Annotated in this window: 55 protein-coding genes and 1 tRNA gene (2 of these 56 only partly in view); 20 read left to right on the top strand and 36 right to left on the bottom strand. The window is 67.8% G+C overall.

The genetic code is table 11. The annotated features are described in order from the left end of the window. The 8 genes from ptsP to J2Y49_RS00820 form a co-directional block, all read right to left on the bottom strand. A protein-coding gene (gene ptsP / locus J2Y49_RS00855; protein ID WP_310111000.1) for a phosphoenolpyruvate--protein phosphotransferase crosses the window boundary here: on the bottom strand, positions 1 to 415 show its 5' portion. It extends 1,445 nt beyond the left edge of the window; only the first 415 of its 1,860 coding nucleotides appear in the window; it begins with the start codon at positions 413 to 415; the stop codon falls past the left edge of the window. Next, positions 405 to 707: an HPr family phosphocarrier protein gene (locus tag J2Y49_RS00850; RefSeq protein WP_310110998.1), complete on the bottom strand. Its 303-nt coding sequence runs from the start codon at positions 705 to 707 to the stop codon at positions 405 to 407. Before J2Y49_RS00850 ends, ptsP begins: the two co-directional genes overlap by 11 nt. Positions 708 to 718: 11 nt before the next feature. Next, the gene (locus J2Y49_RS00845; protein ID WP_042690507.1) at positions 719 to 1,117 is read right to left on the bottom strand and encodes a PTS sugar transporter subunit IIA; all 399 of its coding nucleotides are present in this window, start codon (positions 1,115 to 1,117) and stop codon (positions 719 to 721) included. Positions 1,118 to 1,239: 122 nt separating this feature from the next. Then, complete coding sequence (rapZ, locus tag J2Y49_RS00840; RefSeq protein ID WP_310110982.1) at positions 1,240 to 2,205, bottom strand: RNase adapter RapZ; 966 nt, start codon at positions 2,203 to 2,205, stop codon at positions 1,240 to 1,242. Next, complete coding sequence (locus J2Y49_RS00835) at positions 2,202 to 2,690, bottom strand: HPr kinase/phosphatase C-terminal domain-containing protein (RefSeq protein ID WP_310110980.1); 489 nt, start codon at positions 2,688 to 2,690, stop codon at positions 2,202 to 2,204. The genes rapZ and J2Y49_RS00835 overlap by 4 nt, the downstream gene beginning before the upstream one ends. A 229-nt stretch (positions 2,691 to 2,919) precedes the next feature. Next, positions 2,920 to 3,336, bottom strand: a complete 417-nt coding sequence (locus tag J2Y49_RS00830) for a hypothetical protein (RefSeq protein WP_310110978.1) — start codon at positions 3,334 to 3,336, stop codon at positions 2,920 to 2,922. Between the two features lie 192 nt (positions 3,337 to 3,528). Further along, on the bottom strand, positions 3,529 to 5,304 hold the full coding sequence (locus tag J2Y49_RS00825) for a stimulus-sensing domain-containing protein (protein ID WP_409017764.1): 1,776 nt from the start codon (positions 5,302 to 5,304) through the stop codon (positions 3,529 to 3,531). Beyond that, on the bottom strand, positions 5,276 to 5,971 hold the full coding sequence (locus J2Y49_RS00820) for a response regulator transcription factor (RefSeq protein WP_310110974.1): 696 nt from the start codon (positions 5,969 to 5,971) through the stop codon (positions 5,276 to 5,278). Before J2Y49_RS00820 ends, J2Y49_RS00825 begins: the two co-directional genes overlap by 29 nt. Positions 5,972 to 6,267: 296 nt before the next feature. Here J2Y49_RS00820 and J2Y49_RS00815 point away from each other — a divergent pair, with 296 nt between their 5' ends. The 3 genes from J2Y49_RS00815 to J2Y49_RS00805 all read left to right on the top strand — a co-directional run bounded on the left by J2Y49_RS00815 (position 6,268) and on the right by J2Y49_RS00805 (position 10,481). Next, positions 6,268 to 7,068 carry a pyridoxamine 5'-phosphate oxidase family protein gene (locus tag J2Y49_RS00815; protein ID WP_310110972.1) on the top strand — a complete coding sequence of 267 codons (801 nt, stop codon included), beginning with the start codon at positions 6,268 to 6,270 and terminating at the stop codon, positions 7,066 to 7,068. Positions 7,069 to 7,610: 542 nt separating this feature from the next. Next, the gene (locus tag J2Y49_RS00810) at positions 7,611 to 9,434 is read left to right on the top strand and encodes a phosphoenolpyruvate carboxykinase (GTP) (RefSeq protein WP_310110969.1); all 1,824 of its coding nucleotides are present in this window, start codon (positions 7,611 to 7,613) and stop codon (positions 9,432 to 9,434) included. Positions 9,435 to 9,701: 267 nt separating this feature from the next. After that, the gene (locus J2Y49_RS00805; protein WP_310110967.1) at positions 9,702 to 10,481 is read left to right on the top strand and encodes a DUF1003 domain-containing protein; all 780 of its coding nucleotides are present in this window, start codon (positions 9,702 to 9,704) and stop codon (positions 10,479 to 10,481) included. A gap of 27 nt (positions 10,482 to 10,508) precedes the next feature. Here J2Y49_RS00805 and J2Y49_RS00800 read toward each other — a convergent pair whose 3' ends face one another. Beyond that, entirely contained in the window at positions 10,509 to 12,194 is a 1,686-nt protein-coding gene (locus J2Y49_RS00800) for a hypothetical protein (protein WP_310110965.1), read from the bottom strand. A gap of 116 nt (positions 12,195 to 12,310) precedes the next feature. Between J2Y49_RS00800 and J2Y49_RS00795 the strand changes: the two genes are divergently transcribed. Beyond that, the gene (locus J2Y49_RS00795) at positions 12,311 to 12,559 is read left to right on the top strand and encodes a DUF1289 domain-containing protein (protein ID WP_310110963.1); all 249 of its coding nucleotides are present in this window, start codon (positions 12,311 to 12,313) and stop codon (positions 12,557 to 12,559) included. Here J2Y49_RS00795 and J2Y49_RS00790 read toward each other — a convergent pair. The 8 genes from J2Y49_RS00790 to J2Y49_RS00755 form a co-directional block, all read right to left on the bottom strand. Then, on the bottom strand, positions 12,543 to 12,779 hold the full coding sequence (locus J2Y49_RS00790) for a hypothetical protein (RefSeq protein WP_310110961.1): 237 nt from the start codon (positions 12,777 to 12,779) through the stop codon (positions 12,543 to 12,545). The genes J2Y49_RS00795 and J2Y49_RS00790 overlap by 17 nt on opposite strands. Positions 12,780 to 12,918: 139 nt before the next feature. Then, positions 12,919 to 13,362, bottom strand: a complete 444-nt coding sequence (locus J2Y49_RS00785) for a PA2169 family four-helix-bundle protein (protein ID WP_014249119.1) — start codon at positions 13,360 to 13,362, stop codon at positions 12,919 to 12,921. A 115-nt stretch (positions 13,363 to 13,477) separates the two neighbouring features. Next, positions 13,478 to 14,065 carry a YgjV family protein gene (locus J2Y49_RS00780; RefSeq protein WP_310110956.1) on the bottom strand — a complete coding sequence of 196 codons (588 nt, stop codon included), beginning with the start codon at positions 14,063 to 14,065 and terminating at the stop codon, positions 13,478 to 13,480. Between the two features lie 610 nt (positions 14,066 to 14,675). Next, positions 14,676 to 14,957: a hypothetical protein gene (locus J2Y49_RS00775; protein WP_310110953.1), complete on the bottom strand. Its 282-nt coding sequence runs from the start codon at positions 14,955 to 14,957 to the stop codon at positions 14,676 to 14,678. Between the two features lie 191 nt (positions 14,958 to 15,148). After that, positions 15,149 to 15,222, bottom strand: a tRNA-Gly gene (locus J2Y49_RS00770). A gap of 47 nt (positions 15,223 to 15,269) precedes the next feature. Beyond that, positions 15,270 to 16,172, bottom strand: a complete 903-nt coding sequence (locus tag J2Y49_RS00765; RefSeq protein WP_310110950.1) for a lysophospholipid acyltransferase family protein — start codon at positions 16,170 to 16,172, stop codon at positions 15,270 to 15,272. A 7-nt stretch (positions 16,173 to 16,179) separates the two neighbouring features. Continuing rightward, positions 16,180 to 17,082 carry a GNAT family N-acyltransferase gene (locus tag J2Y49_RS00760; RefSeq protein ID WP_310110947.1) on the bottom strand — a complete coding sequence of 301 codons (903 nt, stop codon included), beginning with the start codon at positions 17,080 to 17,082 and terminating at the stop codon, positions 16,180 to 16,182. A 401-nt stretch (positions 17,083 to 17,483) separates the two neighbouring features. After that, a complete protein-coding gene (locus J2Y49_RS00755; RefSeq protein WP_014249126.1) occupies positions 17,484 to 17,897 on the bottom strand; it encodes a MucR family transcriptional regulator in 414 nt (137 codons plus the stop codon). An 89-nt stretch (positions 17,898 to 17,986) separates the two neighbouring features. Here J2Y49_RS00755 and J2Y49_RS00750 point away from each other — a divergent pair, with 89 nt between their 5' ends. Then, complete coding sequence (locus J2Y49_RS00750) at positions 17,987 to 18,241, top strand: sulfurtransferase TusA family protein (RefSeq protein ID WP_310110930.1); 255 nt, start codon at positions 17,987 to 17,989, stop codon at positions 18,239 to 18,241. 3 nt (positions 18,242 to 18,244) lie between these two features. Here the strand turns inward: J2Y49_RS00750 and J2Y49_RS00745 are convergent, their stop codons facing one another. Both J2Y49_RS00745 and tsaB read right to left on the bottom strand, forming a co-directional pair. After that, positions 18,245 to 18,715 (bottom strand): GNAT family N-acetyltransferase, encoded by a 471-nt coding sequence (locus tag J2Y49_RS00745; protein WP_310110927.1) that lies wholly within the window; start codon positions 18,713 to 18,715, stop codon positions 18,245 to 18,247. Next, positions 18,712 to 19,488, bottom strand: coding sequence for a tRNA (adenosine(37)-N6)-threonylcarbamoyltransferase complex dimerization subunit type 1 TsaB (gene tsaB, locus J2Y49_RS00740; protein ID WP_310110925.1), 777 nt, complete (start codon positions 19,486 to 19,488; stop codon positions 18,712 to 18,714). Before tsaB ends, J2Y49_RS00745 begins: the two co-directional genes overlap by 4 nt. Positions 19,489 to 19,708: 220 nt before the next feature. On the opposite strand from tsaB, the gene ddpX reads away from it, so the two are divergent. The 3 genes from ddpX (at position 19,709) to J2Y49_RS00725 (ending at position 22,201) form a co-directional block, all read left to right on the top strand. After that, complete coding sequence (gene ddpX / locus J2Y49_RS00735) at positions 19,709 to 20,257, top strand: D-alanyl-D-alanine dipeptidase (RefSeq protein ID WP_310110922.1); 549 nt, start codon at positions 19,709 to 19,711, stop codon at positions 20,255 to 20,257. A gap of 209 nt (positions 20,258 to 20,466) precedes the next feature. Continuing rightward, positions 20,467 to 21,519, top strand: a complete 1,053-nt coding sequence (locus J2Y49_RS00730) for a polysaccharide deacetylase family protein (protein ID WP_310110919.1) — start codon at positions 20,467 to 20,469, stop codon at positions 21,517 to 21,519. Positions 21,520 to 21,655: 136 nt separating this feature from the next. Beyond that, positions 21,656 to 22,201: a hypothetical protein gene (locus J2Y49_RS00725; protein ID WP_310110916.1), complete on the top strand. Its 546-nt coding sequence runs from the start codon at positions 21,656 to 21,658 to the stop codon at positions 22,199 to 22,201. Positions 22,202 to 22,255: 54 nt separating this feature from the next. Here the strand turns inward: J2Y49_RS00725 and J2Y49_RS00720 are convergent, their stop codons facing one another. Next, a complete protein-coding gene (locus J2Y49_RS00720; RefSeq protein ID WP_014249133.1) occupies positions 22,256 to 22,459 on the bottom strand; it encodes a hypothetical protein in 204 nt (67 codons plus the stop codon). Between the two features lie 636 nt (positions 22,460 to 23,095). Here J2Y49_RS00720 and dnaK point away from each other — a divergent pair. The 3 genes from dnaK to J2Y49_RS00705 all read left to right on the top strand — a co-directional run bounded on the left by dnaK (position 23,096) and on the right by J2Y49_RS00705 (position 27,731). After that, complete coding sequence (gene dnaK / locus J2Y49_RS00715) at positions 23,096 to 25,012, top strand: molecular chaperone DnaK (protein ID WP_310110912.1); 1,917 nt, start codon at positions 23,096 to 23,098, stop codon at positions 25,010 to 25,012. A 161-nt stretch (positions 25,013 to 25,173) separates the two neighbouring features. Next, a complete protein-coding gene (dnaJ, locus tag J2Y49_RS00710; RefSeq protein WP_310110909.1) occupies positions 25,174 to 26,325 on the top strand; it encodes a molecular chaperone DnaJ in 1,152 nt (383 codons plus the stop codon). A 215-nt stretch (positions 26,326 to 26,540) separates the two neighbouring features. Next, positions 26,541 to 27,731 (top strand): GGDEF domain-containing protein, encoded by a 1,191-nt coding sequence (locus J2Y49_RS00705; protein ID WP_310110906.1) that lies wholly within the window; start codon positions 26,541 to 26,543, stop codon positions 27,729 to 27,731. Here the strand turns inward: J2Y49_RS00705 and thpR are convergent. From thpR to J2Y49_RS00685, 4 genes are all read right to left on the bottom strand, one after another. After that, entirely contained in the window at positions 27,728 to 28,270 is a 543-nt protein-coding gene (gene thpR, locus J2Y49_RS00700) for an RNA 2',3'-cyclic phosphodiesterase (protein WP_310110903.1), read from the bottom strand. The genes J2Y49_RS00705 and thpR overlap by 4 nt on opposite strands. Before the next feature lie 210 nt (positions 28,271 to 28,480). Further along, on the bottom strand, positions 28,481 to 29,524 hold the full coding sequence (locus J2Y49_RS00695) for an NADP(H)-dependent aldo-keto reductase (protein WP_310110900.1): 1,044 nt from the start codon (positions 29,522 to 29,524) through the stop codon (positions 28,481 to 28,483). A 28-nt stretch (positions 29,525 to 29,552) separates the two neighbouring features. Further along, positions 29,553 to 30,704 carry an FIST N-terminal domain-containing protein gene (locus J2Y49_RS00690; protein ID WP_310110898.1) on the bottom strand — a complete coding sequence of 384 codons (1,152 nt, stop codon included), beginning with the start codon at positions 30,702 to 30,704 and terminating at the stop codon, positions 29,553 to 29,555. A 6-nt stretch (positions 30,705 to 30,710) separates the two neighbouring features. Continuing rightward, the gene (locus J2Y49_RS00685; protein ID WP_310110896.1) at positions 30,711 to 31,331 is read right to left on the bottom strand and encodes an arylesterase; all 621 of its coding nucleotides are present in this window, start codon (positions 31,329 to 31,331) and stop codon (positions 30,711 to 30,713) included. 112 nt (positions 31,332 to 31,443) lie between these two features. On the opposite strand from J2Y49_RS00685, the gene J2Y49_RS00680 reads away from it, so the two are divergent. The 3 genes from J2Y49_RS00680 (at position 31,444) to J2Y49_RS00670 (ending at position 35,810) form a co-directional block, all read left to right on the top strand. Beyond that, positions 31,444 to 32,211 carry an ABC transporter ATP-binding protein gene (locus tag J2Y49_RS00680; protein WP_310110894.1) on the top strand — a complete coding sequence of 256 codons (768 nt, stop codon included), beginning with the start codon at positions 31,444 to 31,446 and terminating at the stop codon, positions 32,209 to 32,211. A 202-nt stretch (positions 32,212 to 32,413) separates the two neighbouring features. Further along, the gene (locus tag J2Y49_RS00675) at positions 32,414 to 34,939 is read left to right on the top strand and encodes an FtsX-like permease family protein (RefSeq protein WP_310110891.1); all 2,526 of its coding nucleotides are present in this window, start codon (positions 32,414 to 32,416) and stop codon (positions 34,937 to 34,939) included. 145 nt (positions 34,940 to 35,084) lie between these two features. Then, positions 35,085 to 35,810, top strand: a complete 726-nt coding sequence (locus J2Y49_RS00670; protein WP_310110889.1) for a Bax inhibitor-1/YccA family protein — start codon at positions 35,085 to 35,087, stop codon at positions 35,808 to 35,810. A gap of 76 nt (positions 35,811 to 35,886) precedes the next feature. Here the strand turns inward: J2Y49_RS00670 and J2Y49_RS00665 are convergent, their stop codons facing one another. The 7 genes from J2Y49_RS00665 to J2Y49_RS00635 all read right to left on the bottom strand — a co-directional run bounded on the left by J2Y49_RS00665 (position 35,887) and on the right by J2Y49_RS00635 (position 44,038). Continuing rightward, a complete protein-coding gene (locus J2Y49_RS00665) occupies positions 35,887 to 36,615 on the bottom strand; it encodes an SAM-dependent chlorinase/fluorinase (protein ID WP_310110886.1) in 729 nt (242 codons plus the stop codon). Positions 36,616 to 36,779: 164 nt separating this feature from the next. After that, complete coding sequence (gene phoB / locus J2Y49_RS00660; RefSeq protein ID WP_310110883.1) at positions 36,780 to 37,484, bottom strand: phosphate regulon transcriptional regulator PhoB; 705 nt, start codon at positions 37,482 to 37,484, stop codon at positions 36,780 to 36,782. Positions 37,485 to 37,604: 120 nt separating this feature from the next. Continuing rightward, positions 37,605 to 38,351, bottom strand: coding sequence for a phosphate ABC transporter ATP-binding protein PstB (gene pstB, locus J2Y49_RS00655; RefSeq protein ID WP_310113279.1), 747 nt, complete (start codon positions 38,349 to 38,351; stop codon positions 37,605 to 37,607). Between the two features lie 127 nt (positions 38,352 to 38,478). Next, positions 38,479 to 39,804, bottom strand: a complete 1,326-nt coding sequence (gene pstA / locus J2Y49_RS00650) for a phosphate ABC transporter permease PstA (RefSeq protein WP_310110882.1) — start codon at positions 39,802 to 39,804, stop codon at positions 38,479 to 38,481. Continuing rightward, positions 39,797 to 41,179, bottom strand: a complete 1,383-nt coding sequence (gene pstC / locus J2Y49_RS00645; RefSeq protein WP_310110880.1) for a phosphate ABC transporter permease subunit PstC — start codon at positions 41,177 to 41,179, stop codon at positions 39,797 to 39,799. The genes pstA and pstC overlap by 8 nt, the downstream gene beginning before the upstream one ends. A 28-nt stretch (positions 41,180 to 41,207) precedes the next feature. Then, entirely contained in the window at positions 41,208 to 42,263 is a 1,056-nt protein-coding gene (locus J2Y49_RS00640) for a PstS family phosphate ABC transporter substrate-binding protein (protein ID WP_310110877.1), read from the bottom strand. 128 nt (positions 42,264 to 42,391) lie between these two features. Further along, positions 42,392 to 44,038 carry an ATP-binding protein gene (locus J2Y49_RS00635; RefSeq protein WP_310110874.1) on the bottom strand — a complete coding sequence of 549 codons (1,647 nt, stop codon included), beginning with the start codon at positions 44,036 to 44,038 and terminating at the stop codon, positions 42,392 to 42,394. 159 nt (positions 44,039 to 44,197) lie between these two features. Here J2Y49_RS00635 and J2Y49_RS00630 point away from each other — a divergent pair, with 159 nt between their 5' ends. Both J2Y49_RS00630 and J2Y49_RS00625 read left to right on the top strand, forming a co-directional pair. Continuing rightward, a complete protein-coding gene (locus J2Y49_RS00630) occupies positions 44,198 to 44,803 on the top strand; it encodes an XRE family transcriptional regulator (RefSeq protein ID WP_310110871.1) in 606 nt (201 codons plus the stop codon). A gap of 42 nt (positions 44,804 to 44,845) precedes the next feature. After that, positions 44,846 to 45,385, top strand: a complete 540-nt coding sequence (locus tag J2Y49_RS00625; RefSeq protein ID WP_310110869.1) for a GNAT family N-acetyltransferase — start codon at positions 44,846 to 44,848, stop codon at positions 45,383 to 45,385. A 201-nt stretch (positions 45,386 to 45,586) separates the two neighbouring features. On the opposite strand, the gene J2Y49_RS00620 is transcribed toward J2Y49_RS00625, so the two are convergent. Further along, positions 45,587 to 47,851: an NADP-dependent malic enzyme gene (locus tag J2Y49_RS00620; protein ID WP_310110866.1), complete on the bottom strand. Its 2,265-nt coding sequence runs from the start codon at positions 47,849 to 47,851 to the stop codon at positions 45,587 to 45,589. Positions 47,852 to 48,182: 331 nt separating this feature from the next. Here J2Y49_RS00620 and rph point away from each other — a divergent pair, with 331 nt between their 5' ends. From rph to J2Y49_RS00600, 4 genes are read left to right on the top strand one after another with little or no spacing between them, the layout of a single operon-like run. Continuing rightward, on the top strand, positions 48,183 to 48,902 hold the full coding sequence (gene rph, locus J2Y49_RS00615) for a ribonuclease PH (RefSeq protein ID WP_085086951.1): 720 nt from the start codon (positions 48,183 to 48,185) through the stop codon (positions 48,900 to 48,902). A 27-nt stretch (positions 48,903 to 48,929) separates the two neighbouring features. Beyond that, on the top strand, positions 48,930 to 49,529 hold the full coding sequence (gene rdgB, locus J2Y49_RS00610) for an RdgB/HAM1 family non-canonical purine NTP pyrophosphatase (RefSeq protein ID WP_310110859.1): 600 nt from the start codon (positions 48,930 to 48,932) through the stop codon (positions 49,527 to 49,529). Further along, complete coding sequence (hemW, locus tag J2Y49_RS00605) at positions 49,517 to 50,701, top strand: radical SAM family heme chaperone HemW (protein ID WP_310110857.1); 1,185 nt, start codon at positions 49,517 to 49,519, stop codon at positions 50,699 to 50,701. The genes rdgB and hemW overlap by 13 nt, the downstream gene beginning before the upstream one ends. Positions 50,702 to 50,735: 34 nt before the next feature. Next, entirely contained in the window at positions 50,736 to 51,230 is a 495-nt protein-coding gene (locus J2Y49_RS00600; protein ID WP_310110855.1) for a dihydrofolate reductase, read from the top strand. A 31-nt stretch (positions 51,231 to 51,261) separates the two neighbouring features. Here J2Y49_RS00600 and J2Y49_RS00595 read toward each other — a convergent pair whose 3' ends face one another. The 4 genes from J2Y49_RS00595 to mnmG form a co-directional block, all read right to left on the bottom strand. Then, a complete protein-coding gene (locus J2Y49_RS00595; protein ID WP_310110854.1) occupies positions 51,262 to 52,173 on the bottom strand; it encodes a ParB/RepB/Spo0J family partition protein in 912 nt (303 codons plus the stop codon). Further along, positions 52,170 to 52,967 carry a ParA family protein gene (locus J2Y49_RS00590; protein WP_149223754.1) on the bottom strand — a complete coding sequence of 266 codons (798 nt, stop codon included), beginning with the start codon at positions 52,965 to 52,967 and terminating at the stop codon, positions 52,170 to 52,172. The genes J2Y49_RS00595 and J2Y49_RS00590 overlap by 4 nt, the downstream gene beginning before the upstream one ends. 65 nt (positions 52,968 to 53,032) lie before the next feature. Continuing rightward, the gene (gene rsmG, locus J2Y49_RS00585) at positions 53,033 to 53,647 is read right to left on the bottom strand and encodes a 16S rRNA (guanine(527)-N(7))-methyltransferase RsmG (protein ID WP_310110851.1); all 615 of its coding nucleotides are present in this window, start codon (positions 53,645 to 53,647) and stop codon (positions 53,033 to 53,035) included. Next, positions 53,644 to 54,623, bottom strand: partial view of a tRNA uridine-5-carboxymethylaminomethyl(34) synthesis enzyme MnmG gene (gene mnmG, locus J2Y49_RS00580; protein WP_310110849.1) — the 3' portion only. 901 nt of this gene lie beyond the right edge of the window; only the last 980 of its 1,881 coding nucleotides appear in the window; its start codon lies beyond the right edge, outside the window; it ends in the stop codon at positions 53,644 to 53,646. Before mnmG ends, rsmG begins: the two co-directional genes overlap by 4 nt.

The following is a 54,623-nucleotide window of genomic DNA, read 5'->3' as shown; positions in this document are numbered from 1 at the left end:
GCTTGATGCGATGCTCCACCCCGCGGGTCAGGCGCGAGTTGGTGACCATCGACAAGTGGGCGTCCAGCAGGAAGCCGATCTCTTCCGACGCCGAATCGGGCAGGACCAGCGCCTTGCTCTTCAGCTTCTTGATCTGGCGCCGCGCCTTGGCCGCCGCCTCGTTGAAGCGGGCGACCTCCGCCTCGACGGCGTCGGGCGCGACGGTGTATTCGGGGATGGCGACGGCACCGCTTTCCACCACATGGGCCGGGCCGATGGCGATGCCGGGAGACACGCCCAGGCCGCGCAGGGCGCGCGCCGAACCGCTCCACGATTCGGACGAGGGGACGCCGCCGAAACCGCCGCCGGAGCCGCCGCGATCGGGACCGGCCACCGGGCCGTTGGCCGCGCCGGTGGAGGGCAGGTCACTCTTCATCGAACTTGCGGTTGATCAGGTCCAGGAGGGCGTCCATCGCCGCGTCCGCGTCCGTGCCGGTCGCGCGCAGTTCCACCGTGGTTCCGGGGCCGGCGGCCAGCATCATCAGCCCCATGATCGACTCGCCGGACACGACGGACTCGCCGCGGCGCACCGCGATTTCGGCGTCGAAGGTGGCGACCAGCTTCACGAATTTGGCCGAGGCGCGGGCGTGCAGGCCGCGCTGGTTGGTGATGGTGGCGGTGCGGCGGATTTCGCCGTCGGCGGGCGCCGTTTCGTCGGGGGGGCTCATCGCGGGCGGTTTCAGTCCGACAGGAGGGTGGAGGCGACGTTGATGTATTTCTGCCCGGCGTCGCGGGCGGCGATCACCGACTTGTCGAGCGGTTCGGTCTTCCGCACGCTGGCGAGCTTGATCAGCATCGGCAGGTTGACGCCGGCGATCACCTCCACCTTCGCCTTGTCCATGATGGAGATGGCGAGGTTGGACGGCGTGCCGCCGAACATGTCGGTCAGCACCACGACACCCGACCCGTCGTCGACCTCCGCCACCGAGTTCAGGATGTCCTGGCGGCGCTGTTCCATGTCGTCGTCCGGGCCGATGCACACGGCGCGCACCTGCTGCTGTTCGCCCACCACGTGGAACAGCGCGGCGATGAACTCCTCGGCCAGCCGTCCGTGGGTGACAAGAACCATACCGATCATGGGACATCCTTCAAGGTTGGGTCCTCCCCGGAGACCTGCGCGAGAACCGCTGCCGCACGGCAACCGCCCGCATCGCATCTGGATCGTTGGTTGGACGTATGGTCGTCAAGGCGCAATTTGCATCATCCCATGTTGCCGGCCGGGGTGCCGGTCTGGCCGGCGGTGCGAAGCCCCAGCCGGTCGAGCTCGCGGTGGCTCAGGCTGACCCGCAGCCTCTGCTCCTTCAGCCAGGCGGCCAGCCGTTCGGCGATGAAGACCGACCGGTGCTTGCCGCCGGTGCAGCCGATGGCGATGGTCAGATAGCTCTTTCCTTCCTGGTTGTAGCGGGGCAGCAGCGGGCGCAGCAGCTCCGTCAGGTTCCGGAAGAAGGCGGGGAAGTCGGGGTCGCTTTCCACCCGTGCCGCGACGGCCGGATTCAGGCCGGTCAGCGGCCGAAGCTCCGGGTCGTAATGCGGGTTGGTCAGGAACCGCACGTCGAAGACCAGATCGGCTTCGCGCGGAAGACCCTGGCGGAAGGAGAAGGAGGTCACGAACACCTGCAGGGCTGCCTGGGCGTCACGCCGGAAATGCCCCGACAGGATGCGCCGCAAATCGTGAATGGACAGTTGCGTCGTGTCGATCGTGACGTCGGCTTCCTCCTTCAGCGGGAACAGCAGGGCACGCTCGCGCTGGATGCCGTCGGGGACCGTGCGGTCCTCCGCCAGCGGATGGCGGCGACGCGTCTCGGTGAAGCGGCGCTGCAGCACCTCGTCGCCGCAATCAAGGAAGACCAGACTGACGTCCAGGTCGTCGCGGCCGCGCAACTCCGCCAGTTCGTCCAGGAAGTTCTGCGCGGAAAAGTCGCGGGTCCGGCTGTCGATCACCAGCGCCAGCGGCCGGCGCTTCGGGTCGGCCTGTTGGATCAGGGCGGGAACCAGCGACAGGCGCAGATTGTCGACCGCCTCGTATCCCAGATCCTCCAGCGCCTTCAGGGCCACCGACATGCCGGCGCCCGACAGGCCGGTGACCAGCACGACGCGGCCGCGGGCCGTCGCAGGGTTGGCCGGCGCGCTGGTGGCGGGATCGGACGGCACGTCGGAAAGGCTCATGGCGCGACCGGGCTGGGCTGGGTCAGGCTGGGTTGGGCCGACAGGCCGGCGGGCACCCGCTCCAGCCGTCCGTCGCGCAGGCAGGCGGCGGCAAGACGGATCTTGGCGGGGGTGGAGGCGTCGAAGGCGTGCAGGCCCAGCCGGGGAAGGGCGATGCCCATCAGCATCTCGGTCTCCGCCTGCGGCAGTCGTTCCACCTCGTCGCGCGGCACCAGATCGACGACGAGCCCGACATCGGCCGACGCGGCGGACGGGACCGGCAGGATGCCGACGCCCCGCACCTCCAGCAGTCCGGCCAGCATCGGCGGGGCGGAAGCGGTCAGCCGTCCGGAGCCGGCGCGCAGCGCCACCCGGTCATCCGAGACCAGCCGGGCGCCACCGTCGATCAGTCGCAAGGCCAAATCCGATTTTCCGCGTCCGGACTCCCCGCGCAGCAGAACGCCGATGTCGGAGAGCAAGACGCAGGTGCCGTGAATCGTCACCATAGTCTGGCGAAGGTGAGACGTGGCGCGGGTTCTGTCAATGGAAACGGAACGGTGGCCCGACTGGTCAGGCGGGGAAACCTGACCGGGATCCCCCATCCGCTTCGGACCGTTCTTTCGGTGCGGATCACACCCTGCCGGAACGCGGGAGGAGACTGCGGATGACGAGCCGCGATGGCAGGCGCGCCCCGCTTCCCGGCTCCACCTGCCCGGCTTCCGCATGCGGAGCCGCTCAGTTGCCGGCGGCCCCACGGGGGGTGCGACGGATGGCCTCCAGTTCCAGGGCGAGGGCGTCGCGGCGGCGGATCATCTCGTCCAGATCCTCCAGCTCCGCCGCTTCCTGGCAGGCGTCGCGGAAGTCCTTTTCCCGCTGCAGCCGGACCAGCAGGACCTTGTAGTTGTCGGCGATGCTGGCGAGATGGCGCTGCGCGCCCTGCAGCGCCTCCGCCAACTGGTTGCGCTCCCGCGCACTGTCGCGCATCAGCCGGGCCAATTCCCCCTGCTGCCGTCCGGCATCGCGGATCAGACGGGCCAGCCGGTAGCGGCGGAGGTCGACGACCTCGGCCTCTCCCGGGACATATCCACGGGAACGGGAACCCGCCGGGGACAACCTGTTCGCGAGCGACTCGGGCGGAGCGGACTCAGGCATGGCAACCCCACATGTTTGTTCCGGGGGATGGCCACCCTTCGATCGCCATATGGAGCAGAGGAAACAACCGGACCGGTAAGGACCGGCCGCCGCATCAGCCGGCAAGCGAGAACGACCGCCGCCATGATCGGTCGATAAACCGGGCTTGTCCACCCGATAGTGCCGGGGATGTATGTATTTTGGTCGAAGGTCTCATAACAATGGCAGGATAACGGTGAAGTCGGCGCCGTCGACCGCTCCCTCCGATACCTGACGGTTTCGCGCGGATATCGAACCGTTGTGCGCACTGACTATCTGCTTTGCTATCGAAAGTCCGAGACCGGAATGGGTCCCGAACTTCTCGCCCACCGGACGTTCGGTGTAGAAGCGGTCGAAGATCGCCTCCTCCTTCCCTTCGGGGATGCCGGGCCCCTGGTCGGACACCACCACCGTCACGGTGCGTCCGGTGCGCCGGGCGGACAGCCGCACGAGGCCGCCGGGCGGCGAGAAGGACAGGGCGTTGTCGATCAGGTTCTGGAACACCTGGGTCAGCCGCCCCTCCAGCCCCGGCACCACCAGCCGCTCGCCCGCGGGAATGTCGATCACGACGCGGGGCGGCATGGGACGGCCATCCTCCGCTCCGCCCTCCCCAGGCGCTCCTCCAGCGCCGGCCGCCACCGTCTCGTCCACGGTTTCGGCAACCGCCTGGCGCAACTCGGCCAGCATGGTCAGCAGAAGGCCGATGTCGACCGGCTCCGGCTCCGCCCGCGACAGCTCGGCGTCGAGCCGCGAGGCGTTGGAGATGTCGCTGATCAGCCGGTCCAGCCGCTGCACGTCGTCGGCGATGATCGCCATCAGCCGGTCGCGGTGGCGCGGGTCGCTGACGCGGCCGGCGGTTTCCACCGCGCTGCGCAGCGAGGTCAGCGGGTTCTTGATCTCGTGGGCGACGTCGGCGGCGAAGCGTTCGATGGCGTCCATCCGCGTCCACAGCGCGTCGGTCATTTCGCGCAGCACGCCGGACAGTTCGCCGATCTCGTCGCCGCGGCGGGTCAGGTCGGGGATCTCGGCATGGCGGCCGTGGCTGGTGCGCAGCCGGTCGGCGGCCTGGGCCAGCCGGCGGATCGGCCGGGCGATGGTGCCGGCCAGATAGAAGGACAGGGCGACCGTCACCAGCAGCGCCACGCCGAACACCCGCAGGATGTCGAAACGGACGGAGCGGATGGCCCGGTCGATCTCGCCGCCGCTGCGCGCCAGCAGCACCGCGCCAAGCACCTCGCGGTAGCGCTGCACCGGCACCGCCACCGTCAGCAGCAGTTCCGGGTCGCCGCCCTCGCCGTCGACGCGCCAGACGGTGGCCGCCGCCTCGCCGCCGAGCGCCCGCTCGACGTCGGGGTTCGGCCGGCCGGGCGCCTCGCGGTAGGCCGGCAGCCCCTCGCGGCTGGGCACCACGTCGATCAGCCGGGTATAGAGGTCGTTGATCGCGCGGCTGACCGGATCGCCGGCGGGCGGAGTGGGCAGCTCGCGGATCTCGATGCGCCCCTGCGAGCCGACCAGCACCCGGCTGTCGGAGAGCATGTGCCCGTCGATGTCGTACAGGCGGGTGCGGGTCGCCGTCGCCTCCGCCAGGCGGCGGACCATCGGGCGGGCAAGCTCGGGGGCCAGTTCGAACCGCTCGCCCCCCTCGTCGGTGGTGGATGCGCCGGTGGGGGAGGGGGCGGTCAGGATGCGGTTCACCGCGCCCTCGCCCAGCGCGGAGGCGAAGATGCGCGCCTCGGTCGCCAGCGCCTCGGTCTCCGCCTGGATCAGCCGGTCCTGGTAGCGGCCGAGATAGAGCAGGCCCGCCGCCAGCACCAGCAGCGCCAGCACGTTCACCGCCAGGATGCGCAGGGTCAGCGGCGACACGCCGCGCCGCTGCACCGGCCTCTCCTTGGGCCGCACTCCGCCCGTCGCGGACACCGGTCTACTCCTTGTACCGGTAGCCGACGCCATAGAGCGTTTCGATCTGGGAGAAGTCGGGGTCGACCGCCTTGAACTTCTTGCGCAGCCGCTTGATGTGGCTGTCGATGGTGCGGTCGTCGACGTAGACATGCTCGCCATAGGCCGCGTCCATCAGCTGGTCGCGGTTCTTCACATGGCCGGGCCGCTGGGCCAGCGCCCGGACCAGCAGGAACTCGGTCACCGTCAGGTCGATCGGCTGGCCCTTCCAGCTGCAGGCATGGCGGGCGCCGTCCAACAGAAGCGGCCCGCGGGTGATCATCTGGCCGGGATCGGCCTCGGCGGTCTCGCCGCGCAGCGCCTCGCGCCGCAGCAGGGCCCGGATTCGCTCGATCAGCAGGCGCTGCGAGAAGGGCTTCTTGATATAGTCGTCCGCCCCCATGCGCAGGCCCATCAGTTCGTCCAGCTCGTCGTCCTTGCTGGTCAGGAAGATGACGGGGATGTGGCTGGTCTGACGCAGACGTTGCAGCAACTCCATGCCGTCCATGCGCGGCATCTTGATGTCGAGCACGACGAGGTCTGGCGGGCGCTGGGTCAGGCCGCGCAGCGCCTCCGCGCCGTCCGTGTAGGTGCGCACGTCGAAACCTTCGGCCTCCAAAGCGATGGAGACGGAAGCCAGGATGTTGCGATCGTCATCCACCAGGGCGACGGTGTGGGCCATGGTCGTAACAACTTCCCAATCGGTCAGAACGGAACGGTCGAGCGGGGCGGGACCTGAAATGTTAGCGGAAACATCAGGCATAGGCCGAGTGGTCATCCCAATACTTTATGCCAGAGTCCAGGTACCAGCGGCAGTTTTCTCTTTTCCCGCAGCATTTGTATGGTCCAATATGGCGGCAATGCGGCGCCGAACAACGGTGCCGCGCGGGAGAACGCACTCGTTTTGGAATGAGTTTTCTGAACGCCCTTTCGGCGTCCTCTCCGGCCGGCACCGCTCCGGATGCGAGGGAGGGCGCGATGCCTCCCGTCGACCGCACGGGCGGCACGGCTCCGGCCACCAGCGCCCGGCGCCTGATGCGCGCCTGCGACCGCGCCGCGCTGGCCACCGCCCAGCGGCCCGACGACACCGGCAGCGCCGATAATACCGCCGGCTGGCCCTATCCATCGCTGGTCCTGGTGGCGCTCGACCATGACGGCAGCCCGCTGCTTCTGCTTTCCACACTGGCCGACCACACACGCAACCTGCTGACCGACGGCCGGGTCGGACTGCTTTTCGACGGCACCGCCGGGTTGGCGCAGCCGCTGACCGGTGCGCGCCTGTCGGTGCTGGGCCGGGCGGAGCGGTCGGACGACCCCGCCCACCGGGCGCGTTATCTGCGCCGCCATCCCGATGCCAGCTTCTATGCCGGCTTCGCCGATTTCGCCATCTACCGCGTAACGGTGGAGCGCGCCCATCTGGTCGCCGGCTTCGGCCGCATCCACTGGCTGTCCGCCGCCGAGCTGGACCTGCCCGCCTCCGCTCCCGCACTGGCGGCGGGGGAGGCGGAACTGCTTGACCGCCTGAACGGCGAGGGGTACGGCCCCTGGCTGGTTCCCTCCACCGATGAGGACGGCACCGGGCAAGGGGAAAGCTGGAGCTTGACCGGGGTGGACCCGGAGGGATGCGACCTGCGACGCGGGGGGTACGTCGCCCGCGTCGATTTTGAGCAGAGAATCCACGACCCGGAATCGGCTAGACTGATGCTGGATGCACTGATCCGGCCGCAGGACGGGACCGGACCGCCAAGACATGCAACAACCGGCAAAGGGGGCGCCTGACGGACCCCGAAGCCCAAAAAGGGACGCCCGAACAACAGGGACGCCCGAACAAAGGGCCACCGAAAAGAGCCCGACCATAAAAGCCAAAGAAGCCGAAGGCGGAACAAGCCAAAAGGCGCAATCGCAAACCGAGAGAGACGAGCAGCCAACCGTCAGCCCGAACGACCAGCCGAGAGGTCGCTTCGACACCACCGCACACCGCACCAAGAACAAGAAGGCGGCGTGCGGGCACGCGCAACCAGGAGAACACTTCAGTGGACCATAACGGATCGACCCGTTTCCCGTCCGGGCCCCTGGCCCCCAGACCTGTCGCCTCAGGGCCGCCCTTTGCACCGTTTCGTCGCCGCGCCTGCGCGGTGCCGCTGATCCCGGCGGGCCTCCGGCCCTGCCGCCCGTTCGGACCGGCATCCTACTGATCGGGCCGCTGATCCGGCGGACTCTTTCCATCTGACACGACAACGGACAAAGACGGCCGGACCGGCCGCGGGACCCAGATGGGATGCCCGGCACGGCGGTACCGGCCCAGCCTTCGAGAGGACGATATGACTGGCAATATGCGGACGCGGAACAAGAAGCTCCTGGCCTGGGTCGAGGAGATCGCGCTGAAATGCAAACCGGAGCGCGTTCACTGGTGCGACGGGTCGCAGGAGGAATATGACCGTCTCTGCAACGAGATGGTGGAGGCCGGCACCTTCATCCGCCTGAACGAGGCCAAGCGCCAGAACTCCTTCCTCTGCCGCTCCGATCCGGGCGACGTTGCCCGTGTCGAGGACAGCACCTACATCTGTTCGAAGACGCGCGAGGAAGCCGGGCCGACCAACAACTGGATGGCACCGGAGGAGATGAAGGCCAAGCTGGACGGCCTGTTCGAGGGCTGCATGCGCGGCCGCACCATGTATGTGGTGCCGTTCAGCATGGGGCCGCTGGGTTCCGACATCTCGCACATCGGCGTGCAGATCTCCGACAGCCCCTATGTCGCCGTCAACATGCGCCTGATGACCCGCATGGGCCAGAAGGTGCTGGACATCCTGGGCGACGGCGACTTCGTCCCCTGCCTGCATTCCATCGGCGCCCCGCTGGAGCCGGGCCAGCAGGACGTTCCGTGGCCCTGCAACGCCGACAACAAGTACATCGTCCATTTCCCGGAAGAGCACCGCATCGTCTCCTACGGCTCCGGCTACGGCGGCAACGCGCTGTTGGGCAAGAAGTGCTTCGCGCTGCGCATCGCGTCCTCCATGGGCCGCGAGCAGGGCTGGCTGGCCGAGCACATGCTGATCCTGGGCGTGGAAAGCCCGACCGGCGAGAAGACCTATGTCGGCGCCGCCTTCCCGTCGGCCTGCGGCAAGACCAACTTCGCCATGCTGGTCCCGCCGAAGGAGTTCGAGGGCTGGAAGGTCCGCACCATCGGTGACGACATCGCCTGGATCAAGCCCCAGCCGGACGGCACGCTGCGCGCCATCAACCCGGAGGCCGGCTTCTTCGGCGTCGCCCCCGGCACCAGCGTGAAGTCGAACCCGAACGCGCTGAAGACGCTGGACCACAACGTCATCTTCACCAACGTCGCGCTGACCGACGACGGCGACGTGTGGTGGGAAGGCCTGACGGACGAGGCGCCGGCGCACCTGATCGATTGGCAGGGCAAGGATTGGACCCCAGGCTGCGGCCGCGTCGCCGCCCACCCGAACAGCCGCTTCACCGCGCCCGCCGCGCAGTGCCCGTCGATCGACCCGGCCTGGGAGGATCCGGCCGGCGTTCCGATCAGCGCCTTCATCTTCGGCGGCCGCCTGTCGAAGACCTTCCCGCTGGTGTTCGAGGCCTACAACTGGCGCGAAGGCGTCTATTGGGCCGCGACCATGGGCTCGGAGGCCACCGCCGCCGCCGTCGGCCAGGCCGCCATCCGCCGCGACCCGTTCGCCATGCTGCCCTTCTGCGGCTACAACATGGCCGATTACTGGAACCACTGGCTGTCGATGGAAGGCAAGGTGGAAAGCCTGCCGCGCATCTACCGCGTCAACTGGTTCCGCAAGGACGAGAACGGCAAGTTCGTCTGGCCGGGCTTCGGCGACAACATGCGCGTGCTGAAGTGGATCGTCGACCGCGTCCGCGGCCGCGCCACCGACGTGGCGGAATCGCCCTTCGGCTACTCCCCGCGCTACCAGGATCTGAACTGGTCCGGCCTGAACTTCCCGGCCGACAAGTTCGCCAAGATCATGGACATCGACCGCAAGGAGGCCGAGGCCGAGGCGAAGGACCAGGAAGAGCTGTTCAACCGCTTCGGCGACCGTCTTCCGACGGAAATCGAGCAGCAGCGGATCGCCCTGCTGAAGCGGCTGGAGAACAGCCCGGAGGTCTGGCGCATCGGCTGACGGGCCGAAACGCCGCACAGGTAAGGATGGGGGCTGCCGCAAGGCGGCCCCTTTTCCTTTGGGGCTGACAAGGATGAACCGCCTGTCATCTTGGCTTCGCCAAGGCAGCGGCCGGTGGTGTCTCGTGGCGCGGCAAGTCTCCAGCCATTGTGACGGATCCCATTCTTTGCCGGGTCTTACGATCTTTCAGCGATTTAACCGGCTTGCCGCAACGGTCGGGCATAAAGTCGGTCACCCCGGTCCGCGCATTCGAGGGAGGGCGACATCATGACCGACCATCAGCTTCCGCCGGAGGACGGCGACGAGCCTGCAGTGCCGAACCTCGGCGCCGGCCAGGAAGACGCCGGCCCGCTGGCCGCTAGGCGTCAGCCCTGCGCCATCAGCGGCAAGCGCCGGCCCAAACGCGACCTGATCGCACTGGACGCGCTACGCCCCAACCTTGCCGACCGCATCCGGCTGGACCACCCGCATCTGGAGCCGGACTCGCAGATCAGCCGCCAGGAGCTGGCGCGCTACCGCTCGCTCTATGTGGCCGAGCTGCTGCAGGCCGAGCATGGCGAGTTGAGCGAACTGGACCGCGAGGTCGCCGAAAGCCTCGCCCGCCACGAGACGCTGGCCGAGAACCCGGAGGAGGAGTACGACGACCGCCGCACGCTGGGCGAACGCCTGTCGGACGGGCTGGCCAGCTTCGGCGGCAGTTGGGCCTTCCTGATCTCCTTCGCCTTCTTCCTGGGCGTGTGGATGATCATCAACATCATCGAAGGCGATCCAAAGGCCTTCGACCCCTATCCCTTCATCCTGCTGAACCTCGTGCTGTCCTGCCTGGCCGCCATCCAGGCCCCGGTCATCATGATGAGCCAGAAGCGGCAGGAGGCGAAGGACAGGCTGCGCTCCGAGAACGACTACCGCGTCAACCTGAAGGCCGAGCTGGAAATCCGGCACCTGCACGAGAAGATGGATTACCTGATCCAGCGCCAATGGCAGCGCCTGACCGAAATCCAGCAGCTGCAGTTGGAGATCATGCAGGAAAAGCGCCTGCGCAAGTGATCGCTTGCCGACAGGACGGCAGCCGCGTCAGCGCTTGCGCTTGCCGTCCAGTTCCAGCATGCCGCGCAGTGCCGCGATGGTCTTGCTCAGCGGCGTCGGATCGACCGCCTTGGGGGCGGCCTGCTTGGCAACCGGTTCCGCGGGCTCAGCCTCTTCCACGGGAGGGGCGGGCGGCTCGCGGCGGGGCGGCGGGCGCGGCTTGCCGGCACGCGGTTTCGGCGGCGGGGCGGACGGCGGAAGCGGGGGCTCGGACTCCACCTCTTCCTCGATCAGGCCGCGCAGAGCCTTCATCGCCTCTTCGATCTCGCGTTCCTGGGCGGAGCGGCGGCCGGCCGGCGCAGGGTCACGGTCGGGGTCCAGCTCTGGATCGGGCACCGGATCGGCGTCGAAACCGGAGAGCGGATCGTCCCCGCCCCTGTCCTCATCCTGCCAACCGGTCGCCGCGCCGGGGTTCCTATCGGTGTTGCTTTCGGGGCCTTTGCCGATGCCCCTTACCTCCGCAGCAGGCGACTTCCGCGGCAGGGGCGGAGCATCGTCGTCCGGGTCATTGGCCGCATCCTCGATCATCGACCGCAACGCGGCGAGGGTGCGGTCGAAGCCCTCCTCATCCTCCGGCGGCGGGGGCGGTCGCTGGGCACGGCGTTCGGCCCGGTGTTGGTCGAAATCCAGCGGTTCATCGGCCGGCGACGGTGCGGCGGTCTTGGAAGACTTGACCGCCGGCTGGGCGACCGGACGAGCAGCCGGCTTTTCCGGGTCGCGGATCGCGAAGGACAGGATCTCCTCGTCCGACGGCTCCTCATCCCCATCGAAGCCGTCCGCCGTGTCGCGGTCGTCCTCCTCCGCCCGCCAGCGGCCGAACTCGGACTCGGGTTCTCCCCAATCCTCCTCGAAATCCTTGCGCACCAAGATCTTGTGGGAGAAGACCGCCGGCTCGTCCTCTTCCGCTGACCCGTCGATGTCCTCTTCTGTCCCCGGCTGTCCGAAGCGGCGGGCGGTCTCCGGCGGACAGTCTTCCGGTTCGTCGTCCTCGCTCCAATGGGCCTGGGCCAGCAGGCGATGCATCGCCGCCAGCGTCTCGTCCCCACCCTCATCGGGATCGGCGGCGGGGACACTGTTGCGGGCGGTCACCTTTCCGGCGGGCCCAGCCGGAGGTGCCGGATCGTCCCAATCTCCATCGACCGCTTCGCCGCCATCCTGTTCGCCGTCCCGGTCGGGGTCGTCGTCGTCCGGCCTGATCACACCCAGCCGTGCCGCCATGTCCGCCAGTGAAACCGGTTCCCACAGCGGAGCGGCGCCGTCATCCCCCGGACCATCGGCCACCAGATCGGACAGCGGCAGTTCCGACAGCGGCTTGCCGCGCACCGGGGCAGCGGGAGGCGGTGGAGGCGGCGGCGGAGACGGGGTTTGCGCTCCGGCAACCGGACCGCCGCCGCGCAGGGAGGCGAGCAGGCCGTTCAGCGCCGCCAGCGGCGCATCGAAGGACGGCTCCTCGTTCGCGGCCTCGAACGAAGCAGCCGGCGGGGTAGCCAGGATCGGCCGGCTTTCGATGTCGCGGGAGTCGCAGCGCGAGCAGCGGTAATGCGGCGCGATCGACAGCACCGGATAGTTCGGGCCGAAGCGCCGTTCCAGCATGGCACGGGGAAGCACGCCGCCATGCCCGCAGGCGCGGCAGCGCAGTTGCACGTCGGCGTCGATGTCGCGGAGGAACAGCATGCGGGCCATGCCGCACAGTATAGCGGCGGGCCTGCGGCTTTCCCATCCCATTCGGGAGATGTGGCCCGCGCAACGCACCGCTTGCCGCGATGCGGCGGCCTTGGCACAGTCGCGCCATGACGCAAGCGACCCACGACGATCAGGTTCCATCCCCCTGCATCCGGCTCTGCACGCTGGACGAGCAGGAGGTCTGCGTCGGCTGTTACCGGACGCTGAACGACATCATGGTCTGGAGGGATCTCGATCCCGCCGGGCGCCTCGCGGTGCTGGACGCAGCGGACCGGCGTCGTGCGGCGGCGGCGGGGACCGGGATATCGGGGCAGGCGCCTGCTGTGGCGCCCGGCCGGGTCACATCGCGCGGATGACGGTCAGCCCCTGTTCGGACAGGCTGTCGAAGACATCCTTGAACTTCCGCAGATAGCGGGAGCGGTAGGCGTCGAAATCGGCGGCGATGGCCGCCTCGGCATTCTTGGACTTCTTGAATTCGGCCACGCGGTGGGCATTCTCGGCGTGGTAGAGGGCGAAAGCGCCCTTGGTGACCAGATCGTTGCCGGACTGGTCTGCTTTCTGTTTGTCGCTGTTCATCAATCCATGTCCAGGTGGAGCCGACATCCGGCCACCATAAGCCGGATGATCGGCGGGGCAGTTGGTCCGGCCAGCGGGCTGGACCACGGACCGAAAGCCTACGCCCGCTCCGGCGCCCCCGCAATGCTGCGACGCACCATCATGCCACCACCCCGCGCAACGCCGCCATGCGATCACGGTCGACGCGGATGCGGTCCAGATGCTGGGCGATGACAGCGGTGATGGGCAGGGGAAGCTCCTTCGCCATGGCTTCGTCATAGCGGCGCAGGCATTCGGTTTCGCCGCGTTCGACCTCCGCGATGATCGCGGCGCGGTCGTGGCCCATCACGGCGGACTTCAGTTCCAGGAAGAAGCGATGGGCACCGCCCATCATGGTGCCGCCCATGTCGGGCGCCCCGCCCTGTTCGGCGACCAGCCTCTGGATCTCGCGGACGATGGCGCCACGTTGGGCGGCCAGATCGTTGAACAGGGCCTTCAGATCCTCGTCCTCGGCGGTTTCGGCGGCCTGCCGGTAACCTTCGTGACTGTCCTCGACGATGCGGATCAGGTCGTTGAGCGTATCGACGATCTGGTCTTTTTCCATAGCGGCAGGTCCTCCCAAACATCCCCTTCGTTGCCACAACCCTGCCGTAGGGCTGAATGTTCCCGTCCCGCACCGGGAGCAATCGGGGGTGCACCGGTGGGGTGCGCCGACGGCTTCAAGCAGCCGCCCCGGAAACGGAGGGCACGGCGGACCGGCGGCCGAACAGCCCCCGGAAGGTCCCGCCGCGCCACAGGGCGAGGCCATGCCCGGTCAGCGCCATCGCGTCCGACACCAGCCCGAAGACCGATCCGGCCAGCAGATTGTGCCCCGACCCGACCAGCGTCGCGCCGACGAAGAACAGCCGCATCCGCCCGACCGCGCTCTGCCAGCGGCCGAGCGTCGCCAGCAGGAAGCCGGTTGTCGACAGCGCCGACATCGGCCCCTGCCAGGTCAGCGCCGCCACCGCCAGAGCCCCCGGTACGGTCAGTGCATAGAGCAGCCCCAGCAGCCGCCCCGGTTGCCGCCGGCAGCGCACGGCCATCTGCACCAGCCCCAGCGCGCACATCAGCATGCCGGTCCAAGCCCCCAGCAGCAGGAAATGCAGCAGAAAAAGCGTGGACGCCGTCGCCTGCGCCAACAGGATCGCCCGCCGGTCGCCGAGCAGCGTCGACAGTGTTCCGGCCATCAGTCCGGCAATGCCGGTCGCGGCGACGGGAGAAATGGCTGTAAAGGTCGGAAGATAATCCAATAGAAATGCCGTCATGGAGCGCCTTCGCATGAAGAACATGCCGCAATGCAGCGAAGGCGGCGGACGCTAGTCTCCGACGGTTAACTGGTTATGAACGGCGGTGTGACCGGAAACAGACTAAAAGATGACCGCGCCATGACCCCAGACAATTGGCGGCATCAATCATGTGAAGCGTGCCAAAGTCTGTGGTGACTATTGTGTGTTCTCTGCACGGCCGCTCGAAAACGAACGGTTTTGATCCGCTTGCCTACACGGAAGGGCAACGATTTCGGGTTGGAACCTGTCCATCCTTGTTGTTGGCAACGCGGTGCGACGACGGCATTCTCGCTCCGCCACGACCGCGTTGTTATCGACGCCTATGGACGCGTTTTGGCCGTGATCGGGGGATCACCGCAAACCGGGGGAAAGACCATGGCGCTGTACGGACGGCATCCCGCCTCGCTGGGATGGGAACCGAAGCCGAAATCGGCCAAGACCGGCGCCGCGCGCGCCCAATCCGGGCGTGCGGCGCGCAACGGTCCGCTGTGCTGTGCCTGCGGCCGGCCGATCCGCACGGGTGATCCGCATTGGGCCGGCCATGGCGACCAGCGCCCCTGGCATTACGCCTGCGCCGAGCGGGCGGGTCTCACATGGTCATGGGCCTCCCGCCCGGCCATGCCCCCTCTTCCCGCCGCGGAGATGGATTGACCGCGGCTTTTCCGTCCTCGGTGCTCACCGGAACTGCGGCGCCGCCCGATCCGGCCAGCGCCTCCTCGCGTCCCCGGCGATAAGCATCACGCTCCGCCTCCAGGATGGTTTCCGCCAGCCGCCGTTCGAACTCGCGCTCCACCAGGGCGGAGAACAGGTCGATGCGGAAGCGCGCTTGCAGGGACCGGCTGAGGCGGCGTGCTCGTTCGATTGGCTGCATGGGCGTTCCCCTTCGGGCAGACGGACGATACCACCCAGCCTCAAGGATCGCCGCCAGCCCGGCAACCACCCCATCGGCGAACTGCCAACGCAAAAGAGAGCGCCCATCCGTACCCACCTGCACAGACCGCTCATCCATCACGACCAATTTTTCAAAAGGGAAATTTTCAAAGCCGCAACCGATGCGGCGTTTGGAGCGGGTGAAGGGAATCGAACCCTCGTCGTAAGCTTGGGAAGCTTCTGCTCTACCATTGAGCTACACCCGCGCGCCCGCTGTTTATAGGCGAGCGGCGCGGCGGATACAAGAGCGGAATCAAGCACTCCCGTGCGCAGGATCGCTGATCGCCGGAGCGGGGGCTGGAGTGGGAGAGGCCGCTGCCTGCGGAGGGGATTCCTTGGTCCGGACCGGTGCGTCGGGGCGGCCGGAGATGGCGCGGGCGACGCCGTCGGCGACCACGCGCTGGCAATGGTCCGCCAGAGCCTTGCGGCTGGAAAAGCCGTCGATGGTCACCGGCGGGTGGAACTCCACCTCGATCGTCATGCCGCCGAGGCGGAAGGCCTGCCACAGGTGCGGCACCAGATCCATGTCGCCGTACCACGCATAAAAGGGGCGGAAGGCGATGCCCATCGGGATGCCGTCAAGCCGGGTGGCGGCGACGCTGACCGGCTGGACCGTCAGCGGATGGCCGTCGATGCGGCGGGCGGCGACGGCGAACAACGCGGTCTTGAAGGGAAGGGTGCGGTTGCCGTCGCTGGAGGTGCCTTCCGGGAACAGGATCAGGCTGTCGCCCGCATCCAGGCGGCCGCCGATGTCGTCGCGCTGCTTGTCGACCGAGGTGCGGGCCTTGCGCTCCACAAAGACCGTGCGCTGAAGCCGGGCGAGCAGGCCGAAGAAGGGCCAGGTCCCGACCTCCGTCTTGGCGACGAAGGAACCGGGGATCAGCGACCCCAGCACCGAGATGTCCAGGTAGGAGGAGTGGTTGGACACGAACAGCACCGGTCCGCCGGACACCTGTTCGCCACGCACCACCACGTCCAACCCCATCAGGCGGGTGCAGACGCGGTGATAGAAGCGCGGCAGGGTGCGGCACAGCAGCCATCCCCGCGCCACGGCCAACGCCTGGAGCGGGATCAGCAGCAGGGTCCACAGCAGGTAAAGGCTCAGGCGCAGGGCCCCGCGGCCGGACGATCCCAGGGCGCGCGCGGTACGGGTCATGATCGCCTCAGCTGCCCTGGCTGTCGCGGCTGCGACGTTCGTAATGCTTGAAGTACTTGTCGGTGATCAGGTCGGTCTTCACCACGATGCAGACATCGGTGGTGTTGAACTGATGGTCGATGACCGCACCGTCGCCGATGAACCCGCCCAGGCGCAGATAGCCCTTGATCAGCGGCGGCAGGATGTTCAGCGCACGCCGGGGATCGATGCGGTCCTTCGGCATGCGGTCGAGCGAGACATGGCGTTCCGGCAGCGCCGTCGCCCGCAGCTCCGGCGGAGCGAGGTGATGGTGGTACAGGTAGGACAGCGGCTCCGCCAACGCATCGGGGTCGGTGCCGGGCAGGCTGGCGCAGCCGAACATCAGGGCGATGTCATGCTGGAAGACATAGGCGGCGATGCCCTGCCACAGCAGCTGCATGCTGCCGCGCGAGCGGTAGCCGGCGTCGACGCAGGACCGGCCCAGTTCCAGCACCTCGCCGGGATAGCTGGCGAGCCGGCCGATGTCGTATTCATCGCTGGAATAGAAACGCCCGACCTTCTCGGCCGCGGGCCGGCGGATCAGGCGATAGGTGCCGACCACCATGTCCGGACCGTTGCCGCGCGCATGGTCGATGACCAGCAGATGGTCGGCCACATCGTCGTAGTCGTCGAAGTCGCGGCCCTGGGCCTGCATGGCGGGAGAGGGGATCGCCGCCATCTCCTCATAGAAGACGCGGTAGCGCAGGGCCTGCGCCCAATCGATCTCCTCCGCCGAACGGGCCAGCCGCACCTCCAGCGTGCCCAGGCGGATGCCGTCCATGAGCCTGCCGGAGACCGCCGCATCGGAACCGACGGCGTCCTGTGTGGACGCTTCGCCCCGCTCCGGGCTGGTCCGGGTCATGTCCGGCTGGTCCAAGCTTGCATCAGCCATGTCGACGGTCCGCTGCGATGGTTCGGGACGATGCGCCGCGCCGGCTGTTTCCGCCGGGGCCCGGGCGGCCACGTCGGCACGAACAGCGTCGCACGCAGCGCAAGGGATAACACGATCAGGCGGTTCCCGGTCAACCGACATCGTATGGCGCCGCCGGCCGGTCGGGACCGGCATCCGCGGTCCTGCAGGCAGGGGCGTCGGACCTATGGTTTGGGGGCTATCGCCTGGCCACCACGGTTTTCAGGTGAGGTTTTCAGGTGAGCGCGAGCGGGACGACCGCGAAAGGGCAGGAGCGGCGGCCCAGGACGTAAGGCGCACCGGAAGAGTATGGGCCGGAAGAGGGCGGGCCAGAGCGGGGGCGCCGTGATCGGCATCCGCCCGCCCTGCGGAAACTCCGATCCTCAGGCGCCGCGGCGGGCGCGGGTGCCGAGGCCGATCTGCTTGGCCAGCGAGCTGCGCTGGCGCGCGTAGTTCGGCGCAACCATCGGATAGTCGGCCGGCAGGCCCCAGCGGTCGCGGTATTCTTCTGGGGTCATATTGTACGCCGTCTTCAGATGGCGCTTCAGCATCTTCAGCTTTTTGCCGTCTTCCAGGCACACAATATAGTCCGGCGTGACCGACTTCTTGATCGGCACTGCGGGCTGCGGCCGCTCCTCCGCCACCACCGGTTCGGTACCGACGTTGGCCAGCGACTTGTAGACCTGCTCGATCAGGGTCGGAAGATCGGTCAGTGCGACTGTATTGTTGGAGACATGCGCCGCCACGATCTCCGTGGTCAGAGACAACAGCGCGTTGGAAGGGGACCCGTTGCTCATGTAAGCTTGCTCCGCGGCATTCGTACCTCACCATATAAAGAGGTTTTCTGCGGCGTGCAATATCCATCCTTTGGAACAAAGAGGAATCGGTGACCGAAAAAAGCTCCACAGACTTGTTTCTCGACATCACCTCGCAGGTTTGTCCGTTAACCTTCGTCAAGACCAAGTTGATGGTGGAGCGGATGGACGCGGGGCAGACTCTCGAAGTCCGGCTGAATGCGGGCGAACCCTTGGAAAACGTTCCACGATCCTTGTTGGAGTTGGGTCACAGCATTCTGTCTGTCCACCCCGAACGATTGGATGAACCGGAGGGAGTCCACCGCCTGATCGTACGGAAAAATTAACCCCTATGCCCCGTCGAGATTGCGGCGCAGCACAAGCGCCGCGACCCGACCGTCAGGTCGTTTGTAGTATCCGGGACGGCGTCCGACGGAAAAGAAGCCGCAAACCTTGTATAGAGTCCATGCCGCCTGGTTGTCTTCGGCGACCTCGAGAAACAGCGCAGTCGCCCCCAGGTCACGGGACCCGGCGACCGCCGCCTCGACCAGCAGGCGGCCGACGCCGCCCTGCCGGGCCTTCGGCAGCACGCCGATCGCCAGGATCTCCGCATCCTCCGCCGCGACCCGGGCCATGACGAAACCGACCGGCTGGTCCTGCACGTCCAGCGCGATGACGGCGAAACCGGCAGGCGGAGCGGTCAGGGTGGCGACCGACGCCTCGTCCCACGGATCCTCCGGGAAGCAGGCCTGCTGCAGGGCGGCGACCACCCCGGACTCCAGCGGGCCGGCAGGGTGAAGGCGGACGGCGGGCGCGGTCACGACCCGTTTCCCGATCCGCCCTTGCGGCCGTCCCCGGGGCCGGCCTTGGCATCGGTCGCCTTCGGCACGGTGACCGCCTTCGGCAGGGTGACGTCGGGCGGACGAAGATAGAAGGGCTCGGCCGGCAGGCCGGTCGGACGGGCGGCCCCCAGCGCCGCCACCACCGCGGCATCCGGCAACCCGTCGCCCGCCGCCACCGCCAGCCCGGACCGGCCGGCCAACAGCGGGACCAGCGCCGCCGCCGCGTCGCCGGCCAGCAGCAACGGTCCGGACGGGCACAGCGCGTCGAGCCAGCCGGGGATCGCCGCCGGGTCCGGCATCGCCGGCTCCCCCACCGGCGCGAGCGCGGCGTCGTAGAACTGCAGGAAGGGCTCGGCCCGCCGGCTGTCGACGGCGACCAGCAAGGGGCGCCCGGCACGCTCGGCCTCCGGCACGCCATGGGCGATGGCGTCGAAGCTGGTGATGCCGACCACCGGAAGATCCCGCGCGACGGCGATCCCGCGGGCGGCGGCCAGCGCGATGCGCAGCCCGGTGAAGGCCCCTGGCCCGACGGTGACGGCGATGCGGTCGAGGTCGCCGAACGCGGCGCCGGCCTCCGCCAGCACCTCCTGCGCCAGCGGCACCAGCACTTCGGCCTGCCCGCGCGCCATCGGGGCACTGCGCCGCACGGTCACGCGTGGCGCCCCACCCGGGGCACCCGCCAAGCCGACAGTGCCCTCCCACAGCGCGGCCGAACAGCCGGACGTCGCCGTATCCAGACCCAGAACCTTCATCGCCCCACCTTCCTTAACCGCCGCCGTATCGGGTTTGCCGCCACGCCGGTCCGTCTTCATACGAGCCTGCCTTCACCATGGATTGCAGGCCGGGCACAATCCCGCACGAGCCTGCATGGCCTGCCGGCCTCGGCATGGCAGACCCGCGACCATGGCAGGCGGCGCCGGCGCCATGCTAGAGGTCGTGCCTCTTCCCAATACGCCGACGATTGCCCTTTCCATGCTGACCGAAATCGCGCCTCCGGCCTTCGACATCGACCTGGAGCTTCTCTACGCCACCGCCGACAACCTGTCGGGCGCGCCGATCTACCGGTCGGCGGTGTGCCTGCTGCACCCCGACGCGGCCCGCCGGCTGACCGACGCCATCCGGCTGGCGCGCGGCATCGGCTGCCGGTTGCGGGTGTACGATGCCTTCCGCCCGGCAGAGGCGCAATGGCGGCTTTGGCACGCCTTTTCCGATCCGACCTACATCGCCGACCCGCGGCTGGGCTCCAACCACACCCGCGGCGTGGCGATCGACCTGACGCTGGCCGATGCCGCCGGTGTGCCGCTGGACATGGGCACCGGGTTCGACGCGATGACCGAGCGGTCGCACCACGGCCGCAGCGACCTGACGGCCGAGCAGCAGCGCAACCGCGCCATGCTGCTGGGGGTGATGGTCGCCGCGGGCTGGGAGCACTACCCGTCGGAATGGTGGCACTACCAGCTGCCGGATGCCGGGCGCTACCCCCTGCTGACCGACGCCGCCGCCGGCGGGCGGCTGATGTAGGAGCGGCCGACATAGGCCGGGCAGCATCCCGATGCCGTCCGTATCGGGGCGTGTGCTGCGGATCACGCGTTCCATTGTTGCACGCGCGCACCGCATCGCTGCCCTCAGCGGGAAAGTGGCGGTCGGCGCTTGTTCGCATGGCGGAGACTATGGCACACCCTTTGCGTCGGGGCGGAGGTCGTCCCGGCCAGCCTATTCCGCAGGGCGCCATGCCGTTCCGTCGTGCCGTCAAGGTTCTCGCTGCCGCCGCGCTGTCCGTCTGGACCGCGCTCGTGCCGGCGTCGCGGCCGGCCATGGCCGACTCCGCCTCTCCGCCGGGCGCCAGCGCGGTCGTCTTCGCCTATGACCGCTTCGGCGAGGACCAGAACCCCTCGATCAGCATCCGCATCGACCAGTTCGAAGCCCATCTGGACGAACTGACGGACGGCGACTACCGCGTCCTGCCGCTGCCGAAGATCCTGGACGCCCTGCGCACCGGGAAGCCGCTGCCCGACCGCACTGTCGCCATCACCATCGACGAAGCCAGCCGCTCCGCCTTCACCGAGGCCTGGCCGCGGCTGAAGGCGGCCAATCTGCCCTTCACGCTGTTCGTTGCGACCGACGCGGTCGACCGCGGCTCTCCCACCCACATGACCTGGGGCGAAATCCGGCAGCTGGCAGCGGCCGGCGTCACCATCGGCGCGCTCGGCACCTCGACACAGTCGATGCTGGCGCGCAGCCCGGACCAATTGGCCGCCGACCTGCGCCGGATGTCCGACCGCTTCCAGACGGAGCTGGGACGGCGCCCGACGATCTTCTCCTACCCGCAAGGGGAGTATTCGCTGGCGGTGCGGCAGCTGGTGATGGACCAGGGCTTCGCCGCCGCCTTCGGCCAGCAGTCGGGCGTGCTGCACGCCCAGGCCGATCCCTGGGGCCTGCCGCGCTTCGTCATGAACGAGACCTACGGCAATGTCGACCGGTTCGAGCTGGCGGCCAACGCCCTGCCGCTGCCGGTGTCGGACCTGACGCCTGACGACCCTCTGGTCACCGTCAATCCGCCCCCGCTGGGCTTCACCATCGCCGACGGGGTGGGGGACAGTTCAAAGCTGGCCTGCTTCGCCACCGGCCAGGGCCGCACCGCGCTGGAACGCATCGCGGAGGACCGGGTGGAGGTCCGCATCAAGGACCCCTTCCCGCCGGGCCGCGCCCGCGTCAACTGCACCCTGCCGACCGCCGACGGCCGCTGGCGCTGGCTGGGCGTGCAGTTCCTGATTCCGGAATGACGGCCTGAGGCGTTTCCGCGGGGATTTCCTCGAAGCCCAAGGGCTCCGATAGGGCATTGGCGGCACGGCCTGTGGCGCCTATGGTGCCGGCCCTGGCGCGCCGTTGCGGCGTGCGCGGCAAACCCGGGAGGGAGCGATGGCGCAAGGCCCCCAGATGCAGAACGGACAAGTGACGAATGGACCGGGATCCGACATCGGCTGGGCCGATACGGTGCGGTTCCGCCTTCCGCCGGGCTGGGCGGTCGATGTGGAAGAGCATGAGGGCCAGCCCGTCGGCACCTTCCGGCCGCCACCTCCGGCCGCTGGCGTGCTGCGGCTGGTGACCGACCGGGTGACGCCGCGGCCGGAGTCCGGCGGCGCGACCGGCACCCTGCAGGAGATGGCCCTTCGCTTCGTCAGACCGCAGGATCCGCGGGCCGGCGACCGGACGGTGGAAAGCCGGGCCGACGGTGCTGTGATCGCCCAGGCGATGATGCGGACGGAAGAAGACGGCCGGGCCGAGACCCATTACCTGTGGCTGGTCGGCGCGACACGCGCGGAAGCGGCAGGGACCGTTGGGGGAGCAGTGGCCGCGGTCGCGATGTTCAGCTTCGCGCTGCCCGCCCTGATGGATGGCGACGACTCCTGCGCCGAAATGCTGGGCCGGATCGACGACGCCATCCGCAATGCGGAGATACTGTAGAACCTGACGGCTGCCGCGCCCGAAACGCCGGTATGCCTAAAGCCGGGATACCGGTCAGCAGTGGCCGGCGCCGGTGGCCATCAGCGCCTTCAGGCGGACGGACTTCGGATCGTGGGCGACCGCCGCCTCTTCCGCGGCCAGGGCGGCGAGGCTGATGAAGCGCGCGAGGTCGTCCAGATCGCAACGCGTCGCGTCGCTCATCAGGCTGTCCAGGCAGGACTTGATTGCCAGGGCCACATCGCGTCGTTCGTCCATCATCGCGCTTCCCTTTCACACCTGTGTGACCAGCTTTGCATGGAACCGCATGCTGTGGTGGCTGCGACGCAGACGTCGCCGGCCCGACCCTTTGCGGTCATCCCCTATAGGGCAAAGGAGATATCATATTCCTTTCGTGGTTTCACTAATAGATTTGCCATTCCATGAATAAACACAGCAACCGCGAATTGATTGGAAGAAGCTTTGCACGCCGTTGCTTGTTAATGAAAGGTTAACTCCAGAAGATGGTTCACAGTCGAACTATTATTCACTTGTAACACTGGTGACGAGTTGAATCAGATGCGATGAATATCGGGATATTCATCGTCGCGGATTTGAATACATCGGTATTCTACTGCCGCGCGATGCGGACCGGCAACGCCTGCGGGAAGGACGAGACTGCAGCGTTTTTTCCCCGCTTTTGCAGGCCGAAAGGCGCGCCACCCTGTTGCAGCCCGAAACGGCTCCGCCTATATCTCCGCCAGCACGGGCCGGACCCGGGGGCCTTGCTCTCAAGCATCGCTCCCCCGCGGACCAGACCCTCAAGCGCTCCACCGACGTTTCACCGACCCAATGGGGATCGCGGCGGTGCCGGACCAGACGGGCCGCCACGCATCTGCCGAACGAAAGAGGCTGAACATGAGCAAAGTGATTGGTATCGACCTCGGCACCACGAACTCGTGCGTCGCCGTGATGGAAGGCGGCAGCGCCAAGGTGATCGAGAACGCCGAGGGCGCGCGGACCACGCCGTCCATGGTCGCCTTCAGCCAGGGCGGCGAGCGGCTGATCGGCCAGCCCGCCAAGCGCCAGGCGGTCACCAATCCGGAAAACACCCTCTTCGCCATCAAGCGTCTGATCGGCCGCCGTTTCGACGATCCGCTGACGAAGAAGGACCAGGGCCTGGTTCCCTACCGCATCATCTCCGGCGACAACGGCGACGCCTGGGTCGAGGCGCACGGCAAGAAGTACAGCCCCAGCCAGATCAGCGCCTTCATCCTCACCAAGATGAAGGAGACCGCCGAGAACTATCTGGGCGAGAAGGTCACGCAGGCGGTCATCACCGTCCCGGCCTACTTCAACGACAGCCAGCGCCAGGCCACCAAGGACGCCGGCAAGATCGCCGGCCTGGACGTGCTGCGCATCATCAACGAGCCGACGGCCGCCGCGCTGGCCTACGGCATGGAGAAGAAGGGCACCGGCACCGTCGCGGTCTATGACCTGGGCGGCGGCACCTTCGACATCTCCGTGCTGGAGATCGGCGACGGCGTGTTCGAGGTGAAGTCGACCAACGGCGACACCTTCCTGGGCGGCGAGGACTTCGACAGCCGGGTCATCGAATATCTGGCCGACGAGTTCAACAAGGAGCAGGGCATCGACCTGCGCAAGGACAAGCTCGCGCTGCAGCGCCTGAAGGAAGCTGCGGAAAAGGCGAAGATCGAGCTGTCGTCCACCACGCAGACCGAAGTCAACCTGCCCTTCATCACCGCCGACCAGACCGGTCCGAAGCACCTGAACATCAAGCTGACCCGCGCCAAGCTGGAAGCCCTGGTGGACGAGCTGGTGCAGCGCACGATCGAGCCCTGCAAGGCGGCCCTGAAGGATGCCGGCCTGAAGGCCAGCGAGATCGACGAGGTGATCCTGGTCGGCGGCATGACCCGCATGCCCAAGGTCATCGACGCGGTGAAGCAGTTCTTCGGCCGTGAGCCGCACCGCGGCGTCAACCCGGACGAGGTGGTCGCCATCGGCGCCGCCATCCAGGGCGGCGTGCTGAAGGGCGAGGTCAAGGACGTCCTGCTGCTCGACGTCACCCCGCTCAGCTTGGGCATCGAGACGCTGGGCGGCGTCTTCACCCGTCTGATCGACCGCAACACCACGGTCCCGACGAAGAAGAGTCAGACCTTCTCGACCGCCGAGGACAACCAGAACGCCGTCACCATCCGCGTCTTCCAGGGCGAGCGCGAGATGGCGCAGGACAACAAGATGCTGGGCCAGTTCGATCTGGTCGGCATCCCGCCGGCCCCGCGCGGCGTGCCGCAGATCGAGGTGACCTTCGACATCGACGCCAACGGCATCGTCAGCGTCACGGCGAAGGACAAGGCGACCGGCAAGGAGCAGCAGATCCGCATCCAGGCCTCGGGCGGCCTGTCGGACGCCGACATCCAGAAGATGGTGAAGGACGCGGAGGCCCATGCCGACGCCGACAAGAAGCGCCGTGAGCTGGTCGACGCCCGCAACCATGCCGACGCCCTGATCCACACCACCGAGCGGACCATCAAGGAGAACGGCGACAAGATCCCGGCCTCCGACAAGACCGCCGCGGAAGCTGCCGTCGCCGAGCTGAAGTCGGTGCTGGACAGCGAGGATCTGGATGGCATCAAGGCGAAGACCGACGCGCTGGCCCAGGTTTCGATGAAGCTGGGCGAGGCGATGTACAAGGCCGGCCAGGGCGAGGCCCCGGCTGCGGGCGGCGAGGCGCCGGGCGCCCAGCCGAACGAGCCGGGCGTCGTCGACGCCGACTTCGAAGAGGTCCAGGACGACAAGAAGAAGTCGGCCTAAGGCTTATCTCTTAGGGCAGCAGCTTCTTTTTGATACGGATCTGACGCGAGCATCGATGGCCCGCCGCCTTTTCCCGGCGGCGGGCCTTCGGTATGCTGGGGTCAGGCTCCGGCACTACTCGGACAGTTTGGACCAGAACGACTCAAAGGCGGTCGGCCCCCATGGCGAAACAGGATTATTACGAGCTGCTCGGTGTGGCGAAGAACGCCAGCGCGGATGAGCTGAAAAAGGCTTATCGCAAGATGGCGATGCAGTACCACCCGGACCGCAACCAGGGTGACAAGGACGCCGAGCAGAAGTTCAAGGAAATCAGCGAAGCGTATGACGTCCTGAAGGACGATCAGAAGCGCGCGGCCTACGACCGGTTCGGCCACGCCGCCTTCGAGAATGGCCGTGGTCCGGGTGCGGGCGCCGGGGCCGGCGGCTTCAACTTCGACTTCGGCGGCGGTGGCGGCTTCGCCGACATCTTCGACGAGATGTTCGGCGAGTTCATGGGCGGGCGCCGCGGCGGTGCCGGTGCGTCCGGCCGCGGCCAGGACCTGCGCTACAATCTGGAGATCGGGCTGGAGGAGGCCTTCAAGGGCACCCAGACCACCATCCGTGTGCCCACCACCGTGCAGTGCGACGGCTGCAACGGCTCCGGTGCCGCGGCGGGGACCCAGCCGATCACCTGCCCGACCTGCCAGGGCCACGGCAAGGTGCGGGCGCAGCAAGGCTTCTTCACCATCGAGCGGACCTGCCCCGGCTGCCATGGCGCCGGCAAGGTCATCAAGGACGCCTGCAAGAACTGCGGCGGCTCTGGCCGTCTGCGGAAGGAAAAGACCCTGCAGGTCAACATCCCCGCCGGCGTCGAGGACGGCACCCGCATCCGTCTGGCGGGCGAAGGGGAGGCGGGCTTGCGCGGGGCGCCGGCCGGCGACCTCTACATCTTCCTGGCGATCGGGCCGCACCCGATCTTCCAGCGCGACGGCGCCAACATCCACTGCCGGGTGCCGATCCCGATGACCACGGCGGCGCTCGGCGGTTCGGTGGAGGTTCCGACCATCGACGGCACCCGCACCAAGGTGACGGTGCCGCCGGGCACCCAGTCCGGGCACCAGTTCCGCATCAAGGCCAAGGGCATGTCCGTGCTGCGCAGCGCCCAGCGCGGCGACATGTACATCCAGGCGGTGGTGGAGACCCCGGTGAACCTGACCAAGCGCCAGCAGGAACTGCTGCGCGAGTTCGAGGGCGCCGCCAAGGAAGGGTCGAACCCGCAGTCGGAGGGCTTCTTCGCCAAGGTGAAGGAGCTTTGGGAAGACCTGAAGGACTGATCGGCCAGCAACCGCGGATCCGTTGGACGGGCGGCGTGTCGGTGACGCGCCGCCCGTTACTTTTTGTCGCATGGTGGGAGCTTTCCGTGCTTTCGGAAGGCTGAAACGCCATTTCCACGCAAAAGCCGTTGAAGGGATGGTCATGCGCGTGTAATCACCCATCATGGCTAACTCTTCGGCGACATGCCCGGCTCAAGCCGGGGGCAGGCGGCTGCATGCGGGTTGACAGGCTCCTCGCTGCCCTGTTCGACGCCTTCGTCCGGGGCGACGAACTGCCCACGCTGATCCATCCGGTCAACCACACGCCCATCCTACAGCGGCGGCGCGCCGCGATGATCCAGTCGCGCGTGCGGATGGTGGCGCTGATCTTCGGCATCCTGACCCCGCTGTGGATCGCCATCGACGTCACCGTCTTCGAATGGTCGCTGGCCATCTGGCTGATCGTGCTTCGCCTGAGCGCCAGCGCCGCCTTCCTGGCGCTCGCCTTCGACCGCCGGTCGTGCGAGGACATGACCTGCGCCTGGTGGCGGCTGACGGCACTGCTGGCGATCCCGACGCTGTTCTTCGCCATCTCGCACCCGCTGCTCTACAACCAGGGTGTCGACGATCTGCGCATCGCCGTCAGCGCCGGCTACGGTTATCTGCCCTTCGTGATGGTGGCGGGTCTCAGCGTCTTTCCGCTGACCGCGTTGGAAGGCGCCCTGTTCGCCGCTCCGATGCTGGGCGCCCATCTGGCCGCCGGCTTCTATGGGTCGCTGGTGATGCCGTTCCCGTCCTACATCAGCGCGCTGTGGTTGCTGGCGCTGATCGCGGTGGTGGCGACGCTGGCGGCGATCAGCCAGCTGCATTTCATGGTCGCCCTGCTGGAGCAGGCGGCTCACGACGCGCTGACCGGCGCCTTTTCCCGCCGCATCGGCGAGGAGTTGCTGAAACTCCAGGTCGCCCATGCCGAGCGGGCGTCGCAGCCCTTGACGGCGATCTTCGTCGACCTGGACGATTTCAAGGCGGTCAACGACCGCTTCGGGCACGAGGAGGGCGACCGGGTCCTGCGCCATGCCGCCAACACCATCCGCAGCCTGCTGCGCCAGTCCGACGCGCTGGTTCGCTGGGGCGGGGAGGAATTCCTGATCATCATGCCCGACACCCCGATAGACGGCGCGATGATCGCGGTGGAGCGGATGCGCCGCGCCGGTTTCGGCAAGCGGCCGGACGGCAGCCTGCAGACCGCCAGCATCGGCATCGCCGAGCAGGCCACCGACCACCCCGCCGATTGGGAAGCCCTGGTGGAGTTGGCCGACCAGCGCATGTACCGCGCCAAGCAGGACGGCAAGAACCGGGTGATCGGACCGGGCGACGGCATCGTTCCGAACACCGACTCCCATCCCTGGGACGAGATCCTGGCCTAAGCGGCATCGAGCGGGTATTCGCGCAGAGCCTCGTACACCGCACCGCCGTTGCCGAGGTGGCTGCGGTAGAGCGTGACATGCTCCACCGGCATCGGGCCGACGCGGAACAGGCCGCGGTCTGACAGGAAGCGGCCGATGCGGTCGGCAGGCGCGTCCTTCAGCCGGGCCAGCGTGACGTGGGGGGAGAATTTCCGCTCTTCCGCCGGCAGGCCGCAGCGGACGAGCGCGGATTCGACCTTGGCCTGCAGATGGGCCAGCGCCTCGCTGCGCTCCACCCCCGCCCACAGAATTCGCGCCCGGCGCGCGCTGCCGAACACGCCGACCCCGTCAAGGGTAAGCGGAAAGGCCGGCGCCCGGACGTCCGCCAGCGCGGCGTCGATGTCCATCGCCTGATCTTCCGGCACCTCGCCGATGAAGCGCAGGGTCAGGTGCAGGTTTTCCGGCTCGGTCCAGCGCGCACCAGGCACCCCGCCGGCCAGCCCGGCCAACCGCTGGCGAACCTCCTCCGTCAGGTCGAGGGCGACGAACAGGCGGAGCATGGGGCACCTCCATTGATCGGCGGAGCTAGACCCCCACCTAACCTCCCCCGCTCTCAGCGGACCTACGGTCCGCCTGCCGCGTCAGCACAAAGCAAAGCTTTGTGCGAGAGCTGGGCGGGGGAGGGACTGCCGCTGAACGCCGACAAAGCTCCAATTCCCTCCCCTGCGAAGCGGGGGAGGGTCAGGGTGGGGGCAACCGCAGCCGGCGCTTTACGGACACGGATCCGGCATGCGGTTGTGCACGGCATCGATCTCCGCCATCACCTCCGGCGACAGGGTCACGTCGATGGAGTCGATGTTGGAGATCAGCGTCTCCATCGTCGTCGCCCCGATCAGGGACGAGGTGACGAAGGGTTGCTGCACCGTGAAGGCAATGGCCATCTGGTTGGGTGCCAGGCCGTGGCGGCGGGCGATGTCCAGATAGGCCTCCGTCGCCGCGTCGGCGTTGACCGTGGTGTAGCGCGACGGCCGGTGGTCGAGCGCGCGGCGGCTGCCCGGCGGGATGGCGCCGTTCAGGTATTTGCCGGTCAGCGTACCGGCGGCCAGCGGCGAGTAGGCGAGCAGCCCGACATCCTCGCGCAGGGCCATCTCCGACAGCCCGTTCTCGAAGGTCCGGTTCAGCAAATTGTAGGCGTTCTGGATCGAGGCGACGCGCGGCAAGCCCGCCACCTCGGCGGCGTGCAGGTGGCGCATCACGCCCCATGGGCTCTCGTTCGACAGACCGACATGGCGGATTTTGCCCGCCTGGATCAGTTCCGCCAGAGCCGCCAGCGTCTCCTCGATCGGCACGCCGTCATGCTGCGGCTTGTGCTGGTAGGTGCGGACGCCGAAGCGGTTGGTGACGCGGTCGGGCCAGTGAATCTGGTAGAGGTCGATGTAGTCGGTCTTCAGCCGCGACAGGCTGGCCTCCACCGCCGCGAAGAGGTTGGCGCGGTCCAACCGGGACTTGCCATCGCGCACCCAGCCGAAGCCACCGGCCGGCGCGCCGATGATCTTGCTGGCGAGGATCACCCGGTCGCGCTTGCCGCGCGACTGGAACCAGCTGCCGATCACCTCCTCCGTCTTGCCGTAGGTATCGGCTGTGGGCGGGATCGCGTACATCTCCGCCGTGTCCCAGAAATTGATGCCGCGGTCGAGCGCGGCGTCCATCTGGGCATGGCCTTCGGCCTCAGTGTTCTGGCGGCCCCAGGTCATGGTGCCCAGGCCGATGGCGCTGACCGACAGGCCGGTGCGGCCAAGCGGACGATACTGCATCCGGAACGTTCCTTATTCGAAATGATCTTTACAGAAACAGCGTCAGCACGCCGGTATAGCCATAGAGCCGGTTGTGCGACACTTCGCCCGACGCGAAGAAACCCGTCAGCGGGATGTCGCCGAAGGTCTCGCGGATCATCGACAGCTCGGCATTGGCGGCGCCGAACAGGCCGGGACCGCGGGCGATGCAACTGACATACACCGCTCCCTTCGGCGTCGCCTTCACCCGTTTCTTGAGGCTGTCCAGCATCCGGCGCATGTCGGCGGCGGCGGTCTCATGATCGCGGCGGGTGAACATCACCGGCTGGCCGGTCGTCACCCGTTCGGCGATGGAGATCCAGCCGGCGCGAGGGTCGATGGCGATCAGGTCGCGGACCAGATAGTCCTGGGTGTCGGACCCGGCAATGGGCAGCCCGGCGCAGATCAGCCCGGACACCTGCCGCAGGTCGGCGGCAAGCTCCGGACCGATGTCCTCCTTGAAGACGTCCAGCGCCGGACGGCCGTCGATCTCCAGGATCACGTTGTCGTCGCTGGCGGTGACGGTGCGGGTCGGCCCGATGGGGCGGCAGCCCTGGGTCAGGGCGGTGGCGACCGGCAGGTTGGGCGCGAACAGCACGCCCGACACGCCGCCGTCGGCGACCGGATCGGCGTCCTCGGCCCCGGCGGCGATCTGCGGAAACTCCCCGCGCGAGGCGGTCAGGCCGCCGACCAGGAAGACGCCGGCCTCCTCTGACAGGCGAGACACCAGCCCGGCCATGTCGGCATGGTGCGGATCGACATGGACCAGCGCCAGCGCCGCGCCATGCTTGTCCAGCCAGCCGCCGGCACTGTGGTGCAGGGGCTCCAGCCCGTCGGTCAGGGTGGGGAACAGGCGGAAGCTGTCCTCCGGCAGGCGGGCGGCCATGATCGCCAGCCCCGGCTCGTCGAACAGGGCGTCACCGTTCGCCATCACGCCGATGCCGGCGGTGCCCACCCAATGGCGGATGCCGGTGATGCCGCGCAGCAGGGTGACGATGCTGGTCGCATGCTCCGCCAGCCCGTCGGTCAGGTAGAGGAAGCCCAGGTTGCAGCCGGCGACCGGCCCCAGCTTGTCCAGGCAGGCCTTGACCGTCGGTCCCCACTCCGCCCCGGCGGCGCAGGCGGCGTGAAAGCGGGTGTCGCTGTCCAGGGTAACGGTCATGATGGGTCAGCCTCCGGGTTTTTCGGTAGTCTTCTGGATCTGCGGCAGACTGTCGAGCAGGGCGGTGACGGACGGCAGGATGCGCTCCACGATCGTCGCCACGCCCTGGGCATTGGGATGCAGCCCGTCCTGCTGGATCAGCGACCGTTCCAGCGCCACCCCGTCGAGGAAGAAGGGGTAGAGCGGCAGGTCATAGCTCTTCGCAAGGTCGGGATAGATGGCGTTGAACTTGTCGGTATAGGGCTTTCCCAGGCTGGGAGAGGCGTACATGCCGGCCAGCAGGGTCGGAATCCTGCGATCCTTCAGCGTCTTCAGGATGACGTCGAGGTTGTCCTTCGCCTGTGCGGGATCGAGCCCGCGCAGCATGTCGTTGGCGCCCAACTCCACGATGGCGGCGTCGGGCTTGTCGGCCAGCGCCCAGTCCAGCCGCGCCCGGCCGCCGGCGGTGGTGTCGCCCGACACGCCGGCATTGATGACGGTGACGCTGTATCCCTTGTCGGCCAGCGCCTTTTCCAGCTGGCGGGTGAAGCCCTGCGGTTCCGGCAGGCCGTAGCCGGCGGTCAGGCTGTCGCCCAGCGCCAGCAGCTTCACCGGCTGCGCGGCGTCAGCGCGGGTCGGAACGGTCATCGATACCCCTGACGCAAAAACGAAGGCGAGCGCGGCGCCGATGGCGCCCATGTTGAAAGCCCGGCGGGTCGAGCCATATGGCGATGGTCCGTTCCGCTTGTGCGAGAGTCGCATGTCCAAAGTCCAATCCTCTGCAACGTCGTCCACTTCCATCGCCCGACCCATCCATGATTCCATCGTGGAACTCGACGACGTCCACTTGAGATTGGACAGCGGTGCCGGGCCCGTCAACATCCTGCGGGGCGTGAATCTTCAGGTGGATGCCGGGGAGCGGGTCGGCGTCGTCGGCCCCAGCGGCTCCGGCAAGTCGACCATGATGATGGTGATGGCCGGCCTGGAGCGCCCCAGCGGCGGCACCATCCGCGTTGCCGGACAGGAGCTGAACCGGCTGGACGAGGACGGCTTGGCGCGCTTCCGCCGCCAGCATGTGGGGATTGTCTTCCAGGCTTTCCATCTGGTGCCGACCATGACGGCGCTGGAGAATGTCGCCATCCCGCTGGAGTTCGCCGGGGTCGCCGACGCCTTCGACCGCGCCCGCATCGGGCTGGAGCAGGTGGGCCTGGGCCACCGCATCCACCATTACCCCGGCCAGCTTTCGGGCGGCGAGCAGCAGCGCACGGCGCTCGCCCGCGCCTTCGTGACCGAGCCGTCGCTGCTTCTGGCCGACGAGCCGACCGGCAACCTCGACATCGACACCGGCGCCACCATCGTGAAGCTGCTGTTCGATCTGGCCGAACGACGCGGCACGACGCTGGTGCTGATCACCCACGACCCGAGCCTCGCCGCCCGCTGCGACCGGACGGTCCGGCTGGCCGACGGCCGCATCGCCGACGACGGGCAGGCGGCACGGCGCGCAAGGCTGCAGGCGGCGGGGGAGTGAGGGGGATGGAAAGAACGTTTGCGGTGGGTTCTCCCTCTCCCCCCCGAGGAGAGGGTCGGGGTGAGGGGGGGGCACGGCGTGGCGTAGCCTGGTACGCGACACCCTCGTCACAGACACACTCCTCGCCATGCATCCTCTTCACCCTAACCCTCTCCCCGGGGGGGAGAGGGGATAGGCGCGGGCGCGGGGGGAGGGCAACGCGATGACCAACCTCACCCTCGCCCTCCGCCTTGCCCGGCGGGAGCTGCGCACCGGACTGAAGGGCTTCTGGGTCTTCCTCGCCTGCCTTGCCCTCGGCGTCGCCGCCATCGCCGCGGTGCAGTCGGTGTCGAGCGGCTTGCTCGACGGGCTGGCCAATGACGGGCGCTCCATCCTCGGCGGCGACATCGCGTTGCGGCAACTCTACAGCCCGCCGGCCGACGAGCAGATGGCGGCGCTGACCGCCGGCGGCCGGGTCTCGACCTCTGCCGAGATGCGGGCGATGGCCCGTGCCGACGACGACGTCCGCTCTTCGCTGGTCGAGTTGAAGGCGGTCGACGACGTCTACCCGCTCTACGGCACAGTCACCCTGGTGGGCGGCGGCGACCTGCGGGACGCGCTGGCGCAGAAGGATGGCCGCTGGGGTGCGGTGATCGAGGCGAGCCTCGTCGACCGGCTGGGCGTGAAGACCGGCGACACCATCCATGTCGGCGAGGGCGCCTATCGCGTCGCCGCCGTGCTGGACCGCGAGCCGGACCGCGCCTCCTCCAACGCCTTCTCGCTGGGGCCGCGCCTGATGGTGGCGCTGCCGTCGCTGTCGGGCACCGGGTTGCTGCAACCCGGCAGTCTCACCTGGTGGAGCGCCAAGGTGGCGCTGCCGCCGGAAACCGACCTGAAGGCGTGGCAGGAGAACCTGCGCACCCGCTTTCCCGACGCGCCCTGGCGGATGCGCGACTACACCAACGCCTCGCCGCAGATCGAGCGCTTCATCGACCGCATGACGCTGTTCCTGACGCTGGTCGGGCTGACGGCGCTGCTGGTCGGCGGCGTCGGGGTGGGCAATGCGGTGCGCAGCCATCTGGACTCACGCGCCCGCACCATCGCCATGATGAAGTGCATCGGCGCGCCGGGCGCGCTGGTGTTCCAGCTCTATCTGGCGCAGATCCTGGCGCTGGCCCTGCTGGGCATCGTCATCGGGCTGGCGCTGGGCGCCGTTGCGCCGCTGGCGCTGGGACGGCTTCTCGACGGCGTGCTGCCGGTGTCCGCCCAGATCGGCGTCTATCCCGGTGCATTGGCGCTGGCCGCCCTCTATGGCGTGCTGACGGCGCTGACCTTCTCGCTCTGGCCGCTCGGCCGGGCGCGGGAAGTGCCGGCCGGCGCCCTGTTCCGCGACGTGATCGCCCCGGCCGCCGGCCGGCCGCGCATGCCCTACACGCTGGCGATGATCGCGTCGGCGGTCGCGCTCGCCGGACTGGCGGTGCTGACCGCCCATAACAAGATCTTCGCCCTGTGGTTCGTCGGCGGCTCCATCGCCACCTTCATCGCCTTCCGCGCCGCGGCGGCGCTGGTCACCTGGGGCGCGAAACGCGTGGGCCGTGTCCGTCGTCCGGGATTGCGGCTGGCGCTCGCCAACCTGCACCGGCCGGGCAACCCTACGGCGGCGGTGGTGCTGTCGCTCGGGCTCGGCCTGACGGTGCTGGTCGCCATCGCGCTGATCCAGGGCAATTTCTCCCGCCGGGTGTCGGAGACGATCCCGCAGGACGCCCCCAGCTTCTTCTTCGTCGACATCCAGCGCGACCAGTTCGATCCCTTGCGCGACCTCGTCACCGGCATCCCCGGCACCAGCGCCTTCGAGGCGGTGCCGAGCCTACGCGGCCGGATCGAGCGGGTGAACGGACAGGACGCCGAAAAGGCGCTGGTCAACCCGGAGCAGGCCTGGATCCTGGCCGGCGACCGCGGCATCACCTATTCGGCGACGTTGCCGAAGCATTCCACCGTCACCGCCGGTAGCTGGTGGGCGGCCGACTATGCCGGCCCGCCGCTGATCTCCATCCACCAGAGTGTCGCCGAGGCTTTCGGCATCGGCCCCGGCGCCACGCTGTCGATCAACATCCTGGGCCGCAGCATCGAGGCCACGGTCGCCAACATCCGCGCCGCCGATTTCAGCAGCATGGCGATCAATTTCACCATGGTCTTCGCCCCCGGCACGCTGGAAGGCGCACCGCAGACCTGGGTCGCCACGGTCCGCGCCACGCCGGATGCCGAAACGCAGGTGCAGCGCGCCGTACTGCAGCGCTTCCCCAACATCACCATGGTGCGGATCAAGGACGCGCTCGATACGGTGTCGGAGATGCTGGGCCATATCGGCACCGCGGTGCGCATCGTCGCCGGCATCACGCTCGCCGCCGGCACGCTGGTGCTGGCCGGGGCGGTGGCAGCCGGCCATCGCCGCCGGGTCTACGACGCGGTGGTGCTGAAGGTGCTGGGGGCGACGCGCGGCGACGTACTGCGCGCCTTCCTGCTGGAATACGGGTTGCTGGGCCTGCTGACCGCGGTCATCGCCGGCGGCATCGGCACGCTGACCGCCTGGGCGGTGCTGCGCTTCCTGATGCATTGGGAGTGGAGTTTCCTGCCGTCGGCGGTGGTCACCACGGCCTTGCTCAGCACGGCGATCACGCTCGCTTTCGGGTTCTATGGTACTTGGCGGGCATTGGGGCAACCGTCCGCGCCATTGCTTCGCAACGAGTGATTCCCTCGGCAGAAAGCGGTAGCAAAAACGAAACGTGAAAGCTTTTTCATCTTGGAGAACCGCTGCCGATTCCTATTGAACCGATTTGCGGACTCGCCAATATGTCATGGCGACGGGATCACCCTATTCCACCGAGGAAACCAACATGGCAGACCCGACCTATAACCGCTTCGCGACCGCAGGCCGCGCGACAGATCGGGGATACTTCGACGAAGGCCTGCGCCAGCACATGCTGCGCGTGTACAACTACATGGGCGCCGGCCTTATTCTGACGGGCCTGGTCGCCGCACTGGTGTCGTCCAGCCCGGCCATGATGGCGGCCATCTTCGGCACTCCGCTGAAGTGGGTGGTGATGCTGGCCCCGCTGGCGTTCGTCATGGTGCTGTCCTTCGGCATCCAGCGCCTGTCCTTCGCATCGGCACAGATGATCTTCTGGGCTTACTGCGGCGCGATGGGCCTGTCGATGTCGGCCATCTTCCTGGTCTTCACCGGGGCGTCGATCGCGCTGACCTTCTTCGTCACCGCCGCGACCTTCCTGGCGATGAGCCTGTACGGCTACACCACGAAGGCCGACCTGTCGAAGATGGGCTCGTTCCTGATGATGGGCGTCATCGGCCTGGTCATCGCCGGCTTGGCGAACATCTTCTTCCAGTCGCCGGCCCTGCACTTCGCGATCTCCGCGATCGGCGTGCTGATCTTCACCGGCCTGACCGCCTACGACACCCAGTCGATCAAGGAAAGCTACGCCGAGGGCTACGATCACGAGAGCACCGGCAAGCTGGCCCTGATGGGCGCCCTGACGCTCTACCTGGACTTCATCAACCTGTTCCAGTTCCTGCTGCAGTTCCTGGGCCAGCGCAACAACGACTGAGCCTGAAGACGCCTGATCGGACAAGCATCAGCCGCCCGGAAGCACCCGCTTCCGGGCGGTTTTCTTTTGCGTCCATTCAGGACTCCATCGTCACCGCATCGCCGAGCCTGAGGCCGAGCATGCGGTCGGCCCGCCCGCGGTTGACGGCGATCTCTGCCAGCCCGTTGGAGTTCCCGTACCACAGCGGCTCCCCCGGCCCGACCGCGCCGAAGGTGCGGGCATGGACGATGCGGGTGCCGGCGGCGCTCAGCACCGCATCGGCGGGCAGGGCGGATGCCCGCATGCCCGTCATGGCGTTGCCATAGACATCGACATAGACGATGCGCGCCAGTTCGTCGGGCCAGTCGGGACGGTCGATGGCGGCACGGGGGAGCGGGCTGCGCTCAACCGGCCGGCCTGTGGCGAGGCTGGCGGCGACGGGGGCGAACAGGTCGCGGCCGTGGAAGCTGGCGGACAGCCGGTCCGGAATCCAGTCGATGGTCCAGGCGTTTAACGACGTTGCGCGGCGGGCGGTCAGGGCGAACAGGCCGTTGTCGGGGCCGACGAACCAGCGCCCATCGGCCTCCACCATCACCGGCCGCCGGTCGGTGCCGACACCCGGATCGACGACGCAGAGAAAGACGCTGCCGGTGGGAAAGGCCGCGGCGTAGGCCGCCAAAAGGTAGGCCGACAGCTGTGGGTCGAAGGCGGGAGCGTCGGCGAACAGGTCGATGACGGGGACGGTTGGCGCCTGCTGCGCCAGCACCGCCTTCATCTGGCCGGTGTAGGGGCCGGAGAGGCCGAAGTCGGTGAAGAGCAGGATCATGGGGGAAGTGTAGCGCTGCCGGGCGGGGTATGTCAGGGGGGACGTTGGACCCCCACCTAACCTCCCCCGCTGGGCGGGGGAGGGACTGCCGTCGCCCACCCGCACAAGCACTCATCTTCTCCCCGCCCAGCGGGGGAGGATCAAGGTTGGGGTATAACTTTCCCTCACACCGACTTCGTATCCAGCGCATACCCCGCCGACCGGACAGTGCGGATCAGGTCCAGCTCGTCCACCTCGTTCATCGCCTTGCGCAGGCGGCGGATGTGTACGTCGACCGTACGCGGCTCGACGTACACATCATGGCCCCACACCAGATCGAGCAGCTGTTCGCGCGAGAAGACGCGGCCGGGATGCTGCATGAAGTGGCGCAGCAGGCGGAATTCGGTCGGGCCGAGATGTACGTCCCGGCCGTTGCGACGTACGCGGTGGGCGGCCAGATCCATCGTCACGTCGGCGAAGGTCAGCACCTCGTCCGTCATGCCGGGCGACGCACGGCGCAGCACCGCGCGCATGCGCGCCACCAGCTCGGTTGGGGAGAAGGGCTTGGTGATGTAGTCGTCGGCACCGGAATTCAGGCCGCGCACCCGGTCGCCTTCCTCGCCGCGGGCGGTCAGCATGATGATCGGGATGTCGCGGGTCTTGGCGTTGCGGCGCAGCTGGCGGCAGACCTCCAGCCCGCTCATCAACGGCAGCATCCAGTCGAGCAGCACGATGTGCGGCGTCTGTTCGCCGGCGGCCAGCAGAGCCTCCTCGCCGTCGCTGGCGGTGGCGACGCGGAAGCCTTCCTTTTCCAGGTTGTACTTCAACAGCGTCAGAATGTCGGCCTCGTCCTCGACGACCAGGACGAGCGGCTTCAGGGCCGCGTTCATGGAGGCTCCGTTCACAGCGCGCGTCTCGACGTTAACCGGCATGGGACAGCCTTTTCAACAAAGGAGGGAAGGGGCGCAAAAATCAGGCAGGGCTCAAGGGCGGGGCTCGGGGCAGGGCTCTCAGCCGTATCGGCCGGTGATGTAGCCCTGGGTGCGCTCGTCGCGCGGGTTGGTGAAGATTTCCTCGGTGTCGTCGCACTCCACCATCTCGCCGAGATGGAAGAAGGCGGTGCGCTGCGACACGCGGGCGGCCTGCTGCATGTTGTGGGTGACGATGACGATGGTGTAGTTGGCCCGCAGCTCGTCGATCAGCTCCTCGATATGGGCGGTCGCGATGGGGTCGAGCGCCGAGCAGGGCTCGTCCATCAGGATCACCTCGGGGCTGACGGCAATAGCGCGGGCGATGCACAGCCGCTGCTGCTGGCCACCGGACAGGCTGGTGCCGGGCTCGCGCAGGCGGTCCTTCACCTCGCCCCACAGGCCGGCGCGCTTGAGGGAGGTTTGCACCACCTCGTCCAGTTCGTCGCGGCCGGAAGCGAGGCCGTGGATGCGCGGGCCATAGGCGATGTTGTCGTAGATCGATTTCGGAAACGGGTTCGGCTTCTGGAACACCATGCCGACGCGGGCGCGCAGCTGCACCGCATCAACGGCCTTGCCGTAGACATCCTCGCCGTCCAGCGCGATCCGTCCCTCGACCCGGCAGCCCTCGACGGTGTCGTTCATCCGGTTCAGGCAGCGGAGGAAGGTCGACTTGCCGCAGCCGGACGGGCCGATCAGCGCCAGCACCCGGTTCTCGTGGATGTCGAGGTCGATGCCCTTCAGCGCTTGCTTGGCACCGTAGAACACCTTCACCCCACGGGTGGTCATCTTGGCCGGCAGGTCGGCGCCGGAACGCTGCCCAGGGTGTTGACCGGGGCGCTGGTCGCCGCGAGGCCGCAGCTTCAGCTGGCCCGGAATGCCGCTCGGGATGCCGCTTGTAATGCTCATGGGGCGCTCACCACCGTCTCTCGAAAATCTTGCGCAGGATCACGGCCGTCCCGTTCAGCAGGATCAGGACGCCGAGCAGGATCAGGATCGCCGCCGAGGTGCGTTCGGTGAAGGCACGCTCCGGGCTGTCGGCCCACATGTAGATCTGAACGGGCAGCACCGTGGCGCTGTCGGTCAGCCCGTGGGGCACGTCGACGATGAAGGCGACCATGCCGATCATCAGCAGAGGCGCCGTCTCGCCCAGCGCGCGGGCCATGCCGATGATGGTGCCGGTGAGGATGCCGGGCATCGCCAGCGGCAGCACATGGTGCAGAACCGTCTGCAGGGGCGAGGCGCCGATGCCCAGCGCCGCCTCGCGGATCGACGGCGGCACCGCCTTCAGCGCGACGCGGGCCGAGATGATGATGACCGGCAGCGTCATCAGCGCCATCACCAGCCCGCCGACCAGCGGGGCGGAGCGCGGCATGCCGAAGAAGCCCAGGAACACGGCGAGACCCAGCAGGCCGAAGATGATCGACGGCACCGCGGCGAGGTTGTTGATGTTCACCTCGATCAGATCGGTCCAGCGGTTCTTCGGCGCGAATTCCTCCAGATAGACCGCGGCGGATATTCCGACCGGCACCGACAGCGCCATGGTCACCAGGAGAGTCAGCAGCGAACCGACGACGGCGCCGCCGATGCCGGCCTGTTCCGGTTCGCGGCTGTCTCCGGCGGTGAACAGGGTGGTGTTGAAGCCCTGCGCCAACGTGCCGGAGGCCAGCAGCGCGTCGGCCGCGGCGATCTTGGCGTCGCTGAGGCCGCGCTCGCTCTCCGGCAGGTCGCGGCGGTAGCGGCCCTTCACCAGCTGGTCGATCTCGTCGTCGGCGCGCACCCAGACGGTCAGAGTGGTGCCGACCAGCGCCGGGTTCTTGGCGACCATCGCCTCCAGCTCGTAGGGCGCGCCCGACGACAGCAGGTCGTTCAGCACGCGTTTGCCGGCGCGGTCGGTCACTTGCGGGAATTGGGCATGGAGCGCCCGGCGCAGCAGGGGGGTGTAGTTGCGCTCGGCGACCTCGGCCGGGTCCAGCGTCACCTCCAGCCTGATCCGCGCCTCCCAGAAGGCGGTGCTGCCCTTGGCGACGATCGAGCCCAGCAGAACCACCAGCATCAGCGCCGCCAGCGCCACTGCCGCCGCGCCGGCCAACCGGAAGCGGCGTTCGGCGGCATGGCGGGCGCGCAGGCGGCGGGCGAAGGCCTCGCTCCTGACGCGCGACTTCGCCGGAGTGTTGGAGCCGGGGGAGGAGGCAGGGGAGGGCGTCACGGCCGACACGTCCTGCTCGACGAGGTCAGTCATATTTTTCCCGATAGGTCCGGACCACCCGCAGGGCGACCATGTTGAGGCAGAGCGTGACGAGGAACAGCACGAGGCCGAGGCCGAAGGCCGACAGCGTCTTCGGGCTGTCGAACTCCTGGTCGCCGACCAGCAGCGTGGCGATCTGGGTGGTGACGGTGGTCACCGCCTGCAGCGGGTTGGCGGTCATGTTGGCGGTCAGGCCCGACGCCATGGTGACGATCATCGTCTCGCCGATGGCGCGGCTGACCGCCAGCATCACCGCGGCGACGATGCCCGGCAGCGCCGCCGGCAGAACGACTTGCTTGATCGTCTCCGACTTGGTGGCGCCCAGGCCGTAGGAGCCGTCGCGCAAGCTCTGCGGCACCGCGTTGATGACGTCGTCGGACAGCGAGCTGACGAAGGGGATGATCATCACCCCCATGACGATGCCGGCCGCCAGCGCCGATTCCGAACTGACGTCCAGCCCCAGCGCCTCGCCCACCGAGCGGACGAAGGGCGCCATGGTCAGCGCGGCGAAGAAGCCATAGACCACGGTCGGGATGCCGGCCAGAATCTCCAGAGCCGGCTTCAGCCAGGTGCGCACACCGCGCCCGGCATATTCAGACATGTAGATCGCCGCCATCAGCCCGACCGGCACCGCCACCAGCATGGCGATGACCGTGATCAACAGCGTGCCGGCGAACAGCGGGATCGCCCCGAAGGACCCGCTGGAGCCGACCTGATCGGCCCGCATCGCCATCTGCGGGCTCCAATGGGTGCCGAACAGGAAGTCGAGCGGCGAGACGACGGTGAAGAAGCGCAGCGCCTCGAACAGCAGCGACAGGACGATGCCGACCGTGGTCAGAATGGCGACCATCGAGCAGACGATCAGCGCCACCCGCACCACCCGCTCCACCACCGGGCGGGCGCGCAGGTCCGGGCCGATGCGGTGGCGGCCCCAGGCGAGGCCGGCGACCGCCAGGCTGGCGCCGACGGCCAGCAGGCTCCAGTCGGCAAGCTCGCGCAGCTCGGCATAGCGTCGGGCGGCATCCTGCACCAAGGGGTCGGGCTCGCGCCCGGTGGCGATGCCGCGGGCGAGGTTGAGGATGTCCGCCTTCAGCAGGGCGACCGACTGGCCGTCGCCGGTGGTCAGCCGCTCCGGCAGGGAGGACAGGACCAGCTGCATGGCCAGCCAGCCTTCCGACGCGGTCCAGGCCACGAACAGCAGCAACGCCGGCAGCCCGGCCCACAGCGCGACATAGACGCCGTGGTAGGAGGGGACCGAATGCAGTTCCGCCACCCGCCCGCCGACGGACGCCGCTGCCCGCGACCGGCCGGTCATGAAACCGATTACGGTGAGCAGGGCCAGGATCAGGGCGAGAAGGGTCAGCTGCATGCGGGATGCCCGGAGGGAGAATGGGTGGTCAGAACTGCAGCGGCGTCAGGCCGACCGCCTGGGTGCGGGCGGCGTCGCGCAGGGCCTTCGGCTCCGGGATCAGGCCCTTGTCGACCAGATAGCCGTCCTCGCCCACCGCGCGTTCGGAGGTGTATTCGCCGATGAATTCGCGGATGCCCGGGATGACGCCGGCATGGGCGGTCTTGACATAGATGTAGAGCGGACGCGCCAGCTCGTACTGACCGGCCGCCACCGTCTCCGCCGTCAGTTCCACCCCGTCCATCTTCGCCGCGCGCAGCGTGTCGCGGTTCTGGTCGAGATAGCTGTAGCCGAAGACGCCAAAGGCGTTGGGGTTGGCGGTCAGCTTCTGGACGATCAGGTTGTCGTTCTCGCCGGCTTCGACATAGGCGCCGTCCTCGCGGATGGTCATGCAGGCACGCTCGCGCGCCTTCTCGTCGGGGACCGCCTTGGCGACCTCGCCCACCTTCTTGCAGCCCTCCAGCATCGCCAGCTCGTTGAAGGTGTCGCGGGTACCGGAGGTGGGGGGCGGGCCCAGCACCTCGATCGTCGCCTTGGGCAGCGTCGGGTCGATGTCCGACCACAGCTTGTACGGGTTGGCGACCAGGGCGCCGTTCACCGGCACCTCCTTTGCCAGCGCCTTCCACAGCACGACGGTCGACAGCGACACCGGCGCCGCCTTCTTGGACGAGGCCAGCGCGATGCCGTCATAGCCGATCTTCAGCTCGGTGATCGTGGTGACGCCATTGGCGGCGCACTGGTCGACCTCCGACTTCTTGATGCGGCGCGAGGCGTTGGCGATGTCGGGATGGGCCGGGCCGACGCCGGCACAGAACAGCTTCAGCCCGCCGCCGGTACCGGTGGACTCGATCACCGGCGTCTTGAACTTGCCGGTCTTGCCGAAGGCTTCGGCCACCGCGGTGGTGAAGGGAAAGACCGTGGAGGAGCCGACCGCGCGGATCTGGTCGCGCGACTGCGCCGAAGCGGGGGTGGCGGCGAGGGCGAGGACAAAGCCCAATCCCAGGCCCAGGGCGGTCGCTGCGAAGACATGGGTCCGGGTGGTCACGGGTGCCCTCCTTGGAGAAACGGAGACTGGTCCATCGGAATGGCGCGGACCATAGACCCGGAGGGCGACCGATTGATTGCGTTTTTATGACACTTTCATGACACGGTCACAGAACGGCTCTTCCCCTCTCACCCCCCACCAAATCCCCTCTCCCCCCTGGGGAGAGGGTTAGGGTGAGGGGGACGCGCGGTGGGAGCTTTGGGAACGATACGCAACGCTTCCCCCTCACCCCGCCCCTCTCCCCAGGGGGGAGAGGGAGATTGTGAAGAGGGAGAAGAAGGCTCGGCCGGCAGATAGACCGTGAAGGCGCTGCCCACCCCCACCTCGCTTTCGATGGTCAGGCGTCCACGATGGCGGTTCAGGATGTGCTTGACGATGGCGAGCCCCAGCCCGGTGCCGCCCATGGCGCGGGACCGCGCGGCATCGACGCGGTAGAAGCGTTCCGTCAGGCGGGGCAGGTGGGTGCGGGCGATGCCGTCGCCATGGTCGCGCACCGACACCGACACCATGGATGTGCCGCTGCGCACCACGCGCTTGTCCTTCGCCATGGCACCGGTGGGTGTAGGCAGCCCCGCAAAGCCCACCGCCATGCCGTCGGCGAGCGCCACGGTGACGGTCACGTCGGTGTCCTCGCGCGTGTATTTGATCGCGTTGCTGACCAGATTCTGGAAGACCTGGGTCAGCTGGTCCTCGTCGCCGACGACATAAGGCAGGGATTCCGGCGCTTCCAGCCGCAGGCGGATGCGGCGCTGGGCGGCCTTCAGCTCCAGCGCGGCGATGACGTTCTCCAGCTCCTCCACCACATCGACCCGGCCGTTGGGCGGCATATGCTCGTCCAGTTCGATGCGGGAGAGCGAGAGCAGGTCGTTGACAAGCCGAGTCATGCGGTTGGCCTGGTCGTGCATGATCGACAGGAAGCGGTCCTGCGCCTCCGGATCGTCGCGCGCCGGGCCGCGCAAAGTCTCGATGAAGCCCAGCAGCGAGGACAGTGGCGTGCGCAGTTCGTGGCTGGCATTGGCGATGAAGTCGGCGCGCATCTGCTCCGACCTGCGGGCGGCGGTGACGTCGTGCAGGGTCAGGATCGCCATGCGGGCGACGGTGGGTGGACGCGGCGCCGGATCCTCCTCGATCTCGCCATCCAGCAGAGAGGGGTCGGGTTCCGGCACCAGCCGCTGGAAAGGCTTCACCTGCGCCTCGAAGCTGCGCTCCACCGGCACCGGCAGCGTGAATTCGATGATGCGCGACGCACCGCCGCGCAGGACAGAATCCACCGCCTCCAGCACCGTCGGCGTGCGCAGGGAGGAGGCAAGGTCGCGGTCCACCACCTTGTCGCCGAACAGCTCCCGCGCGGTCTGGTTGGCCCGCACCACCTGCCGCTCCGCATCCATCAGCAGCAGCGGGGCGGGCAGGGCGTCGATCACCGCCTCGTCCGCGTCCAACTGCATCCGCACGCTTTCCACCCGGCGCAGGCCGACCCGATGCAGCCGGCCGATGGTCGCTGTCAGTGCCTTCTGTGCGGGCGACGTGCCGGCCGGAGCCAGCGGTTCGTCGGCCTCCGCCAGACGGGCGGCATAGTCGGTCATCGCATCGGCATCGCGCCGGTAGGTGCGCAGGACCAGCACCGCGCCCGCCAGCGCCAGCGCCGCCGCGACCAGCGCCAGCCCACCATGCAGCACCCCGACATGAACCGACCAGGCCAGCACGCCCAGCAGGGGCACAAGCATCAACAGGATCGCGGTCAGCAGCGGAGTGGGCGGCGACGCCTTCAGGCGCATGGGAACGGCACCGGATATGGGGGTGGATGGGCAGGCAGCGTGACGATCAGCCCTTCTACACCATCGTCGCGCATGCCGCGCGGCGGTCACAAAAGATTCATGGCCGGAACTGTGCGGTCCTTCGTTGACTCCAATTTCCTGGAACTTTATTCTATCATCATGGAGAACGCAAAAACCGACATCGACAGCCGCCTTGCCGCCCGCCTGCGTGCCTTGCGGGCGGACCGTGGACTGACCCTTGACGGATTGGCCGAACGGTCGGGCGTCAGCCGTTCCATGATCTCTCTGGTCGAACGGGGGGAAAGCAGCCCGACTGCTTCAGTCCTCGACCGGCTCGCCGCCGGGCTGGGCGTGACGCTGGCAGCCCTGTTCGCGGAAGCGGAGCGGGAAGATGCCAACCCCGTCGCCCGTCGCGCCGATCAGGTCGCCTGGACCGACCCCGCCACCGGCTATCGCCGCCGCAACCTGTCGCCGCCAGGCTTCCCGTCGCCTATCGAACTGGTGGAGGTGGAGCTGCCGCCGGGCACCCGAGTTTCCTATGACAGCGGGAACCGTGCCGCGACGGTGGAGCAGCAGGTCTACCTTCTGGACGGCACCATTGACCTGACGGTGGGGGAGGTGACGCACCGCCTGTCCACCGGCGACTGCCTCGCCATGCGGCTCGACCGGCCAACCGGCTTCCACAATCCGACGGACCGGACGGCGCGCTACGTCGTGGCGCTGACCACCGACGGACGCCCAGCCTTAAACGCCGTTAAACGCTGAAGGAGCATGTCTATGGACAGCGCTTGCGTGGACTCCGGACGAGTGAGGGAAGGAAGCGAAGCCGCCGCCGTGACGGTGCGCACGCTGTCGGGCCCGCAAGCCCATGCCGCCGTGCCGGGGCTGACCGATGTGCTGCTGGATTGTGTGGCGGGCGGCGCCTCGGTCAGCTTCATGGCACCGCTCGACCGCGCCACCGCCGAAGGCTTTTGGCGAAACGTGGCAATGGGAGTTGAGCAAGGCGACCGCATCCTGCTGGTGGCTGAGGACGGGGAGGACATGCTGGGCACCGTCCAGCTGGTGGTCAGCCAGCCGCCGAACCAGCCCCACCGCGCCGACCTGTCCAAGATGCTGGTCCATCGCCGCGCCCGCCGCCGTGGCGTCGGCGCCGTCCTGATGCAGGCCGCCGAGGATGCCGCCCGCGCCGCCGGCAAGTCGCTGCTGGTGCTCGACACCGCCTCGCCCGATGCCGAACGCCTGTACACCCGCGCCGGCTGGGTGAAGGTCGGCGTCATCCCGAACTACGCCCTGTGGCCGGAAGGCGGGTTCTGCGACACGATATACTTCTACAAGGCGTTGGGGTGATGGATGATTCTCCTTCTCCCCCCTGGGGAGAAGGTCGGGATGAGGGGGTTCGGCGTAGCCGAAATTAGTCCTGCCTATGCGTCCCCCTCACCCTAACCCTCTCCCCGCTATCGGCGGACCTATGGTCCGCCTGTCGCGTCAGCGCAAACGAAGTTTGCGCGAGAGCGGGGGAGAGGGGATTTTTAGAAAGAGCGCCTCAAATCACCACGGCAGCGAGTCATGCGCCGCCAGGGCTGCGGCGGTGACGATGTCGTTGACAGATGCGCCCATGCTGACGATCTGCGCCGGCTTGTCCAGGCCGATCAGCAGCGGGCCGATCATCTGGCCGCCGGCCATCTTGTTCAGCAGCTTGGCCGAGATGTTGGCCGAATGCAGGCCGGGCATGATCAGCACGTTGGCCGGTCCGGACAGCCTCGAGAACGGGTAGACCCGCTTCATCAGCTGGTAATCCAGCGCCACGTCGGCCGACATCTCGCCGTCATACTCGAAATCGACCCGGCGGCTGTCGAGGATCGACAGGGCCTCGCGCAACGGATCGGTGTTCGGGTGCGGCGTCTGGCCGAAGTTGGAGAAGGACAGCATCGCGATCCGCGGTTCGTGCCCCATCTGCCGGGCCTTGGCCGCGGCACCGATGGCAATGTCGGCCAGCGTCTTGCCGTCGGGGCGGACATGGACGGTGGTGTCGGCGATGAAGACGGTGCGGCTGCGGGTGATGAACAGGTGCAGGCCGAACACCGGCTCGCTCGCCTTTGGGTCGATGACCCTACGGAGTTCCTCGTACGCGACGCCGAAGCTGCGGGTCAGGCCGGTCACCATGGCGTGTGCATCGCCCTGCGCCACCATGCAGGCGGCGAAGACGTTGCGATCCTGGTTGACCATCCGCTGGCAGTCGCGCAGCAACGCACCCTTGCGCTGCAGGCGGCGGTAGAGATGGTCGGCATAGCGGCGGTTGGCATCCGACAGGCGGGCGTTGTGGATCTCGAACTGGACGTTGGGCTGGCCCATCGCCACCAGCTGTTCCCTGATCACCTCCTCGCGGCCGATCAGCACCGGCGTGCCATAGCCGTGGGCACGGAAGGCCATGGCGGCGCGGATCGTCCGCTCCTCCTCGCCCTCGGCGAAGACGACGCGGCGCGGGTTGGTCCGCACCTTCTCCAGGATCAGCTCCAGGCTGTCGGCGGTCGGATCCAGGCGGGTGCGCAGGCTGTGCTTGTAGCTGGTCAGGTCGAGGATCGGCTTGCGCGCCACGCCGCTTTCCATCGCCGCCTGGGCGACGGCGGCCGGGACGGTGACGATCAGGCGCGGATCGAAGGGCACCGGGATGATGTAGTCCGGACCATAGCGCAGCCGGCGCCCCGAATAGGCGGCATCGACCTCGTCCGGCACGTCCTCACGCGCCAGTGCCGCCAGCGCCTTGGCGGCGGCGACCTTCATCGCCTCGTTGATGGTGGTGGCGCGGACGTCCAGCGCGCCGCGGAACAGGTAGGGGAAGCCCAGGACGTTGTTGACCTGGTTCGGATAGTCGGAGCGGCCGGTCGCCACGATGGCGTCGCTGCGCACCGCCTTCACCTCTTCCGGCGTGATCTCCGGATCGGGGTTGGCGAGAGCGAAGATGATCGGCCTGGCGGCCATCGACTTCACCATCTCCGGCGTCATCGCCCCCTTGGCCGACAGGCCGACGAAGACGTCGGACCCGGCCACCGCCTCTTCCAGCGTGCGCTTGTCGGTATCGACGGCGAAGGACGACTTCCACTGGTTCATGCCGCTGGTGCGGCCGCGATAGACCACGCCCTTGGTGTCGCACAGGATGATGTTTTCACGTGAAACACCCATCGTGCAGAACAGCTCGGCGCAGGCGATGCCCGCCGCGCCGGCACCGTTCACCACCATCTTCACGTCTTCGATCTTGCGGCCGGTGATGTCGCAGGCGTTGATCAGGCCGGCGGCGGCGATGATCGCGGTGCCGTGCTGGTCGTCATGGAAGACCGGGATGTCCAGCAGTTCGCGCAGCCGCTCCTCGATGATGAAGCAGTCGGGCGCCTTGATGTCTTCCAGGTTGATGCCGCCGAAGCTGGGGCCGAGGAAGCGCACACAGTTGACAAACTCGTCTACGTCGCGGGTGTCGACCTCCAGGTCGATGCCGTCGACGTCGGCGAAGCGCTTGAACAGCACCGCCTTGCCTTCCATCACCGGCTTGCCGGCCAGCGCGCCCAGGTCGCCCAGCCCCAGCACCGCGGTGCCGTTGGAGATGATGGCGACGATGTTGCCCTTGGCCGTGTAGTCGTAGGCGAGCGACGGATCCTCGGCGATGCGGAGGCAGGGGACCGCCACGCCGGGCGAATAAGCCAGCGCCAGATCGCGTTGGGTGGTCAGCGGCTTGGTCGGGGTAATTTCCAGCTTGCCGGGCCGGCCGCTGGAATGCAGCAGCAGGGCCTCTTCGTCGGTGACGCGCTTGGTGTCGGACATGGATGTCGTGTTCCTCAACGGAGTGTGCAGCCCGTCGGTCGTCGTTGATGCCTTTTTGTGCGGTGCGCTGCCGACGGTGGGGCAGCGATGGTATACGCCGAACGCGCAACTCGCCAAGCCTCGATCAGCGCCATTTTGTACGAATCATGCACTTTTCTGCCGATTAACGACACATCCAGTTTGTTTGCCATCCCATCCAATTCGTCTCCGCCCCGTCCATTGCCGCGCTCGCACGCCGGCACCGGACGGCAGGTGGGACGCCATGCTGGACTGGGACGGGCGGAGCCGTTAGCTTGCCGGCCCATTGCAACCGACCTTCGGAATGATGCCCATGCGCCCCTCCGGCCGCGCCTTCGACCAACTGCGCACCGTCTCCCTCGAACCCGGCTTCAGCCGCTATGCCGAGGGCTCCTGCATGGTGCGCTTCGGCAACACGCATGTGCTGTGCACGGCCAGCGTCGACGAGACGGTGCCGCGTTTCCTGAAGAACACCGGGCTCGGCTGGGTCACCGCCGAATACGGCATGCTGCCGCGCTCCACCCACAGCCGCACCGACCGCGAGGCGGCGAAGGGCAAGCAGTCCGGCCGCACCCAGGAGATCCAGCGCCTGATCGGCCGCGCGCTCCGCGCCGTCACCGACCGTTCGGCGATGGGCGAGAAACAGATCAAGATCGACTGCGACGTCATCCAGGCCGACGGCGGCACCCGCACCGCTGCCATTACCGGCAGCTATGTCGCCCTGCATCTGGCCTTCCAGCACCTGATGCAGATTGGCGCGCTGAAGACCATGCCGCTGACCGATCAGGTCGCCGCCGTGTCCTGCGGCCTGTTCCAGGGCAACGCCGTGCTCGACCTCGACTATGACGAGGACTCCAAGGCCCAGGCCGACGCCAACTTCGTCCTGACCGGCAAGGCCGGCATCGTCGAAATCCAGGGCACCGCCGAGGAAACCCCCTTCTCCGAGCCGCAGTTCATGGAGCTGCTGGCGCTCGCCCGCAAGGGCGTGAACGAGCTGGTGGCGTTGCAGAAGCAAGTCCTCGGCATCAAGTAAGGCCGTATCAGCCAGAGGTTCATCACCATGTCCGCTCCCCGCCGCTTCACCGGCGACACCCTCGTCATCGCCAGCCACAACAAGGGCAAGGTGCGCGAGATCGCCGACCTGCTCGGCCCCTATGTCGCCAATTTCACCTCGGCCGGGGAGCTGGGCCTGCCCGAACCGGAAGAGACCGGAACCACTTTCATCGCCAATGCGGAGCTGAAGGCCAAGGCCGCGGCGGCCGCCGGCCATGTCGCGCTCGCCGACGACAGCGGGCTGGTGGTGCCGGCGCTGAACGGCGATCCCGGCATCTATTCCGCCCGCTGGGCCGGCCCGGCCAAGGACTTCGCCATGGCGATGCGGAAGGTCGAGGACGGGCTTGTCGGCAAGAGCGACCGCAGCGCCTATTTCGTCTGCGCCCTGTCGCTCGCCTGGCCGGACGGCCATGTCGAGACGGTGGAGGGCCGCTGCTACGGCACGCTGGTCTGGCCGCCGCGCGGGCCGCACGGCTTCGGCTATGACCCGATGTTCCTGCCGGACGGCCACGGCCTGACCTTCGGCGAGATGGATCCGGCCAAGAAGCACGAGATGAGCCACCGTGCCGACGCCTTCCGCCAGCTGGTGGAGCGGTGTTTCCGGTGAGTGTTTCTGATCCTGGTTTTGCCGGCCCCGGTTTTGCCGTCTACGTCCATTGGCCCTTCTGCAAGTCGAAGTGCCCGTACTGCGATTTCAACAGCCATGTCCGCGAGCGCGTCGACCACGACCGCTGGCGGGCCGGACTGCTGCGCGAACTGGACCATTACGCCGACCTGACCGCCGGACGCACCGTCACTTCGATCTTTTTCGGCGGCGGCACCCCGTCGCTGATGGAGCCGGCAACGGTCGGCGCCATCATCGACCGCGTCGCCCAACGGTGGGCCGTTGCCGACCAGCTGGAGGTGACGCTGGAGGCCAACCCGACCTCCGTCGAAGCCGACAAGTTCCGCGCCTTCCGCACCGCCGGGATCAACCGCGTTTCTCTCGGCATCCAGGCGCTGGACGATGCCAGCCTGAAGTTCCTCGGCCGTCAGCACAATGCAGCGGAGGCCACCGGCGCCATTGAACTGGCGGCGCGGACCTTCGACCGCTTTTCCTTCGACCTGATCTATGCCCGTCCCGGCCAGACGGTGGCGGCCTGGCAGGCGGAGTTGGCGCGTGCGCTGGATTACGCCGTCGGCCATCTCTCGGTCTATCAGCTGACGATCGAGGAAGGGACGGCCTTTTACCCGCTGCATGCCCGCGGCGAACTGGTGCTGCCCGACGAGGATCTGGCCGGCGATCTCTACGAGGCGACGCAGAGCCAGCTTACGGCGGCCGGGCTGCCGGCCTATGAGATTTCCAACCACGCCCGTCCGGGCGAGGAAAGCCGCCACAACCTGACCTATTGGCGCTATGGCGATTATGTCGGCATCGGTCCAGGTGCCCATGGGCGGCTGACGCTGGACGGCGAGAAGTTCGCGACCCGCGCCCACCGCGCTCCGGAAATCTGGCTGGAGCGGGTGGAACGCGATGGTCATGGTGCCGCCGCTCCCGACCCGATAGAGCGCGACACCCGTGGAACCGAGCTCCTGATGATGGGGCTGCGCCTGAGCGAAGGGGTGCGGCTTGCCCGTCTGGTGGAGGAAACCGGCCGGACGCTGGACGATTTCGTGGAGCCCGCGGGATTGTCCCGCCTGATCGAAGGCGGCTTCCTGACCCGAGATGCGGATCGGCTCACTGCGACATCGGAGGGGCTACAGCGACTGAACGCGGTCCTCAGCGCGATTTTGGCGTAAGATCCACCGGTTTTGAACCGGGAAAGGGCAGGGGATGCGCATCAGTCTGATTGTGGCCGCTGCGATGAACGACGTGATCGGCCGCGATGGCCGATTGCCCTGGAACCTTCCCGGCGATCTGCGCCGGTTCAAGCAGCTGACCATGGGCAAGCCGGTGCTGATGGGCCGCAAAACCTGGGAGTCGCTGCCGCTGCGCCCGCTTCCCGGCCGCGACAACCTCGTCGTCAGCCGTCAGACGGCGTTCGGCGAGCATGACGGTGCCCGCTGGTTCTCCGGGTTGGGAGCCGCCGTGTCCTGGGCGCAGGAATCCGGTGCGGCGGAGCTCTGCGTGATCGGCGGTGCCGCGCTGTTCCGCGAGACTCTGCCCATCGCCGATTGCCTGCATCTGACCCGCGTTGAGAGCGCGGTGAACGGCGACACGCTGATGCCGCCCATCGGTGCGGAGTGGGTCGAAGTCTGGTCGAGCGCCCCCATGGAAGAGAACGGGCTGTTCTACCGCTACATCGACCTGGAGAAGGTGCGGGGGTAGGGGGCGAACCAGTTCCGCCGAAGCCCCCCCTTTACTCCTCTCCGCCCAGGCGGTGCAGCACGTCGTCCAGCTGGTCCAGCGTCTGGTAGTGGATGGTGATCGTCCCGCGCTGTCCCTGGGGGTTGATCGCGACCTTCAGCCCGATGCGGGCGGAGATCTCTTCCTCCAGATTGATCAGGTCAACGTCCTTCATCGCCGGGGCGGCGCCGGATCCGTCATTCGCGGCCTTGCCCTTCTTCGCCTTCGGCTGGTCGCCGCGCATGAGGTCTTCGGTCTGGCGGACGTTCAGGCCGCGCGTGACCACCTCGCGGGCGACTGCGGCCGGATCCGGGGCGGTCAGCAGGGCGCGGGCATGGCCTGCGGTCAGCGCACCGTCCTGCACCATCGACTTGACCGGATCCGGCAAAGCCAGCAAGCGCATCATGTTGGCGACATGGCTGCGGCTCTTGCCGACGGCGCGGGCCAGATCCTCCTGCGTGTGCTCGAACTCCTCCATCAGGCGGCGGTAACCCTCCGCCTCTTCGAGAGGGGTCAGGTCCTGGCGCTGGATGTTTTCGATCAGCGCGATTTCCAGCGCCTCGCGGTCGCTGAGATCGCGGATGATGACCGGCACCTCGTGCAGGCCGGCGATCTGCGCCGCGCGCCAGCGGCGTTCGCCGGCGATCAGCTCGTAGGAGTTAGCGTCCTCGGCATCGCGGCGGACCAGCAGCGGCTGCAGGATGCCCTTGTCGCGGATGGACTCGACAAGGCCGCTGATCGCCTCTTCGTCGAACTTCCGCCGCGGCTGGTATTTGCCAGGGTGGACGAACTCGATCGGCACCTGCTTGGACTGCCGCACCTTGTCGAGCGCCGAATAATCCTCGGTCGCCTCGCCGAACAGGGCGGAAAGGCCGCGGCCCAGGCTGGCGCGGCGGGCGCCCCCTTGCTTGGTGTCGTCGATCATGCGGTCAGTCTCTTCTCACGGCGCAGCACCTCGCCCGCCAGATGGATGTAGGCCTGGGATCCGGGGCAGCGCATGTCGTAGATCAGCACCGGCTTGCCGTGCGACGGCGCCTCGGAGACCTTGACGTTGCGCGGGATCACGGTGTCGTACACCTTCTCCCCGAAGAAGCCGCGGACATCCGCCGCCACCATGTCCGACAGGTTGTTGCGCTTGTCGAACATCGTCAGCACGACGCCGTGGATGTCGAGGTTCGGGTTGAAGGCGCGCTTCACCCGCTCGATGGTGCGGACCAGATGGCTGAGACCCTCCAGCGCGTAGAACTCGCACTGCAGGGGAACCATCACGGCATGCGAGGCGACCAATGCGTTCAGCGTCAGCAGGCCGAGTGCCGGCGGGCAGTCGATCAGGACATAGTCGTATTCCAGCGCGCTGTTGGCGACCGCCTCGCGCAGGCGGAACTCACGCCGCTCGGCGCCGACCAGTTCGATCTCGGCACCCGACAGATCGACCGAGGAGGTGATGATCGACAGGTTCGGCACGGAGGAAGGGGTGGCGGCATCCTCCAGCGACACGTCGTCGAACAGCACGTCATAGATGCCGACGCGGCGGTCGGAGCGCGGAATTCCGAGCCCGGTGGACGCGTTACCCTGCGGGTCGAGGTCGATCACCAGCACCCGCTTGCCGATGACGGCGAGCGCGGTGGCGAGGTTGATCGTCGTCGTGGTCTTGCCCACGCCGCCCTTCTGGTTGGCAATCGCAACCACACGGGCAAGGGGACGGGTGACGGCAGACATGGCAGCCTCTCGGGAGTCCGGTTGGCGGGAAGAGGGCGGGGGAACAACTGTGTCAGGCACGGTCTTCACGCACGCTCAAGGTGACTCACACGCAGGATGGTTCCGCTCGGATCGGTGCGGCTGTCAAATCGCTCAGGCTTCATTGTCCAATATTGCGTGGTGGCGGTCAATTCGTCGTCCAGCGCCGCGCCCTTCAGGAACAGGCACTTGCCGCGCGATCCGATGAAGGGATGAGCCCAGGCGAACAGGTCGGCAAGCGGCGCCAATGCACGGGCGGTGACGACATCGGCCTCGATCCCGGTGACGGTCTCGATCCGCTTGGTGTGAACGGTGACCGGCGCTTCGCAGACGCGGGCGACCTCGCGGAGGAAGGCGCATTTGCGCACATCGCTCTCGATCAGATGCACCTGCGGCACACCGAGGATGGCGAGCACCAGACCAGGGAAACCGGCGCCGCTGCCGAGATCGACCAGCACCCGTGTGCCCTCCGGCAGCAGTGGATGGAGCTGGGCGGAGTCGAGGAAGTGCCGCTTCCAGGCATCGGGCAGGGTGGAGGGGCCGACCAGATTGATCTTCGGCTGCCACTTGCACAGCAGCCCCTCATAGGCGATCAGACGGTCGAGCGTTTCACGTGAAACACCGGTGGCGTCCTGAAATGCGACCGCATCGAACCCACTCATTCCGCAGCCACCTCAGAGGAAGCCGCTTCGCGACGTTTCACATGACGGAGCAGGGCGACCAGAGCGGCCGGGGTCATGCCGGGAATGCGGGCCGCCGCACCTAGCGTCGCCGGACGCGACTGGCGCAGCTTCTGGCGAATTTCGGCGGACAGGCTGCCGATACCGTCGACATCGAGATCATCGGGCAGGGCGAGGGACTCGTCCTTGCGGAAAGCGCGGATGTCGGCCTCCTGCCGGCCGAGATAGCCGGCATATTTGCCGTCGATCTCCAACTGCTCGGCGATCTCCGGTGCGATCTCGCCCAGTTCCGGCCACAGCCGGGTCAGCGCAGCAAGGTCGATGTCCGGATAGCGCAGCAGGTCGGCGGCAGAGCGGCGCACACCGTCCTGGTTCACCGCGACCCCCTGGCGAGCGAGTTCGGCCGGAGTCGCCTGCAGCGAGGCGACCAGCGCGCGACCAGCCGAAAGCGCGGCACTCTTGGCGGCAAAGACGTCACGACGCTCGGAGCCGACGCAGCCGATGGCAACGCCCTTGTCGGTCAGACGTTGGTCGGCGTTGTCGGCGCGCAGCAGCAGCCGGTACTCGGCGCGCGAGGTGAACATGCGGTAGGGCTCGTTGGTGCCCCGGCCGATGAGGTCGTCGATCAGCACGCCGATATAGGCGTCGGCACGGTCGAGCACGAAGCCATTCCGGTTGCCGCTTGCTGCGAGTGCCGCGTTGATGCCGGCCATCAGGCCCTGGGCCGCCGCCTCTTCATAGCCGGTGGTGCCGTTGATCTGACCGGCCAGGAACAGGCGCGCTGCCCGGCGGGTCTCCAGCGTCGGCTTCAGTTCGCGCGGATCGACATAGTCGTATTCAATGGCATAGCCGGGGCGGATCATCACAACCTTCTCCAACCCCGGCATGCTGGCGAGGATGCCAAGCTGCACGTCGCGGGGCAGGGAGGTGGAGATGCCGTTCGGGTAGACGGTCGGAT

It is taken from the genome of Azospirillum sp. BE72, assembly GCF_031455875.1.
GTDB lineage: Bacteria > Pseudomonadota > Alphaproteobacteria > Azospirillales > Azospirillaceae > Azospirillum.
The sequence above is the reverse complement of the archived record's forward strand: the minus strand, read 5'-3'. Positions and strand labels throughout refer to the sequence as shown.

What these genes read in the sequence shown, in the direction of transcription:
- J2Y49_RS00675 (WP_310110891.1), top strand. Translation starts at nt 32,414, where the DNA reads ATGACCAACCTCACCCTCGCCCTCCGCCTTGCCCGGCGGGAGCTGCGC.
- J2Y49_RS00805 (WP_310110967.1), top strand. Translation starts at nt 9,702, where the DNA reads ATGACCGACCATCAGCTTCCGCCGGAGGACGGCGACGAGCCTGCAGTG.
- J2Y49_RS00800 (WP_310110965.1), bottom strand. Translation starts at nt 12,194, where the DNA reads ATGCTGTTCCTCCGCGACATCGACGCCGACGTGCAACTGCGCTGCCGC.
- J2Y49_RS00690 (WP_310110898.1), bottom strand. Translation starts at nt 30,704, where the DNA reads ATGACCGTTACCCTGGACAGCGACACCCGCTTTCACGCCGCCTGCGCC.
- J2Y49_RS00635 (WP_310110874.1), bottom strand. Translation starts at nt 44,038, where the DNA reads ATGCGCCTGAAGGCGTCGCCGCCCACTCCGCTGCTGACCGCGATCCTG.
- J2Y49_RS00835 (WP_310110980.1), bottom strand. Translation starts at nt 2,690, where the DNA reads ATGGTGACGATTCACGGCACCTGCGTCTTGCTCTCCGACATCGGCGTT.
- J2Y49_RS00630 (WP_310110871.1), top strand. Translation starts at nt 44,198, where the DNA reads ATGGAGAACGCAAAAACCGACATCGACAGCCGCCTTGCCGCCCGCCTG.
- J2Y49_RS00825 (WP_409017764.1), bottom strand. Translation starts at nt 5,304, where the DNA reads ATGGCGTCGGCTACCGGTACAAGGAGTAGACCGGTGTCCGCGACGGGC.
- J2Y49_RS00760 (WP_310110947.1), bottom strand. Translation starts at nt 17,082, where the DNA reads ATGGCTGATGCAAGCTTGGACCAGCCGGACATGACCCGGACCAGCCCG.
- J2Y49_RS00695 (WP_310110900.1), bottom strand. Translation starts at nt 29,524, where the DNA reads ATGCAGTATCGTCCGCTTGGCCGCACCGGCCTGTCGGTCAGCGCCATC.
- tsaB (WP_310110925.1), bottom strand. Translation starts at nt 19,488, where the DNA reads ATGAAGGTTCTGGGTCTGGATACGGCGACGTCCGGCTGTTCGGCCGCG.
- J2Y49_RS00830 (WP_310110978.1), bottom strand. Translation starts at nt 3,336, where the DNA reads ATGCCTGAGTCCGCTCCGCCCGAGTCGCTCGCGAACAGGTTGTCCCCG.
- J2Y49_RS00785 (WP_014249119.1), bottom strand. Translation starts at nt 13,362, where the DNA reads ATGGAAAAAGACCAGATCGTCGATACGCTCAACGACCTGATCCGCATC.
- J2Y49_RS00595 (WP_310110854.1), bottom strand. Translation starts at nt 52,173, where the DNA reads ATGATCGACGACACCAAGCAAGGGGGCGCCCGCCGCGCCAGCCTGGGC.
- J2Y49_RS00725 (WP_310110916.1), top strand. Translation starts at nt 21,656, where the DNA reads ATGGCGCAAGGCCCCCAGATGCAGAACGGACAAGTGACGAATGGACCG.
- J2Y49_RS00850 (WP_310110998.1), bottom strand. Translation starts at nt 707, where the DNA reads ATGAGCCCCCCCGACGAAACGGCGCCCGCCGACGGCGAAATCCGCCGC.
- J2Y49_RS00665 (WP_310110886.1), bottom strand. Translation starts at nt 36,615, where the DNA reads ATGATCCTGCTCTTCACCGACTTCGGCCTCTCCGGCCCCTACACCGGC.
- J2Y49_RS00590 (WP_149223754.1), bottom strand. Translation starts at nt 52,967, where the DNA reads ATGTCTGCCGTCACCCGTCCCCTTGCCCGTGTGGTTGCGATTGCCAAC.
- J2Y49_RS00685 (WP_310110896.1), bottom strand. Translation starts at nt 31,331, where the DNA reads ATGACCGTTCCGACCCGCGCTGACGCCGCGCAGCCGGTGAAGCTGCTG.
- J2Y49_RS00680 (WP_310110894.1), top strand. Translation starts at nt 31,444, where the DNA reads ATGTCCAAAGTCCAATCCTCTGCAACGTCGTCCACTTCCATCGCCCGA.
- J2Y49_RS00765 (WP_310110950.1), bottom strand. Translation starts at nt 16,172, where the DNA reads ATGACCCGTACCGCGCGCGCCCTGGGATCGTCCGGCCGCGGGGCCCTG.
- rsmG (WP_310110851.1), bottom strand. Translation starts at nt 53,647, where the DNA reads ATGAGTGGGTTCGATGCGGTCGCATTTCAGGACGCCACCGGTGTTTCA.
- J2Y49_RS00730 (WP_310110919.1), top strand. Translation starts at nt 20,467, where the DNA reads ATGCCGTTCCGTCGTGCCGTCAAGGTTCTCGCTGCCGCCGCGCTGTCC.
- ddpX (WP_310110922.1), top strand. Translation starts at nt 19,709, where the DNA reads ATGCTGACCGAAATCGCGCCTCCGGCCTTCGACATCGACCTGGAGCTT.
- J2Y49_RS00795 (WP_310110963.1), top strand. Translation starts at nt 12,311, where the DNA reads ATGACGCAAGCGACCCACGACGATCAGGTTCCATCCCCCTGCATCCGG.
- thpR (WP_310110903.1), bottom strand. Translation starts at nt 28,270, where the DNA reads ATGCTCCGCCTGTTCGTCGCCCTCGACCTGACGGAGGAGGTTCGCCAG.
- rapZ (WP_310110982.1), bottom strand. Translation starts at nt 2,205, where the DNA reads ATGAGCCTTTCCGACGTGCCGTCCGATCCCGCCACCAGCGCGCCGGCC.
- J2Y49_RS00810 (WP_310110969.1), top strand. Translation starts at nt 7,611, where the DNA reads ATGACTGGCAATATGCGGACGCGGAACAAGAAGCTCCTGGCCTGGGTC.
- J2Y49_RS00600 (WP_310110855.1), top strand. Translation starts at nt 50,736, where the DNA reads ATGCGCATCAGTCTGATTGTGGCCGCTGCGATGAACGACGTGATCGGC.
- rph (WP_085086951.1), top strand. Translation starts at nt 48,183, where the DNA reads ATGCGCCCCTCCGGCCGCGCCTTCGACCAACTGCGCACCGTCTCCCTC.
- dnaJ (WP_310110909.1), top strand. Translation starts at nt 25,174, where the DNA reads ATGGCGAAACAGGATTATTACGAGCTGCTCGGTGTGGCGAAGAACGCC.
- pstB (WP_310113279.1), bottom strand. Translation starts at nt 38,351, where the DNA reads ATGACCACCCGTGGGGTGAAGGTGTTCTACGGTGCCAAGCAAGCGCTG.
- J2Y49_RS00790 (WP_310110961.1), bottom strand. Translation starts at nt 12,779, where the DNA reads ATGAACAGCGACAAACAGAAAGCAGACCAGTCCGGCAACGATCTGGTC.
- J2Y49_RS00820 (WP_310110974.1), bottom strand. Translation starts at nt 5,971, where the DNA reads ATGGCCCACACCGTCGCCCTGGTGGATGACGATCGCAACATCCTGGCT.
- phoB (WP_310110883.1), bottom strand. Translation starts at nt 37,484, where the DNA reads ATGAACGCGGCCCTGAAGCCGCTCGTCCTGGTCGTCGAGGACGAGGCC.
- J2Y49_RS00815 (WP_310110972.1), top strand. Translation starts at nt 6,268, where the DNA reads ATGCCTCCCGTCGACCGCACGGGCGGCACGGCTCCGGCCACCAGCGCC.
- pstC (WP_310110880.1), bottom strand. Translation starts at nt 41,179, where the DNA reads ATGCAGCTGACCCTTCTCGCCCTGATCCTGGCCCTGCTCACCGTAATC.
- J2Y49_RS00720 (WP_014249133.1), bottom strand. Translation starts at nt 22,459, where the DNA reads ATGATGGACGAACGACGCGATGTGGCCCTGGCAATCAAGTCCTGCCTG.
- J2Y49_RS00620 (WP_310110866.1), bottom strand. Translation starts at nt 47,851, where the DNA reads ATGTCCGACACCAAGCGCGTCACCGACGAAGAGGCCCTGCTGCTGCAT.
- J2Y49_RS00775 (WP_310110953.1), bottom strand. Translation starts at nt 14,957, where the DNA reads ATGCAGCCAATCGAACGAGCACGCCGCCTCAGCCGGTCCCTGCAAGCG.
- J2Y49_RS00755 (WP_014249126.1), bottom strand. Translation starts at nt 17,897, where the DNA reads ATGAGCAACGGGTCCCCTTCCAACGCGCTGTTGTCTCTGACCACGGAG.
- J2Y49_RS00705 (WP_310110906.1), top strand. Translation starts at nt 26,541, where the DNA reads ATGCGGGTTGACAGGCTCCTCGCTGCCCTGTTCGACGCCTTCGTCCGG.
- J2Y49_RS00780 (WP_310110956.1), bottom strand. Translation starts at nt 14,065, where the DNA reads ATGACGGCATTTCTATTGGATTATCTTCCGACCTTTACAGCCATTTCT.
- rdgB (WP_310110859.1), top strand. Translation starts at nt 48,930, where the DNA reads ATGTCCGCTCCCCGCCGCTTCACCGGCGACACCCTCGTCATCGCCAGC.
- dnaK (WP_310110912.1), top strand. Translation starts at nt 23,096, where the DNA reads ATGAGCAAAGTGATTGGTATCGACCTCGGCACCACGAACTCGTGCGTC.
- J2Y49_RS00670 (WP_310110889.1), top strand. Translation starts at nt 35,085, where the DNA reads ATGGCAGACCCGACCTATAACCGCTTCGCGACCGCAGGCCGCGCGACA.
- J2Y49_RS00845 (WP_042690507.1), bottom strand. Translation starts at nt 1,117, where the DNA reads ATGATCGGTATGGTTCTTGTCACCCACGGACGGCTGGCCGAGGAGTTC.
- pstA (WP_310110882.1), bottom strand. Translation starts at nt 39,804, where the DNA reads ATGACTGACCTCGTCGAGCAGGACGTGTCGGCCGTGACGCCCTCCCCT.